The 57,671-nt window shown below is 30.9% G+C and carries 52 protein-coding genes and 5 pseudogenes (1 of these 57 running past the window's edge); 27 read left to right on the forward strand and 30 right to left on the reverse strand.

The features are described 5' to 3' along the window. The 14 genes from LQ617_RS08710 to LQ617_RS08770 form a co-directional block, all read right to left on the reverse strand. A partial coding sequence (locus tag LQ617_RS08710; RefSeq protein ID WP_239740190.1) for a YSIRK-type signal peptide-containing protein occupies positions 1 to 2,202 on the reverse strand: 2,202 nt, incomplete at its 3' end. A gap of 1,041 nt (positions 2,203 to 3,243) precedes the next feature. Beyond that, positions 3,244 to 5,046, reverse strand: a complete 1,803-nt coding sequence (locus tag LQ617_RS08715; protein WP_239740191.1) for an acyltransferase family protein — start codon at positions 5,044 to 5,046, stop codon at positions 3,244 to 3,246. Between the two features lie 801 nt (positions 5,047 to 5,847). Beyond that, on the reverse strand, positions 5,848 to 6,051 hold the full coding sequence (locus LQ617_RS16145) for a peptidoglycan bridge formation glycyltransferase FemA/FemB family protein (protein ID WP_481816976.1): 204 nt from the start codon (positions 6,049 to 6,051) through the stop codon (positions 5,848 to 5,850). 187 nt (positions 6,052 to 6,238) lie between these two features. Then, positions 6,239 to 6,733, reverse strand: a complete 495-nt coding sequence (locus tag LQ617_RS08720; protein WP_239705284.1) for a hypothetical protein — start codon at positions 6,731 to 6,733, stop codon at positions 6,239 to 6,241. 14 nt (positions 6,734 to 6,747) lie between these two features. Next, positions 6,748 to 7,041, reverse strand: coding sequence for a hypothetical protein (locus LQ617_RS08725; RefSeq protein ID WP_239728319.1), 294 nt, complete (start codon positions 7,039 to 7,041; stop codon positions 6,748 to 6,750). 33 nt (positions 7,042 to 7,074) lie between these two features. After that, positions 7,075 to 7,947, reverse strand: coding sequence for an HTH domain-containing protein (locus LQ617_RS08730; RefSeq protein WP_239705282.1), 873 nt, complete (start codon positions 7,945 to 7,947; stop codon positions 7,075 to 7,077). A 206-nt stretch (positions 7,948 to 8,153) separates the two neighbouring features. Beyond that, positions 8,154 to 8,369, reverse strand: a complete 216-nt coding sequence (locus LQ617_RS08735; RefSeq protein ID WP_239728316.1) for a hypothetical protein — start codon at positions 8,367 to 8,369, stop codon at positions 8,154 to 8,156. 17 nt (positions 8,370 to 8,386) lie between these two features. Further along, complete coding sequence (locus LQ617_RS08740; protein WP_239728314.1) at positions 8,387 to 8,893, reverse strand: DUF1643 domain-containing protein; 507 nt, start codon at positions 8,891 to 8,893, stop codon at positions 8,387 to 8,389. Between the two features lie 18 nt (positions 8,894 to 8,911). Further along, on the reverse strand, positions 8,912 to 9,223 hold the full coding sequence (locus LQ617_RS08745) for a DUF960 family protein (protein ID WP_239705278.1): 312 nt from the start codon (positions 9,221 to 9,223) through the stop codon (positions 8,912 to 8,914). A gap of 91 nt (positions 9,224 to 9,314) precedes the next feature. After that, positions 9,315 to 9,659, reverse strand: a complete 345-nt coding sequence (locus LQ617_RS08750; RefSeq protein ID WP_239705277.1) for an SAUGI family uracil-DNA glycosylase inhibitor — start codon at positions 9,657 to 9,659, stop codon at positions 9,315 to 9,317. 253 nt (positions 9,660 to 9,912) lie between these two features. Next, positions 9,913 to 11,589, reverse strand: a complete 1,677-nt coding sequence (gene ccrC, locus LQ617_RS08755; protein WP_239740192.1) for a cassette chromosome recombinase CcrC — start codon at positions 11,587 to 11,589, stop codon at positions 9,913 to 9,915. 272 nt (positions 11,590 to 11,861) lie between these two features. Continuing rightward, positions 11,862 to 13,538, reverse strand: a complete 1,677-nt coding sequence (cch1, locus tag LQ617_RS08760) for a cassette chromosome replicative helicase (RefSeq protein ID WP_239740193.1) — start codon at positions 13,536 to 13,538, stop codon at positions 11,862 to 11,864. 42 nt (positions 13,539 to 13,580) lie between these two features. Beyond that, positions 13,581 to 13,832, reverse strand: a complete 252-nt coding sequence (locus LQ617_RS08765; RefSeq protein ID WP_239728289.1) for a hypothetical protein — start codon at positions 13,830 to 13,832, stop codon at positions 13,581 to 13,583. A gap of 94 nt (positions 13,833 to 13,926) precedes the next feature. Further along, complete coding sequence (locus LQ617_RS08770) at positions 13,927 to 14,283, reverse strand: hypothetical protein (RefSeq protein WP_204173559.1); 357 nt, start codon at positions 14,281 to 14,283, stop codon at positions 13,927 to 13,929. Positions 14,284 to 14,428: 145 nt separating this feature from the next. Between LQ617_RS08770 and LQ617_RS08775 the strand changes: the two genes are divergently transcribed. Both LQ617_RS08775 and LQ617_RS08780 read left to right on the forward strand, forming a co-directional pair. After that, entirely contained in the window at positions 14,429 to 16,000 is a 1,572-nt protein-coding gene (locus LQ617_RS08775) for a hypothetical protein (RefSeq protein WP_239728287.1), read from the forward strand. Between the two features lie 351 nt (positions 16,001 to 16,351). Further along, positions 16,352 to 16,684 (forward strand): annotated as a pseudogene (locus LQ617_RS08780) (GNAT family N-acetyltransferase); the annotation flags it as partial. An 88-nt stretch (positions 16,685 to 16,772) separates the two neighbouring features. On the opposite strand, the gene LQ617_RS08785 reads toward LQ617_RS08780, so the two are convergent. From LQ617_RS08785 to LQ617_RS08795, 4 genes are all read right to left on the reverse strand, one after another. Beyond that, a complete protein-coding gene (locus LQ617_RS08785) occupies positions 16,773 to 17,522 on the reverse strand; it encodes a Panacea domain-containing protein (RefSeq protein WP_239728050.1) in 750 nt (249 codons plus the stop codon). Between the two features lie 6 nt (positions 17,523 to 17,528). Further along, the gene (locus tag LQ617_RS08790) at positions 17,529 to 18,179 is read right to left on the reverse strand and encodes a nucleotidyltransferase family protein (protein WP_239740194.1); all 651 of its coding nucleotides are present in this window, start codon (positions 18,177 to 18,179) and stop codon (positions 17,529 to 17,531) included. A gap of 697 nt (positions 18,180 to 18,876) precedes the next feature. Then, positions 18,877 to 19,005, reverse strand: a complete 129-nt coding sequence (locus tag LQ617_RS16005; protein WP_275583286.1) for a hypothetical protein — start codon at positions 19,003 to 19,005, stop codon at positions 18,877 to 18,879. A 304-nt stretch (positions 19,006 to 19,309) separates the two neighbouring features. Further along, entirely contained in the window at positions 19,310 to 20,239 is a 930-nt protein-coding gene (locus LQ617_RS08795) for a helix-turn-helix transcriptional regulator (RefSeq protein WP_069854471.1), read from the reverse strand. An 80-nt stretch (positions 20,240 to 20,319) separates the two neighbouring features. Between LQ617_RS08795 and LQ617_RS08800 the strand changes: the two genes are divergently transcribed. After that, complete coding sequence (locus LQ617_RS08800; protein WP_069854470.1) at positions 20,320 to 20,748, forward strand: VOC family protein; 429 nt, start codon at positions 20,320 to 20,322, stop codon at positions 20,746 to 20,748. A gap of 119 nt (positions 20,749 to 20,867) precedes the next feature. Here LQ617_RS08800 and LQ617_RS08805 read toward each other — a convergent pair whose 3' ends face one another. Further along, a complete protein-coding gene (locus LQ617_RS08805; protein ID WP_069854469.1) occupies positions 20,868 to 21,305 on the reverse strand; it encodes a VOC family protein in 438 nt (145 codons plus the stop codon). Positions 21,306 to 21,408: 103 nt separating this feature from the next. On the opposite strand from LQ617_RS08805, the gene LQ617_RS08810 reads away from it, so the two are divergent. Beyond that, positions 21,409 to 21,804, forward strand: coding sequence for an Lrp/AsnC family transcriptional regulator (locus LQ617_RS08810; protein WP_070372898.1), 396 nt, complete (start codon positions 21,409 to 21,411; stop codon positions 21,802 to 21,804). A 299-nt stretch (positions 21,805 to 22,103) separates the two neighbouring features. Here the strand turns inward: LQ617_RS08810 and LQ617_RS08815 are convergent, their stop codons facing one another. The 5 genes from LQ617_RS08815 to LQ617_RS08835 all read right to left on the reverse strand — a co-directional run bounded on the left by LQ617_RS08815 (position 22,104) and on the right by LQ617_RS08835 (position 28,096). Continuing rightward, positions 22,104 to 22,880 (reverse strand): SDR family oxidoreductase, encoded by a 777-nt coding sequence (locus LQ617_RS08815; protein WP_239728038.1) that lies wholly within the window; start codon positions 22,878 to 22,880, stop codon positions 22,104 to 22,106. A 35-nt stretch (positions 22,881 to 22,915) separates the two neighbouring features. Next, positions 22,916 to 23,845, reverse strand: coding sequence for an alpha/beta hydrolase (locus LQ617_RS08820; RefSeq protein WP_239728036.1), 930 nt, complete (start codon positions 23,843 to 23,845; stop codon positions 22,916 to 22,918). 229 nt (positions 23,846 to 24,074) lie between these two features. Continuing rightward, on the reverse strand, positions 24,075 to 26,195 hold the full coding sequence (locus LQ617_RS08825; protein ID WP_239728034.1) for an AAA family ATPase: 2,121 nt from the start codon (positions 26,193 to 26,195) through the stop codon (positions 24,075 to 24,077). 226 nt (positions 26,196 to 26,421) lie between these two features. Further along, entirely contained in the window at positions 26,422 to 26,994 is a 573-nt protein-coding gene (locus LQ617_RS08830) for an ADP-ribosyltransferase (RefSeq protein ID WP_000489177.1), read from the reverse strand. Positions 26,995 to 27,046: 52 nt separating this feature from the next. Then, positions 27,047 to 28,096 carry a hypothetical protein gene (locus tag LQ617_RS08835; protein ID WP_000613217.1) on the reverse strand — a complete coding sequence of 350 codons (1,050 nt, stop codon included), beginning with the start codon at positions 28,094 to 28,096 and terminating at the stop codon, positions 27,047 to 27,049. 136 nt (positions 28,097 to 28,232) lie between these two features. Here LQ617_RS08835 and ssb point away from each other — a divergent pair, with 136 nt between their 5' ends. From ssb to LQ617_RS08910, 16 genes and pseudogenes are all read left to right on the forward strand, one after another. Further along, entirely contained in the window at positions 28,233 to 28,517 is a 285-nt protein-coding gene (gene ssb / locus LQ617_RS08840; protein ID WP_000659554.1) for a cassette chromosome ssDNA-binding protein, read from the forward strand. After that, entirely contained in the window at positions 28,517 to 30,304 is a 1,788-nt protein-coding gene (gene cch1, locus LQ617_RS08845; RefSeq protein ID WP_000181743.1) for a cassette chromosome replicative helicase, read from the forward strand. Before ssb ends, cch1 (LQ617_RS08845) begins: the two co-directional genes overlap by 1 nt. 89 nt (positions 30,305 to 30,393) lie before the next feature. Continuing rightward, positions 30,394 to 30,669: a hypothetical protein gene (locus LQ617_RS08850; RefSeq protein ID WP_001791132.1), complete on the forward strand. Its 276-nt coding sequence runs from the start codon at positions 30,394 to 30,396 to the stop codon at positions 30,667 to 30,669. A 192-nt stretch (positions 30,670 to 30,861) separates the two neighbouring features. Then, a complete protein-coding gene (gene ccrA, locus LQ617_RS08855; protein WP_000816499.1) occupies positions 30,862 to 32,208 on the forward strand; it encodes a cassette chromosome recombinase CcrA in 1,347 nt (448 codons plus the stop codon). Positions 32,209 to 32,228: 20 nt separating this feature from the next. Then, complete coding sequence (gene ccrB / locus LQ617_RS08860) at positions 32,229 to 33,857, forward strand: cassette chromosome recombinase CcrB (protein ID WP_001186596.1); 1,629 nt, start codon at positions 32,229 to 32,231, stop codon at positions 33,855 to 33,857. A gap of 470 nt (positions 33,858 to 34,327) precedes the next feature. After that, on the forward strand, positions 34,328 to 34,678 hold the full coding sequence (locus tag LQ617_RS08865) for an SAUGI family uracil-DNA glycosylase inhibitor (RefSeq protein WP_239705862.1): 351 nt from the start codon (positions 34,328 to 34,330) through the stop codon (positions 34,676 to 34,678). Positions 34,679 to 34,762: 84 nt separating this feature from the next. After that, positions 34,763 to 35,074: a DUF960 family protein gene (locus LQ617_RS08870; RefSeq protein ID WP_000833212.1), complete on the forward strand. Its 312-nt coding sequence runs from the start codon at positions 34,763 to 34,765 to the stop codon at positions 35,072 to 35,074. A gap of 18 nt (positions 35,075 to 35,092) precedes the next feature. Beyond that, complete coding sequence (locus LQ617_RS08875) at positions 35,093 to 35,614, forward strand: DUF1643 domain-containing protein (RefSeq protein ID WP_000836008.1); 522 nt, start codon at positions 35,093 to 35,095, stop codon at positions 35,612 to 35,614. Position 35,615: 1 nt separating this feature from the next. Then, positions 35,616 to 35,822, forward strand: coding sequence for a hypothetical protein (locus LQ617_RS08880; RefSeq protein WP_001077283.1), 207 nt, complete (start codon positions 35,616 to 35,618; stop codon positions 35,820 to 35,822). A gap of 28 nt (positions 35,823 to 35,850) precedes the next feature. Continuing rightward, positions 35,851 to 36,138 (forward strand): JAB domain-containing protein, encoded by a 288-nt coding sequence (locus LQ617_RS08885; protein WP_001824855.1) that lies wholly within the window; start codon positions 35,851 to 35,853, stop codon positions 36,136 to 36,138. Between the two features lie 118 nt (positions 36,139 to 36,256). Beyond that, positions 36,257 to 36,337 (forward strand): annotated as a pseudogene (locus LQ617_RS16150) (site-specific integrase); the annotation flags it as partial. Next, positions 36,333 to 38,225, forward strand: a complete 1,893-nt coding sequence (locus LQ617_RS08890) for a site-specific integrase (RefSeq protein ID WP_239740195.1) — start codon at positions 36,333 to 36,335, stop codon at positions 38,223 to 38,225. The pseudogene LQ617_RS16150 and the gene LQ617_RS08890, both read left to right, overlap by 5 nt. A 6-nt stretch (positions 38,226 to 38,231) precedes the next feature. Next, positions 38,232 to 38,609 (forward strand): DUF6262 family protein, encoded by a 378-nt coding sequence (locus tag LQ617_RS08895; RefSeq protein WP_001041908.1) that lies wholly within the window; start codon positions 38,232 to 38,234, stop codon positions 38,607 to 38,609. 237 nt (positions 38,610 to 38,846) lie between these two features. Beyond that, a complete protein-coding gene (locus tag LQ617_RS08900; RefSeq protein ID WP_000159127.1) occupies positions 38,847 to 39,212 on the forward strand; it encodes an ArsR/SmtB family transcription factor in 366 nt (121 codons plus the stop codon). Continuing rightward, positions 39,205 to 41,619, forward strand: a complete 2,415-nt coding sequence (locus tag LQ617_RS08905; RefSeq protein WP_000378485.1) for a cadmium-translocating P-type ATPase CadA — start codon at positions 39,205 to 39,207, stop codon at positions 41,617 to 41,619. The genes LQ617_RS08900 and LQ617_RS08905 overlap by 8 nt, the downstream gene beginning before the upstream one ends. A gap of 80 nt (positions 41,620 to 41,699) precedes the next feature. Beyond that, the gene (locus tag LQ617_RS08910; protein ID WP_000562107.1) at positions 41,700 to 42,317 is read left to right on the forward strand and encodes a CadD family cadmium resistance transporter; all 618 of its coding nucleotides are present in this window, start codon (positions 41,700 to 41,702) and stop codon (positions 42,315 to 42,317) included. A 273-nt stretch (positions 42,318 to 42,590) separates the two neighbouring features. On the opposite strand, the pseudogene LQ617_RS08920 reads toward LQ617_RS08910, so the two are convergent. Continuing rightward, positions 42,591 to 43,229, reverse strand: a pseudogene (locus LQ617_RS08920) (sulfite exporter TauE/SafE family protein); the annotation flags it as partial. After that, positions 43,229 to 43,489 (reverse strand): persulfide-sensing transcriptional repressor CstR, encoded by a 261-nt coding sequence (cstR, locus tag LQ617_RS08925; RefSeq protein WP_000220507.1) that lies wholly within the window; start codon positions 43,487 to 43,489, stop codon positions 43,229 to 43,231. The gene cstR and the pseudogene LQ617_RS08920, both read right to left, overlap by 1 nt. Positions 43,490 to 43,624: 135 nt before the next feature. Here cstR and LQ617_RS08930 point away from each other — a divergent pair, with 135 nt between their 5' ends. Together LQ617_RS08930 and cstB are read left to right on the forward strand one after the other, a co-directional pair. Next, the gene (locus LQ617_RS08930) at positions 43,625 to 44,689 is read left to right on the forward strand and encodes a DsrE/DsrF/DrsH-like family protein (RefSeq protein ID WP_000438836.1); all 1,065 of its coding nucleotides are present in this window, start codon (positions 43,625 to 43,627) and stop codon (positions 44,687 to 44,689) included. 32 nt (positions 44,690 to 44,721) lie between these two features. Then, positions 44,722 to 46,056: pseudogene (gene cstB, locus LQ617_RS08935) on the forward strand (persulfide dioxygenase-sulfurtransferase CstB). 113 nt (positions 46,057 to 46,169) lie between these two features. Here cstB and LQ617_RS08940 read toward each other — a convergent pair. Further along, the gene (locus LQ617_RS08940; RefSeq protein WP_000427807.1) at positions 46,170 to 47,318 is read right to left on the reverse strand and encodes an ROK family transcriptional regulator; all 1,149 of its coding nucleotides are present in this window, start codon (positions 47,316 to 47,318) and stop codon (positions 46,170 to 46,172) included. Positions 47,319 to 47,637: 319 nt separating this feature from the next. On the opposite strand from LQ617_RS08940, the gene psm-mec reads away from it, so the two are divergent. After that, complete coding sequence (gene psm-mec, locus LQ617_RS08945) at positions 47,638 to 47,706, forward strand: phenol-soluble modulin PSM-mec (RefSeq protein WP_014532405.1); 69 nt, start codon at positions 47,638 to 47,640, stop codon at positions 47,704 to 47,706. An 84-nt stretch (positions 47,707 to 47,790) separates the two neighbouring features. On the opposite strand, the gene mecI is transcribed toward psm-mec, so the two are convergent. Together mecI and mecR1 are read right to left on the reverse strand one after the other, a co-directional pair. Further along, a complete protein-coding gene (gene mecI, locus LQ617_RS08950) occupies positions 47,791 to 48,162 on the reverse strand; it encodes a mecA-type methicillin resistance repressor MecI (RefSeq protein ID WP_000369214.1) in 372 nt (123 codons plus the stop codon). Next, a complete protein-coding gene (mecR1, locus tag LQ617_RS08955; protein ID WP_000952923.1) occupies positions 48,162 to 49,919 on the reverse strand; it encodes a beta-lactam sensor/signal transducer MecR1 in 1,758 nt (585 codons plus the stop codon). The genes mecI and mecR1 overlap by 1 nt, the downstream gene beginning before the upstream one ends. 96 nt (positions 49,920 to 50,015) lie before the next feature. On the opposite strand from mecR1, the gene mecA reads away from it, so the two are divergent. Beyond that, a complete protein-coding gene (mecA, locus tag LQ617_RS08960; protein WP_063852655.1) occupies positions 50,016 to 52,025 on the forward strand; it encodes a PBP2a family beta-lactam-resistant peptidoglycan transpeptidase MecA in 2,010 nt (669 codons plus the stop codon). Positions 52,026 to 52,070: 45 nt separating this feature from the next. Here mecA and LQ617_RS08965 read toward each other — a convergent pair. Further along, positions 52,071 to 52,283 (reverse strand): annotated as a pseudogene (locus LQ617_RS08965) (MaoC/PaaZ C-terminal domain-containing protein); the annotation flags it as partial. Positions 52,284 to 52,651: 368 nt separating this feature from the next. Here LQ617_RS08965 and LQ617_RS08970 point away from each other — a divergent pair. From LQ617_RS08970 to LQ617_RS08980, 3 genes are all read left to right on the forward strand, one after another. After that, the gene (locus LQ617_RS08970) at positions 52,652 to 53,842 is read left to right on the forward strand and encodes an IS256-like element ISLgar5 family transposase (RefSeq protein ID WP_000997694.1); all 1,191 of its coding nucleotides are present in this window, start codon (positions 52,652 to 52,654) and stop codon (positions 53,840 to 53,842) included. Positions 53,843 to 53,975: 133 nt separating this feature from the next. Next, positions 53,976 to 56,165 (forward strand): ATP-dependent nuclease, encoded by a 2,190-nt coding sequence (locus LQ617_RS08975; protein WP_000470931.1) that lies wholly within the window; start codon positions 53,976 to 53,978, stop codon positions 56,163 to 56,165. Beyond that, on the forward strand, positions 56,162 to 57,671 hold the 5' portion of the coding sequence (locus LQ617_RS08980; protein ID WP_000181735.1) for an ATP-dependent helicase. It continues 284 nt past the right edge of the window; only the first 1,510 of its 1,794 coding nucleotides appear in the window; it begins with the start codon at positions 56,162 to 56,164; the stop codon falls past the right edge of the window. The genes LQ617_RS08975 and LQ617_RS08980 overlap by 4 nt, the downstream gene beginning before the upstream one ends.

Genomic DNA, 57,671 nt, shown 5'->3' on the forward strand with positions numbered 1-57,671 from the left:
ATAATCTGGGATTGTCACTGCACCTGTTACATCGTCTGTTGTCGTTGGTGTACCATGATCTTTTGTTACGCCGTCTGTTGTTGGTTCATATTGTCTGTTATCCAGAACTTTTACAATAAATGAATCAGCTGATACATCATTGTCTCCTACGACTAAATATGCAGTGTAAATATCTCCATCTACCGCACTATCTGGAACAATAAATGTACCTTGTTGTTCACCATCTTCTAACGTATTAATGTCGCCAGTTTTTTGAACTACATTACCGTTCTTATCTCTCCACTCAACGCGCGTTGGTAGTGGTGAAATATTTGAACCTATTAAGTCGATATGAACTTCGTCACCTGGAACTGCAGGTTTATCGGTATTATTATATTCCAACACATCTAAGTTAATATCATTAGATGGAACTAATGCAAAATTAACGTTATACCACATTGGATTAGCAACTAAGTTTTGAGCCGGTGCTGTTTGTGGTGTCCATGATAAGTTACTGTTTGGTGCTCTAAATTGAGGACTTGTATAAGATGAATATGCATTCACTACATTACCATCTGGATCCATCACATAACCATACATATAGCTTGTATTTAACGTACCATCTGGGAATCTCAAAGTATATCGACCGTTATCATCTGTTTCACCATAAACAGTTGCTGAAATATAGTCAGGATTTGCTTCTAATAATGCTTTAGCTGCTGCTGCTCTTTCTTTTTCTGGTAAACTATTAACTTGAGCTTTATATTGTTTGGCACCTTCTTCAGTTAATGAAGACATAACAACTGTATAACCAGCAGCTTCTGGATCTTTACTATTATTATTTGGTCCTGTAGCTGAGTTAGCATAGTCTCCAGCACCTGTTTCAAACCAAACTTGTCCTGAAACTGAATTTTTTGCTTTTAAATCTACTGCTGGACTACTCAATGGACCTTGTTCATCATGGATCCATTCAGATTTGTCATTAGTCATGTAATCATTACCTGACTTAATTCCCATAAATATACCCGTACGTTGCATATTTGAACCAATTAATGGAAATTGACCTAAATTAGAATTAGTAATAGAGTCTACATATCTTCCAGGATAAAATCCGCCAGCTTGACGTATCATTGTCGCTGTAATACCATCATCAATTTCAAAATCTTCAATCCATAAGCGATATAGTTGCTTACTAGTCGCGTTATATTTATGCTCTTTTCCATTTGCGTCAGTCCAAGCCTCTCTTAAGTCAAATGCATATGCACCTGGACCTACTTGAGAACCATCTGAAGATCTTAATTTGTTAGATGTTGTAGCCATATATGTTGGTGATACAGCTCCATCTTTATCGATCCATTGTAAGTATACTTTCGTACCTTCAGGAACTGCTGTAAGTCCATTAGACATTGTTGCAGGCGTTCCTTTATCAACAATCCAAGCTCTTCCTGACAAAGTATTTTTAGCGTTAGTTGCGTCAGTTTGAGATTTGATATATCCATTCTTAATCGCATCTGCTTCGATTACTTTTGATTTATCTGTTACTGCTAATGTATTGATTAATTCATTTGAAGCAATATTTAAAGATTCTTCATCTTTTGGTGATACCGCTCTTAAAGCAGTTGCTAATGGTTTATTATTGTTCTGCTCTTTTGCTAACGCCTTGATTAATTCATATTGTAATTCTTGTTCACTTAAATTTTTTATATCTAAATTTAAATTACTGATTACTTCACGAGCTTGTTCATCTGAAACGTTGGCAGCTTTTTTATAATATATAACAGCTGTTTCTTCATCACGAACTTGTGAAATTGAATAATCATTATTATTGTAATTAGTTTGTGGCTCTTCTGATGCTACTTTGTTTGTAGCTTCAGCTTTTGGTGTTGTCTCAGCTTCTGGTGCTTTTTCTTCTGTAGTTGCTTCTTCTGTTGTCTCAGCTTCTGGTGCTTTTTCTTCTGTAGTTGCTTCTTCTGTTGTCTCAGCTTCTGGTGCTTTTTCTTCTGTGCTTGCTTCTTCTAAAGATTTGCCAGATTGACCATTATCATCTGCTGACTGTGATTGTACAGAACTATTTTGTTGTTCATCCGCCTTTGCTTCTTCTCCTATTCCAAAAATCAAAGTTGCCCCAACTAAAATTGAAGCAGTCCCAACAGTGAATTTTCTAATTGAATACTTATTAAATCTATTAGGTATAAAATCTAATTTTCTACCCCTTTTTTTCATTGAACCAAGTCTCCTTTCAAATATATTAATGTATGATACGACGAATATTACAACTTGCCTTATCATATTTATATTAATCTATCAAAATTAGATTTTCAATATATAAATATATTAAAAAAATATAGATTTTATAATTGTTGTTGAGTACAATTAAAATTTATTATTATTTTTGTATATAAATTACACGTAGATGCGATTCTTTAAATATAATGATTTATAAAATTGTTAATAACATACAAAATATTTAGCAAAAAAAATATAGATTTATTACTCTATATTTTAGGCGATATAGTCACTAGTAACATACTCCGATTTATGTCTATTCAATAAAAACTAAGGTAATATTAATATCCTTCATTTCTATTTTCACTAGATTTTATCTAAAATACTCGAAAAACAATTTCATACAAATCGTACAATAAATTAATCTCTTTATTTATCGTTGAATTTTTCCTTTCTACAATCTATATTTTATGAAATACATTATATTTAATAGATTCGAGATTGGTTGTAATAATTTTAAGGGATAAATAATGGTAAGAATACCTTGATAAGTATAGAGTTAATATTACATTTTGTAGTAGTTAATAATTATATAAATGTTTTATAAATATCTTTATATAATCATCTCAACATCAAAAGAAATTAAAAAAAGGAGGAATTTTTAAATGAATAAAAGAACTTTGTAGCAAATACTTTAAGAATAAGAGCTTGGCATTTAACAAACCTGCTTTTAGCACATTTGATAAAGGGGTTAACCAATTTAAAAATACCAAGTATATGATATTTCAATAAGTATAGGATCAGAAATGATGAAAAGTGAACTCTATAAAGAGACAAGAATTGTTTTTTTATAATTTATAAAGTGGGTAGTAATCGATTTTTCAAATATATCTTTTATATAAAACTAATCAAATTATATAAAAATAGTCGAGTCCATAGCACAGCTATGAATTCGACCATTTTCTATTATTTAATTGTCTACTTGACAAGGTACAATTAATATTATAACCGACCTGTTTAATTTTTCAAATTCAAATCTCATGATTTTATATGTTTGTTAATTTCGGATACGAGTGCTTGTACGCCTTTATATTCTAAATGCACACCATCATATGCGAAGTATTCTGAATGGTCTTTTGCTTTTTGATACCAATTGACTAATTGAACATTCTTATGTGAATCTGCTGCGTTCGAAAGTTTTTCGTTGACACTTTGTTCCCAATCTCTTGGTACGTGTGTGTTAACGACGTAAACATGGGCATTACCGAACATTTTAATGAGCTTCGTCAAATCATCATATGAAAAATCTCCATTCGTACCAAGTTCAAGTACAACTAGTTGATTGGCTTTGTTAAATGTACTGTATTTCTCTTGAACGAGTGGAATAGCATCATTTAAATTACGACCGACTTTACCATCTATTATCGCATCTGGATATGCTTTATGTATTTCTTCCCCGATATCAACCATGACGGAATCACCGATAAATAACATTTTATCTTGATGCTTCCCTTTATGATTAATGGTTTGTTCGCTATTAACATTAATTTTAGGAATAGGTAATATCAAACTATTCTTATGGTCGTGATTTGAAACTTTAAAAGTCGTCTTCGCATGATGATGTTGCGTTTGTTGTAAATAATCAAAATGTCCTGAAAGTATTGTTAATGTAAGACCAACTAATACTAAAGTAATGCTACTTTTAGCAATGAGTGATTTTAATTGAGCTTTTCCAGGTTTGAAATACGCTAGCCCACGAACTCTAATAGGTACTTCAACATAACGATATGAACATTCAGCTAACAGTAACGTTAATATGATTTCAATCAATATCATATAAAAAGGGATTTGTCCTTGAACGAAATATTTATTGATAAATGTTATGATAGGATAATGCCATAAATATAAACTATAGGATCTCTGTCCAATCCATAAAAACAAACGATTACCTAATACTTTAGATAATAACGTACTAGGGTGAACAGCACTCGCAATGGCAGGTAAAGAACTTAAAGATATAAGATAAATACCACCAAAGTATAACCAATTGTCACTGGATGAAACAGTCATCATAAAGTAAATTAATAGTGCTAAAGAAATACAACCTATCGTTTCAATTCCAATCTTTAACGGCGTTATAATTTGCTGTTTCAATCTAAAAGGCGGCCATATGTATGCTAGTAATACACCTAATAACAGTGTTTGTAATCTAGTATCTGTTCCGAAATATACTCTTGAATTATCAACGTTTGGTTCAGCAATTAATATCATTAACAATAATGAAATAAGAGAAGCTATAAATACAACTAAAACAAAATGCCTTTTTAACTTTTTAATGCGTAGTAATATCATTAATAAAATTGGCCAAAATACGTAAAATTGTTCTTCAATCGCTAGACTCCATAAATGTTTAAGTGGCATCACTTTGAAGCTATCAAAATAACTAACATGATGAAAAATATACCACCAATTAGATACATAAAATAAAGCAGCAAACGTATCTTGTTTTACACTTTTAATAATGCTCGGTTCAAATAATAAGGTATATATGAGTACAATACTTAATAAAAATAAGACTGCTGGCAGTAACCTTTTAATACGTTTTTTCCAAAAATGTAAGAGGTCAATCGTACCAGTCTGTTGATATTCATGGATTAATAAGCTCGTAATTAAATAGCCAGAAATGATAAAAAAAGTATCCACACCTAAAAAACCACCCGATAACCACTTAGGATTAAGGTGATAAATGATGATAGCTATAACAGCAATTGCACGTAAGCCATCTAAACCATATAAATAACGAATTGAGTGTGACTTAATCTCTTTCGTTTGACCATTCATTTCTCATTGACTCCTCAATAAATTGTAAAAATTTCTAATAAAAACTATTGTATCATGATTTACCAAAGATATACATAAAAGGATAAAACTTGTTAATTACTCTTACATACAAGAAAGAGATATCAGATTGTTAAAGTCAAAAATATACAAAAGTAATTGTACTAACGATTAAGATTACAGAACCAAACCATTAGCAAATAAAACTCAAAAAATATACTTAGATTAATATACTTATTTTAAGTTTAAAATGTTAAAGATTTTTTCTACTGAGTTAACCTATTTAAAAAATTATCAAATTTTCCTAAAAGATTTTATAAAGTCTGCTCAATACTCTTCTACATTACTATTAAAAACTTTTTTTAAATTGCTAAACACAATAATCTTTCAATCCATGATTTCACCATCTCGTTTAATCAATTATTTAATTAAGGTTTTGAATAGCTGTCTTTTGTATTTTTATAGTTGAGATTGTCTGCTAACATAGATTTTGTGTATTGGATTTCACCTTTCAACATAATTCATTATGACATTAATAGATCTCAATAGCTTTATAAATTAATAGATGCAATTTTAAATATTGCTTGACTATCATCTGTATTTTATATGCCTTTTAATTAATCTATACAATTAATTGAACGAATTACTTTTTCTTCAGCCAACTTAAATAATTTTAAGAATCTTTCTTTTTTTCAATAAGTAAAGTGTTTACTTCTACATCCATTTCATCTTCCTTTTTTATTATACGGCTCGTTTGATGATTATATGCTGACAACAACATATCATCTAATCAATTTTTTAAGTCTAAAACAGAAAATTATCTAGTTTGACTAATTCTATATCATAATAATTCGTTAACATACCTCTATGTGAATATAAATATTTTAAAAACTTTATAGCCCTTATTTTTGTAAATAAAATAGCTATGACAACTTCATTTTTATCATTTTTAACACCTACAATATATACAACTTTTTTGTGTAAGGCTTGAAATATGCTTTTGTAAATGTATCAAATTCTTTTTCTGTAAGGTTCAAAAAAAATATTATTGCACCTTTTTAATGAAATAAATGGGACAGGGACACTTTTTAATATCTATCCCTGTCCTACAATATATCTTACACTGTTAATATTTTAATATTGCTGTTATTTTTCGTATTCAAACTTCTATCATTGACATAACTGTATTGATTTTCTAGTCTTTGAATTCTATAGGTTGACCCAATTTATTTTCTATAATCTCTGATATTTCTTTTCCTAATGGACCTTTAATTGCGAAAGTTCGTTTGGCATATGACCCAAGAACACCAAGTCCAGCTATAGCTGCTATTATACCTCCTCCAGATAAAAGAGATAATGTTAATAAAGAGGCCAATGCAAGCTTCCCTGTTTGTTTAAAAGGCTTTTTATCAAATATAACTGTTAAACCTATAATTCCAGGAGTATTTGTTTCTCCAATAATAATTAAATAATTACTTTTATGATTCTTGAAATGGTATGTTGTTATCTGCGCATTGTTTTTAAATATTTTTAATAGTTCTCGCTCATGATTACCCGACTTTTCAAGAATCTCATTTTCTTTTAACACTTCAATTTCTTTGTTAAATTTATAATTTTTATTTAAAGCTAGTTCTTTCAATTGATTTTCAAAATGATCTAAATTTTTTTGCTTATAATAAATAAAGTCCATAACCTTTTACCCCCTTACCGTTTAATCCATTCATTAGTTTCATCAAGATACATATAGCCTCTTTCTTCTAATAAAGATTTTGCCGCAAGATACATGGTATAATCACCATCATCTTCTTTTTGTATACCATATATTTCCGTTAATTCTTCATTAGAACAATCTTTTAAAGCATCCCTTACCATTCCTCTATCACCTGTCGTTTCCCAGATTGCACTAACGGCTGCACCAATAGTCGTAACTGAAACATAAGCGGCTGCACCTATACCTTTGCCGATACCTTTTCCTATCGTTTTTATTATGTTACCCATTGCTTCGATTCCCTCCGTAATTAAAATATGTTATTAATGCTGAATCTGTTGTTTTAGATATGTTGATTGTAAAAAGAGTAATTCATCAATCACTTGTTCCCTTAAATCTCGTGGTGAAATCACACGTATTTGTGATCGATATAAGAAACAAAGTTGAATAGCCTCAGGCCTTGTCATTTTAAATGTCACCATAATATGATCTTCATCATAATTTTCAATCACATGAATTTGATAATACCGATGTATGTTTAACCAAACTTCTTTTGATACTTCAAATGTAATATAATCATGCTTCATTTCTTTTTGATGACAATCAAACGTTTCATTCGCTAATGTTAAATCCATTTTATGAATATCTGTAATATAAATTTCATGATTGAATTGATAAATGAGATGAAATGAAAACATTTGGTAATGAAGTGATATCGGTAATATTAAATGTTTATGATGCTTTAAATATCGATTTTCATTTAACGCTTGAACAGCGACTGAAACAGATGTACGCGTTTCTTTCTCATCATCAACTTCAAAATGATTTAAATATTGTAATAATCCATCTTGTTGGTCTCCATGATATTTGATTATCACCATCTTAAGATACTGATAGAAGTGACGACTTATCTTTGGTGTTGTCAGATAAAGACTATTTAAAATATCATACATAAAATATTGACTTTCACTTTTATCTTTTTTTAATGTATAACTTTCAGATTTATAGTCATACGTTATTTCACTTTGAACACCAACCCAGCTTTTTGCTTCATATAAAAAGTTACGAATATCATCAATATCTCGTTGTATCGTTCTCGGGCTTGAACCTAATGCTTGTGTGAGTGTCTTTTTATTAACATTTTTGTGTTGTAGTAAGCGATTATATATCGTCAACACACGAAAAACACGATCCAATGCGTCACCTCCTTCAATCTATATTCTACAAAACAGGTATGACAAAATATGTCATTACGCGAATCTTTTTCAAAAATATGGTAAAAAATACAAACGTACTAAAAAGGCGTTATATCGGGGGGAATATAATATAAACATGAAGTATGAAGAAAAACGAAGTGTCACAATACGACTAATCCCTATCTTTAATTTATAAGGATACAATATTAATCGGCTTCATGTTGTACCGACTTAATGATGCCTTGTATGTTCTCATGAAGTATACATGTTAGGGTATCATCTGCCATATACATTTGATAAATATCATTCAATGTATTATGGTCATGAATAGATGCGATATGTGCGATAACCCCTTTTATCATCACTTCATATGTTTGTGAATCTAAAAAATGCTTAACGTTTTGCCCATGTGATAATGTCATTTATATATCCTCCTATATTATGTTGTCAAAAGCCATTCTTGACGTGCTTTCGGATTGAGTGGATGCATGATGTCATTTGTGGCGGGATTAATGAGTTTTTGCACTTTTTTCTGATAGGGTTTCAACATGTCTAATACATTATTCACCCTCTTGTCTACACCTGGCTTTTTACCATAAGCACCCCATGCAAGAATAACAACATCTGCTTCTTTGACCGCCTTCATCAGATGAATCTCTGTATGCTTATCAAAACTATTTTTTAAGTGCTTTAAATTACGAGGTGTATTAATATTGGAATATAAATTCACAAAATAAATCGTGCCATATTCATCCATTTCTGAAATTTTGTTTATAATCAATTGAGTTGTTAAATCTATTTGAAGTATCCCTGTATAACTAGGATACATTGTAATGATTGCGATAGATTGTTTCGTGTTATCCCATGTCTTCTTTAGTAAATAACGATGTTGATTATCATCACTGAATATCGCTTCTGTTTCTAATGTACTTTTAATATTTTGCACCTTTTTTACACTCCTTATTTAATATTCCTCCGGCAACAACATGACATAATAAGAACAGCCTACATCATCTTCGCGTATAACATAGACTTTACTAATATTAATCGGTTGCTTATAACGCGTTTTATGAATTTTGACATATTCTGGTCGTTCTTGTTTGTGCTTAATGTATAGTTCCTCATTATACATATTGAATTGAAAGATATGAAAATAGTCGATTATCTCATGTTCTCTAGCCTGTTCATGTTCTCTGAATAATACAAGCTCCCAGATATGTTTTTGGATAATGTAAGGTAAGTCTGAGTCAATACCTCTTGTGATAAAACGTGCCATTATACGTCACCCTTCTCAATTTCTTCTATTATTGCGATCACACCTGTTATGACTGTGATACTCATTTCTGCAATACGAATCCATGTCGCCATTATGATTCACCACCTTTTGGTAGTAAATAGAGTTGGTCTAGTAAAGGCATTACGGTATTATGAAAATATAAAAAGTCCATATCATGGTATTCATCGATATAGCCAACGGCTATAAGTTGTTTCTCATAGTAGAGAATAAATGGATAGAGTTTTCGCTTGTGTAATGCCTCTGAATAATACGTATGAGTCTGAAGGATTTTATTACTGAGTGGTCCCAACCTAATATATGCATCTGGCAGGATATCATTCGCCACTTCTTCTAGTGATTCACATTGCCATTCTTCGTCCTTTGGTAGGGTGAATAAGTGTGTGATATAGCCTTTGAGTTGTTGTTCTAATGTCATTTTTATGACCTCCTAATTGTTTGATTGATGTATGTGTCACATCATATAGATAATATACGTTTGATTTTTCGTTTATTTCCCTTAGAAATCCCACTGATATTCAGAAAACTTCCCAATAAAAATCAGCAACAATATTTGGTATGACAAGGAAATCCCATTATCCTCTCTTTTATTATTGTGCTAAGAGAAATATTTTTTATAATGTTATCCATATATTTATTAATAACAAATTCTACACTTTTATCACTTAGATTTAAGTGGTAAAAGTGGTAATTTGGTCAATAGAATATTTCTGTGTACCATCAATTACAAAATGAATTTTTGGCATAAAAAAACACCCCCAATCTTTTTTCAAAGATTGGGGGATAAGACTTTCATCAATTTTATACCGTACGAGCTTTACTTTTTTATCTGTAGTAATTTCAATAGAATCAATCAGCAACTTCATAAGCTGATTTTTGGCTTCAGGATTTGCTTCTTTTAAATAAACACTAAAACGACTAATTATCAATGTTAAGCGACTCTTCAACTTATCAAAGTCAGGTATTTTTGTTTCTTCTGGATTAGATTGTTGAGCCGCTTTGATTTGTTCTTCAAGAGCTTGAAATCGATGATTCAATTGATTTTGCTTTTCTTTCAACATTTCACTATTCATTTGATCATCTAAAAACAATTCTAATAAACGTTCTTGTTGTGTTCTAATTATAGCTTTTTGTTTTTCTAAACTTTCAATGTCAATGATGACATTACTTTTAGTGTTATGTTTTCGTTTCAGCTCTTCTATAACATTAGTCGCAATTTGTTTAATGATTTTAGGCTGAGATAAAATACGATTAAGGTGAACGTTAATAACATGTTCTACAATTTCCGCATTAATCGCATTACTATGACAAGCAGAACTACCAGAACGATTGAATAATGAACAAATGTAATAACGTTTAATAGTACGTTCTTTTGATTTTTTCGTGTTATAATAAGTACGCCTGCATACCATATTATTACCACACTCGGGACACTTAATAAGCCCCCTTAGATAAAAGTCTCCACCAATTGGCCTTCCTGGTTTGAAGCTTTTGGATAATAATTTTTCATGTACCTGATCAAATATTTCTTCACTTATAATTGCTTTGTGTTTACCTTTCACCAAAATTACATCTTTTTCATCACTTTTACCACTTCTTCGTTTAACTGTCCAATTTTGATAGTTATTAAATCTGACAAACCCTTTATAAACAGGGTTATTCAAAATATATTTAACCCCAAACACAGAGAAAGGTTTTTGGTTAATCGTGCGATAACCTTTTTGATTCAGAATTGTTGTTATGGCCTTAAGTCCTTTATTGTGATTCAAATACAAATCAAATATTTCTCTAACAATATTAGCTTCATTTTCATCGATAACCAAATCATTTTTTTGTGTCAGTGGATTAAGTAACAATTTGTATCCCAAAACTCTTCCGGTTATAGCTTCTCCACTACGCGCTTTTGCATTCATTGAAAGCTTCACATTAGATATCAAACTCTGTCTCTCTATAGAACCTATCAAACCAAACATTGTAACTAAAACTTCACCAGATGCATTCGAGGTATCAATGTTTTCCGAAATTGATTTATAACCTACACCATGTTCTTTAAACTCATGTATAATATTAAATACATCACGCATTGAACGAGAAATACGATTCAATTTCCAACTTAGAACCATCTCTACTTTATTGTCTCTGACATCCTTTAATAATTGTTTCATGGCAGGACGATCTTCAATATTCTTTCCTGATATCCCTGAATCAATATAAGTTTCATAGTCATAACCTGGATAGTTTTTAACAACTTCTTTGATGAGGACTTGTTCTTGTTCATGCACAGAATAACCGTGCTCAGACTGTTCTGTCGTACTCACACGTGAGTATAATGCTATTTTTCTGTTCATAATATTTCTCTCCTTTTACTTAGTTTCCGTTATAGACCTTGGTATATAACTTCAATGTAATAATATATATTTGTAGATTTGTTTCATTTCTACTAAATAAAATATGTGTACTGCAGGTTACATCCTGTGGTACGTAATTAAATTATTTATCTTTATTAATACGTTCTTCCATTATAGGAACAAGCACTTCAATAAACGCTTCAACTTGTTCATTATTCATACTATTCAACGCCTTTCTTTGTTTATTTCTACAGACAAATTGTTATTAATAATCATGTATTATACATATTTAAATCCAACATTTCAGCAAATGCTCTATCAATTTTTATGTGATAAAAGACTATTGATTCCAATTCATCATTACTATTTTTCACTTTTCTTTGATTTGTTTTTCTGTCTTTATCTGTTACTAATTTATTGTCACTATCCAATGCTTTGATTACGTTTTTTGTATCCTCAAACCCATTATCCTTTAATATACGTTCGAAGATAGAACGTATAATCTTTACTTCAACATAATCATTTTGAACTAATATTGTTCCATTGTTTTCAATCATATTAGATAATGATCCATCTTTGATAAACTTGCCTTTATTTACTGCGACATATTGAATAATAGCTGTCATTGCTTTTTCGGTTAAAGAACGCTCTGACATTGTATTTTTATGATATTCTAAAAGATATTTTTTCATACCTTCTTTATTCAATTTCAAATCTAAAGCACGTTCAAATATAGTTGCTGAAGTCAAAATCACAGCATACCTACTTATCATTCGCATTCCTGTGTTGCTTTCTTCATTTGCTAGTTCAACTTCAAACCACTGTCTATGTTCTTCATAAATAGAGACCAATTCCTCTTCATTATTTAATAAATACTCGGATATTATTGGCAAGACATGACCATAATTTTTTCTTACAACTTTTTTAATAGCATCCGAATTCGAAGATGATGATGTTATAGCATCATTAATCTCAATGATACGTACCCTTAATCCATCATTTTTTGCTGAGTTATTAAAAATACTATATTCGCCCGTTGAAATAATTGAAGTACCTGAATTGAATTTTTCCCTTGTGTTACCATTTTTATCTGCTCGTTCTCTTCCTTGCCCTTCGCTTACAGAATATAGCAAGTTCGTTAGATTTCTAATGGTTGAAGTTGATAATTCATCGAATATCACTGGAACCCCAAAGTTTGAACTCACGATATTTTCAATGCCTACTTTAGTCGCATTCCAACTACAAAATAAAGTATTATCTCCTTTATTAGGATTACCTGCTACTGATGCTGCTAACATAGCTGCTGTTGTTTTGCCACTAGATGACTGTCCTGTCAATGAATATATTATTCCTGTAAACTCAATTTCATTTAGCAAGAATAAATATCTTGTAACTAATGAACTTACTCCAAAGATGGTAATTAGTTCTAATACAACATTGCCATTCACTTGCTGCTGAAACATTGTAAGCCATTCATCTAATTTACCTTTAGGCGATAAATCATATTTATTATCACAAATCACTTGATTCATATCTTCCTCAGTCATTGAAGGACTGAAATGGATATCATCAAGTACAACAACTGTTCCTTTATTTGTAGGTAAAACACCCACACCTTTATAAAAACTACTTTTCACCGTACTATCTCTGTACTCCTGTAAAGCATTACTCAATTCTTTAATGCGATTTTCATTAATAGTAAATCCCATTTCTATTAATTTAAACAAATTACGTGAACTTAATATGCTTGAATCTAAAATGTATTCCTCACCATCTATATCTTGTATGATAAGCTGTTCCTTTTTATATACTCGATCTTTATACTTAGCAACTATAAAAATTGGAGAAGCTAGTTTAACTAGCTTCTCACTTTCTCCATCATTGGTACCTTTCATTTTCTTAAAGCAACCATTTGAATTTATTAAATAATTATCATTTTCAAATTTCATTACTTCTTTACCTCCATGCATAATCTTATTTACAAATACTACTTAAATATCATCGAAACCGTAAAAATCCGTAAGTCTTACGAAAATAAGTTGATTTTTATTGTAAAACATTTCAAAATGTACAGATTCATTCAACATTACATAATGTCGAAACCGATTTTCGACATTTTCTACTAACTTTGTTGTTGGATCCTTTGCACCTGTATCTATTAGCAATTTTTTTACAGTGAATTTTTCATTTGCTCTCTTACTTAACGCTTCTTCTAAACATTTCAAGAACCATTCTCTGCCCATGTTACCTAACCTCTTCAGCACGTTGATCTATGTCAGTTTGAATTGATAAAAAATTATTTGTTTTTATTTCCATCTTCTTTGCCTCCTAGATTAATTACCTTTGAAAAATCTTAACTATTATATTTTCCGCTTCACCTTCTTGTAACTGGCATAGCGTGAAATGTTCTTCAAGATACATTTCAAGTAAAATGTTAATAGCATATACTTCCTCATCGTAAATATCGCCATAAACATCTTCACCAACCATATCCAACAAGTCGTATATTGAAAATTCAGTTTTACTTGGCAACATCAAAGCCTGACCAATCAAAAGAGTAATTAAATTTTTACAATCACTTGTTATTGTGAATTGTGTAGTATACTTAAATTGCTCTCCTTTTATGGTTTCAATTTCTATGTGATGAACTTTCTCATCATGGGTATAAACTTCTTTCATTACATATGTTTTCATTATAAAAACCTCCTAAGAATTATACTCAAGCATTAACTTAAGTTAGATATAATATATATCCATATAGGAAAGGCAGTTTCCATTTAAAAAATAATAAATGGAATTACTTTGAGCAAAATAATTGACAAAATTTGAGGTGTTTGATATGGAGTTTAAAATTAAGCAAGTTGCCGATAATAATTATATATTTCTAGGATATGTATTAGACTACTGTAGGGTATCATTAAAAACATTGGATATTGATAAATCTTTAACTATTTCTATAAAGCAATTAAATAAGGGTGAGAGTTTTAGTGAGTATACTTTAAATGGGATTGTAATATATATTTATGACGAAGATATTGAATCAATAATTAGATGCAGTAGTTCAAAGGTTGCTTATAAATTATTAATCCGCCGTGTTTTAGATTCACTTTATGATGCTTTAGAAGCTGATTTAAATAAAGAAACTAAAATGAATCTTTGGAATAATTTCGAACGATCAACACTCGATTTTTTCAAACATAAATTTTTTGACAGCGAAATAGTAACTCTTCCTAGAATGATGTTTGAATATGATTATATGAATAAGCATTCAATGAAAGATATTGAGAGTAAAAAAGAACGAATCCATAAGATTAATTTAGTCTATAGGTTTATTGGAGATGTTAATACTCCTGCATATTTTGACTTTTCAGATCAAACAGTTAAAGATGTAGAAAAAAATGAAGATGATATTAACGAAATTATTGAAGAGCTTATTAAAAGTAATATACAAAAGATAACGGAACTGGAATTACCCGAGCCTATTAAGTTAATAAATTCTAATTTAGAAAATATAAATCCATCGAAATACAAACCTGAATCTATTTTCGCTTTAAATAATATTATGCATTATATTGATAAAAGCTTTTATGAAATCGTCGGTGCTGATATGCACTTCCAATTAGCTGATGTTAAAAACTTTGCAGCAGATAATATTCATTCTTCTAATCAAGAGTCTATGGGAAAGGGAACTATTTATAATAAATTTACTCCTAGAACATTTAATTTTCACGAATTCGTAATTATTTCAGCTATAGCTACTTTTTACAAAAACCCATACATAAAAATGATGGATTTAGGAAAGTTTTCATCTCACAAAGCTGAAGATTATAAAACACTTAAGAAAGATTTAATTAATATACCTATACTAATGAGCAACTTCATTATAGATAAAAAAATTGCATTTGCTGATGACTTAACTGATTTCATATGGACAAAAATAGAGGGAACAGTTGATATTAATAAACAAAACGAAGTTGCAAGTCTAATTGATAATATTTTCAGATTAACTTTTACTCCTTTAAACACAAAAAAACATTATAATGCCGTTCAAACTACATTTGATATTACGGATAGGTTAACTTATATCATTAGCAACACTTCTAAATATAATAATTTCATAAATTATGAGGATTTAATAAACAGTATAATAAACTCAATTAATAATTGGATAAAGTATCACAACAACTTCATCCAACAAATGGAAAGTGATGTAGCATCATTAAACTTTGTATCAGATAAATATTACTTAGACATATTTGAAGCCAAAGAGCTAGACAATGATTTTAATAATGATGATGATAGCCTACTTAATTCAATGACTTCTTTTAAGTCATTATTAGATAATCTAACTAATAAAATAGATGAAAAGCTAGTTTGTACTCTAATTACAAAAACAATTAAGAAACTTTAATAATCAACTTTGTGTAAACCACGAAACCTCTTAAAAATAATTAATTAACTTATTAAAATGAGACTTATTGTAATAGTAAAGTATGTCTATATTTATAATTAATAAGTTATGTGGTTTTGTGGTTTGAAATCTAGTTATCTTTTATTTATTACATCTCCGTACTTAGACTTTAAATATGTACCTCCCAATGAATATTTCATATAATAAACCTCTTTTTAAGAAGTATTAATTATTTTTGTTACTATTCATGTATTAGAGAATAGCGAGAGAATGAGAGTTAGTGTGCATTGAATAGCTAAAATAGAGTAATTACAGTGAATGATGACTTATTCGTCATTTATATTTATAATGATTGTAGAAGATGAAAATTAAGTAGTCGGTATTGTTAAATTAGTAGAGATTAATTATATCCATCGTAATTGTGAAATACCAATAATTATTAAACCTGAGTTTAGTGGTAATGGATATGCAAAATTCGTATTCGAAAAAGCAACAAGTTATGCATTCGATATTTTAAACATGCACAAGATTTATATATATTGATACAGATAACGAAAAAGCTGTGCATATAATGATTCACAAGGATTTAAAACAGAAGGATTACTCAAAGAGCAATTCTACACTAAAAGTAAATATAAAGATGCATATATTATGTCATTATTGAAATTTGAATATGTTTTATAGCATAAAAATAACCCACCTTAATGAAGTGCACCCCGAAAGTTAAATTTGGGCGTTACTTTAGGGGTGCACTTCATTAAGGTGGGGCTTTTTAATAAGATAAACTCTGTTCTATGACTTCATCAGTTATTTCTATGTTGAAAATATTTTCTTTATAAACTTTTGACCATGCAGTACCATTTTGATGAGTGTAGTCTACTAAGTCACGAGCTGAAAATTCAATGAATTTTTCTAAAGTATCTAATATTGATTTTAAAGCACCAGATCCTGCTTCAGAAAACAATATTCTACTATAAGATGGTTTAATTAGCATATCAATTTTTGAAAGAAAGACACTATCATCTTCCTTAAAATCTAATTTACTATAGCCCTTATCTGAATACATATCATAAACACTTTTTACGACTGGACCGTATTTATACGCATATATTTTATCTTTAAATAGACTAGTACCAGTGAGCTTCATAAAATCTTCATAGCACAAATATAATAGCTTTTGTAATTTCAAATGTGTTATATTTTCTCCAACGCTCAAAATAAATTTAGCTACATCACCTGCTGTTAATTCTATTTCATTTTTGTACATATCAATAAACTGAAGTTCGTCTTCAAAAAAAGCTACATCATGAAAGAAACTATCTTTATCTTTGATTGACTGGACATTTCTCGAATCAGTTGAAATTACATGAGATGATACTTTTAAATCACCTACTTTTTTCACTACTTTTTCTAAAACATCATTTACTTCTTTATAATCTTTATCATTATCCAATACTTTATGCCAACCAATTCTATGCCCTAATTTATGATAGGGTGTAATTATTACAAAATGTTCATACATTTTTAATCACCTCTGCTTATTCAAAGTTTTAGTCCACTCTAGATAACCTTGTTTATGTTTAGAGTGCGAAATTTTATTAGATTCCTCGTCTTTATAATTCCATATCTGAATTTCCCAAGGAAAATACGAATTATTTTCACCATATATATAAATATGTATTGCTTTATAACCATAATTATCTTTCTTAATAAATTTAATACGCTTTTCATTAGAAAAATAATTAGATAAAATTTCTAATGCTTGCTCTAAATCATCAAATTTACAAATAAATCTTACCCCGAATAAATCATTCAGGCATTTATTTATTGGTATTTTTCCTTTTTCATTTTTTTCAAAACGATATGTCATCAATTTAGATAATCTTGATTGAGGTTGTTTTAGTCTTGATGATGATAAATGAATATCTTTTTGCTTTAATTCTTGGACTATGACCAATTGTTTAAATAATAATTTACGACAATAATTATTTATATAATCTTCAAATGCAAAATCTAAAATAATTTCATCTCCATTTGAACTAAGTATATCATCAACTCTTTTTTTGTTTAAGTTAAAAGGTTTTTTATACTTTCTAAAAAACTCTAAAGAATGTATATGTTGATGATGTTTTAAAACATTTATGAGTTCTCCAATGTGGTTGCAATTTAATTGATACATTTTTTCACCTTTAGATTAATATATAATTAATATACCTTTAGTATAATTTTTTGTAAACAAAATTTAAAATTTAGGATCACGATTTAATATAAACCTTAATATATACGTAAGTTCAAATTCAGCGAATAGATTTCTTTCACTTTATAATTCCTATTTAGATTGTAGAGAATATATAGTACCTCTCTATTCATTTAAGTACACTTGTTATTGTCTAAACTATTAATATAATCCTCAAAGTTAAATCCAGTTTGTGTAATATATCTTCTTTGTACATCTGTTTAATCATCAAGTTTTTGTTGATTTTCTATAAGTGAGAAGGCTTTTGGAATGTCTTAATCATACTCTGACTTTAAACACTTTATTTGAAATATTACAACTTCTCAACCTAATTAAGAGATAAGTTATTTAAATTGCTTTTACCTGTTCTAAGTTCTGATATAACATATTGTCTAATTCCTGTTACTTTATGAGTTGCATAACCAGTAATGTATCTGTCAATATTTGAATTAATTCGTTCATTTTAAATTATACAAAAAAATACTCCATCACATATAGGAACAGGGTAAGTTACGGAGTATTTTATTATTATACTTTTTAAACTAAAGCAAATATATTCCGTTTTTCTAAAATATTTATATAACATATAAACGACAAGATGTTGTAATCGTTTCATCTTCCATCTTAGATATAATACGTTTTAGTTTTTCAATTCATAATTAAAGTCCATGTTGTCCTCAGCTACTTTTTCGTTATCTCTTTGAGATAAATACAATAAATCATCTGAAACATCTAATAATCGGTGATGTTTATTAAGCTTTATTCCCATGACACTATTACCCTTTCTAATTTTAATTTTTTTATACCTATTTCCGACAAATTACTATATTTAAACTAATGAAGAATTAGTCTCTACTCTCTTTAGATTTGATTCATTATTATAATTAATCTGATTTACACTCTTCATCTACTTACTCATATTTTTTAGTTTTATTTGTGATACGCTTCTACTTATCAGTTAGTGATGCGGTTTTCAGTTTGTTTAACGGCTCAACTACATATGTTTGTACTTTTCATTTATATGGTACCCTCCTTTACCACCTTTTTTCATCAAAATTAAGATTAATTTGCTATTAGTACATACTTATTATTTTGGTTAATTCAGTTTTAACAGCATTTTTCAAACTAATAGGAGATTCCACTTTGACATTGTCACCACATGTGACTATTAATTTAGCTATAAAATCTATATCTTTCGTGTTCACTTTTGATTTAAACAAATATGCCTCTTCTTTAATATTTTCAATCATATAGTCACTCCATAGGTATCCTTTCAAGATATTTAATCCAATAATATTACTTCTAATTTGTATATCAATCGTATTTTCGTTTTCAATCATGAACTGTTGAAAATTCTGCATAGTTATTTCATTACATTCTTGAGTTTCTCCTATTTCATATACTTCTTTTATTTTAGAAATATTTAACAACTTCACTAATTTTGATCCTATATTAACAACAACGAAGTACCACTTTTGATTTTTATATAAGATACCAATACCTTTATATTGACCATTCAAGTAGTTTTGTGAATAACAGATTTTAAATGACTTACTACCAATTGTTAATCTAATGATTTCATTAAATAATTTATAACTTTTGACCTGATATGTATCTTCATTAAAATATTGAAATACCCCATTATACTGGTTTATCAGTTCTTTTTTATTCGAATTATTATATAACTTTTTTAATATTTCTTGGTATTCTGTTTGAAAAGGTAGCTTACTCACATTTGAAATACTTGAAAGCGTAAATACTAAAGCTTTCAATTCTTCGTCTGTGATTGCTATTTTCGTTTGGTTTCGATTACCTATAGTCGTATAGCCGCCATTTTTCCCTGTACTACTATATAAAGGCACTCCTAATGCTTCAATTTCCTTTATATCCCTTAAAGCAGTACTACGAGAAATATTAAATTCTGACATTAAATCAATTAGCTTGAACTTTCTATTTTCATTACAATATTCAATCATATGATATAACCTAACAGATTTTTTCATTTTTATTCCCCTTTTAGTATCAATAGTTGATACCAATAAAGTATATACTCTATTTATAACAAATCTAAGGAGGAAAAACTATGAATTTTCAAGTAAGTCCCTATTTTTTAATTTCTGAAAATGCAGATGGTTTGAAAAGGTTGTATGAAGAACTATTTGATGCTAAAACGCTGTATATCCAACGCATTAAGGATAGACCGATAGATAAGCAACTTAACATCGATGAAAATGACTTAAATAAAATTGACCAATGTGTCCTTCAATTTGGAGATATAAAAATTATGATTGCAGATGACACTGAAGGTTTGCCTATAACCCAAGGTAATAATATATCTCTTTGTATCACTTTTGACCACGTAGAAGAAACTAAACGTGTGTATGATCAGTTAATAAAAAAAGGCAGTGAGGTATTAAAAGCATTTAGTCCAGAGTTCTATACTGAAGGGTATGGTTATGTAAAAGATCCTTATGGTATCTCCTTACATTTATTTACGAAGAGAAAAGTTTAAACCAACTTTCAACTATTTTATTACAGATGTTAGTCTTTAATTATATAAAAAATCCTCTTACATATTTTATACGTAAGAGGATTATATATAACTCATTTTTAATTTCATTTATAATACAATCAAAATTTTACTGGTTCTAGTAATTCAATGATTTCACCGTTTGGACCTTCAATAATTGCATTTACGACTTCAACTACTGGCTGACCTAATGATAATGATTCATATGCGTTAAGTATTTTAACGTTATTGTGCTTTAAATGAGCTACTACTTCTTTTATCGAATCTACTGTTAACGCAAAGTGTAATACATGCCCATGTATATTCTCATTCTGTTTCTTAAGTTTGTTGCCCTCACGTGGAACGCTCGCATATTTATCAAATACTTCAATATATGTTTGTCCATCTAACGAACGTAGCATACATGCTTCTTTAATATGGTATTCTTCTAAACTCCAATGATGGGCTTTTTTAAATTGTAGTAAATTTGTATAAAACGAAATCGTTTCTTCATAATTTTCTGCCATAATAGCAATATGTGCTAATCCAAACACCTTCATTTCCATCCCTCCTAAATAAAAGTATAATAGTTGAAAATACTGTATTACATGATATAAATAAAGTATATTCACTTAAAACTTTATTTAATAAGGAGTTATTCATTTGGATAATACTGATAAATTATTAATCACACTTTTAAAAGAAAATGGCCGATTATCTTATAAACAGCTTTCACAAATGGTTCATCTATCACAACCTGCTGTAAAAGAGCGTATCGAAAAATTATTAGACACTAATATTATTTCAAAATTCACTATTGAAACAGGACGTCTAAAAAACCAAATATCAGCTTTTATACACATCAAAACAAGCAAGTGTAACGAACTAGAGGAAATCTTAAACAGTCTGAAGAATGTTGAGAAGGTGTATCGCATGGCAGGCTATTATAACTACTGTGTAGAAGTTCAATGTGAGAGCCACAACCATTTGTTAGATATACAAAAGTCATTAAGACCTTTTGGACCTTCGCAATTACATATCATTACCGAACGCCTTTAACTTAAATTTCGAGATGTAAGCTTAAACTTTTTATTACTTTCCTAATGAGTTCATTCATTTTTTGTCAGTAATTTCTGTCCTATTTTTACTTTTATTTAAATTATCGAGATAGTATGTTGTAATTTTATATTCTAGCAAAATCTAAATGTAGCATGAGAGTATATAAAAAAGTCAAACTATCACTTCCATCAATTCTCATATCATACACTAATTAAGCAAGTGCATTATTAACTACTCTTGCATTTTGATCTAAAGTACTGATAATCTATATACAAATTTATCTTCAAGTTGAATAGTAATTATCTAATAAATCCACCTTCACTATTAATAATCTGTCCTGTAATCCAAGAGCCTCTATCAGAAAGTAAGAAAGCAATTAGATTTGCTGTATCTTGTGGCATACTCAATCTCCCAAATGGAAAATTAGTATCAATCCAATCTTGCAAATCGTAGTCATCTAAATAACCTGTATTGGTTACACCTGGATTTATTGCATTCACAGTAATATTTTTAGTAGCCAAATCATGTGCTAATGATTTTACAATTTCAACCAGTGCTCCTTTGGATAATGCATAGCTTATCTCATTGGGCATAGGTCCTAGGCTTTGACCTGAAGTCATAAAAATGATTTTGCCTTTTTCTTTTTGAATATGTTGTTCAACAAATAATTTAGATAGTAATATACTGGACTTCGTATTAATTTGCCAATGTTTCTCTAAGTTTTCTGCTGTTGTTTCTAATAAATAACCATCATAACCTGAAAGTGCATGATTACATATTAGAAAATCAACCGGTCCATTTTGTTTAAAGAATGATTGAACATCGGCAATGTATTTATCATTCTCAAAATTGGCATGTATATGCTTGAAGCTTGCGCCTTCTATAATATGTTCTTGTATATCTTTTTTAGCGCTCTCAATTGATGTTGGTTGTTCTTCTGTTTCAAAATATTGAATATATACTGATGCCCCTTGCTTTGCACATTCCAATGCAACTGTATATCCAATACCACTTTTCTTGCCTACACCAGTAATAAAAACACACTTATTCTTCAAAGGTAAATTTTCTACAGTCATTACTCTATTTCCTCCTCTTTAGTTATATTTTAGTACTAACAATTTAGTCCGTTTCTCAGTGCAGTAATAGATTCATCAATCGCCTTTTTACTAATATTAGCTTCTGGTACCATTGCTTCGAATTCGTGATATCCTCCTGGATACAAATGAAATTCTACAGGCACGCCCGCTTCTGTTAAGACTTGCACATAATTCATTGTCTCATCTCTAAATGGATCTAACGACCCTACTGTAGTATATGTAGGAGGTAAGTTACTAAAATCTGTTTCATGCATCGGTGAAGCATATTTCGGAATCTCTCCCTCTACCCCTTTTAAATACATTGACCATGCAAATCTATTAAGTGCTTTACTCCATACACGTTGATCTTTAAATTCATTACTAGAATATGTTGAACAAGAAGCATCAATCATAGGAAATAATGGCATTTGAAATTTAATTTTTGGTCCCTTACGATCTCTTGCCAATAATGTTAAAGCAGCTGTTAAGCCACCACCTGTACTTCCACCAACTACTGCAAGCCGTTCAATATCAACATTCAAATTCTCTGAGTGATTTACAATCCATTGAAGTGCCAGGTAACAATCGTTTATTGCAGCTGGATAAGGATTTTCAGGTGCAAGTCGATAATCTACTGAGACCACAACACAATCCACATCCTCAACGTATTTCGCACACTTAGCATCATTACCTTCAACTGAACCAAACATATAACCTCCACCATGAATGAATAGCACGACTGGCAACTTCCCTTTCTGATCCACTGGCGAATATACTTTCAATCTAATCTGTATATCGTCATCATGCGCAGCATAATATTCCTTTTGGGTAATTTTTTCATCAGTATAAGGTTTTAATAACATTTTATTAGCAGAACGAATAGAAGGTAATCTCTCTTCAGTCAAATTCATAGGTTTTAAATTCTTAAATGTATCTAATAATTCTTTATGTACCTTACTTTCCATCTAACTTACCTCCACTAATTTACAATACTTCGATTCCATTTCTTCCAAAACTCATTTTTTAGACTACTTAATAACAGTCCTACTTATTTGTGTTGTAAGAATATTGGGAAGTTTTTTATTCGAACTTACACATTTCTCATACTTTAAATTAAGATAGAAATATTTTAATATGTTGTCTCCCTGAATTTTAAACTCTTGTTTTGAACACCAAAATTATACGAGCATTAATTCAATCCTTCATAGCATCATAATGAGCTTTATCTACATCTTCAATATACCTCATCAAAAATTTTGCTGAACCAATTACATCTATTGCTCTGTATGGTTTATGTGACAATACATTTATAATTGTTAAAAATGATCCTAACTTTATTTTTTTGTTATTACTCATTTCATTGCCTGTCATTTTTCTATAAACTTCTTCAATTTCTGGTTGGTTTGATTTCTGAGCTAGGTCACTATTTTTTAACTTAAAACTTAAAAATTCTTCAAACACTCTTCTAATGCTATTTATTGAATGATAGTAATAGCAATCTTCCTCAACTATGTCCTTTTGACTTTTTCTCGATAACTCGTAAATCTCTTGAAATAACTTTTTATAAGGCGTCTTTACTTTCTTAAATTTTTCTAAAAAACTAGTTCCCTGATGATCTTTGTACACTTCATAAAAATTATGATTTTCCCCTTTTAATCTATAAGTTATATCACAAAAGTCATTCCAAGAATGGGTAAATATAAATATTTGATTAAATTTGCTTTTAAGTACTTTTTTAATTAATTCTAAAACGTAAAATCTATTTGCTTCGTCGAAGCTATTAATAGGATCATCAATGATTAGCGTAGTAATGTTACTTTTAATGGTTTCTTGTTTCTCATCCTCAAAAAGTTCAAAATAAAAAAATAAAAATGCTATTAGATTTTTCTCTCCTTCACTTATATCTTTTATATTTAGTGATATATTTTCTAAATCATGATAAAGATAATAATTTTGTGTAGTTTCATCAGATTTCAACCTAATATGTAAATTAATACTTTCAAATACATCATTTAAGTAAATTTTAAAATCATTATAACCCGATTGATTTTCATGTAATTTCGATATTTTTGCATTAATTTCCTCATTTAGTTGTTCTTGGTTCTTACATTCATTTTCTTCATATTGAATACTTGAAAGTTCTTCTCTTATAGTTTGATTCTCTAATATTTCTAAACTTATAGAGCCAGTAACTATTACATTTATATTTTCTATTTTTTTATTTAATTCTTTTAATTTTATTTTCTTCTTTTCCTTACATTCCTCTTCAATTTCAGATAATCTGCTTATTAATGTAATGTAATCATCAGAAGGAAATTTAAGATTGTCATTCTCCATATTTCCTAATTTTTGTTTTAAAATTCTCTTAATTTCATCAATTGAGTCTCCCAAACTTTCTTCTTCTGACTTTTGGACCCCTAATTCATTAACAAATATATCAATATTAGATAAATATTGTTCATAATTATCCGACAATTGTTCAATTGATTTTTCGACATCTTTAAGATAATCAAAATCTTTTTTCTTTTCATTTAATAAATATATTTCTATTTTTTCTTTAATCAAATTATAATTTAAATTGTTTCCACAAAATTTACATATACTCTCTTCAGCATTATGCAATTCTAAACCATTACGCAACCAATCTATAACTTCAAAACTAGGAATTTTTATATCTGTATAATTATTTTGTAAAATCTTTGTTAATCTATCTACATTATAATTTTCAATTTTTAGGCTTGGAATCATAACTTCATAAATGCTATTATATTTATGATTAAGTGTTTCATCATTCGCTACAAAATTTCTTATACTTTCTATATTAGGCTCTATTTTTTTAGCATCTTTTAAATTTTTTTCATAAATAGCTATTACTTCTTCTATACTTTTACTTGATGATTTTAATGATATTTTAAGATTCCCTTTTCTTGACTTATGTATTTCGTTTATTAGTTCTCTTAACTTCCTTCTCTTCTCAACTAGTAACTTTTTAGTATCCGTCATATCAACAACTTCATTTTTCAGCTTGATTATTTTATTTTCAATTTCTACATTTTTTGTACCAAATGTTGCTTTTACCCCCTTAAATTTATTGGAATCTTCTAGTAAAAGAAGTTCATGAATATAATCAGTGTAAAAATACCTCAAGCTATCTGGATTATTTTCTTCTATTATTTCTTTAATACCTCTAGCTAATGAAGTTTTTCCCCTCCCATTAACTCCGTATATTATATTTATAGCATTGAATTTTAATTCTTCTTTCATACTGTAATTTTTAAAAGACTTTTTTGAAAAATCAGTAATTAATTCCAACATTATATTCCCCTTTTGTATAATATATTCACATCACCATTATGATGTTATATTTTATTTTTTTGCTGTTTTATCACCATATTGAATTTATACTATATTAATAGTTACTCCATTTTTAGTTTTATTTGTGATAAGCTTCTGCTTATCAGTTGATGATGCGGTTTTTAAGTAATAAGTTCATTAAAAAAATAATTGGCTTATTATGAACAACTAACAGAATTGATTCCAATTATACTACTTCACAATTTATATAGTAATCTTCAATAGATATGATTTTTAATTTTAAATTATTAACTACAATCACCTCATAATAATGGCTTTCTTCGCCTGTTAAATTACCTACATAGAAAGCTGGTGTTCCTTTTTTTACTTTTACCCGTAATTTGTAACCTTCTTCTCTTGATTCGTACCCTTTTATTAATGAAGTGTGTAAAATTCCAAGTTCAAACAAATCTACTCCATTTAAGTTTTTAGCATTTTTCTCCATTAATTTGTATATCCGAGGACTAACCGTTCTATAAGTAGTTATATCCTCTTTTACTTTATATTTATCAAATACCTCTAGAATTTCTTTGTGATCATTAGTACCACTTCTTAAATCTTCATTTATTTTTTCCCCACTACTAGCTAATATATATTCTTCAGTTGGTTGGCCGTTTCTACGTGTTTCAGTCTCATATTCAAGTACTCTATCTACATAACTATGTATATTTTCATGGGATAAATTACTATTGTCCCACTTTTCACCGACACGGCAAAAATAGCCTTTTTGTTTTAAATACCATTTTTTTAATCTAAACACAACTTAAAACCTCTCTAATTAATTATTATCTATAAATATTGTCCGTCGAATACTATTTCTTTAAAGAATCTACAGCTTTAAAAAACATTGATACGTTGTACTCAATATTGTTATGCTTTGTTTTTTTTCTAGGATAGTAGTAATTCTTATAATAATCAATTTTAGCTTCTAACATATTCTGTTCAATAGACAAAGTCGCGATTGATAATTCTTCTTTCAACGCATTTCCAAATCTTTCAATCTGTTCTTTTACATATCTGTACTTTTTAATGGATTCCTCTATCAGTTTAATTCTTTTTTGATTATCTGATTCTTTTTCGCATTCATCCACAATACGCCTAATAATATATAACCTAACAGTCGGTAATCTTATATCTATAAGTAAAATAATGACATATGATTGAATAAATGCGTTCAATCCTTCTTCAAATTCATGGCCAGTTTTCTTTTGTCCTTTAAATGCCTTCAAATATAATTCTATTAAATAAAATAATTCATTTAAAAAAGCCCATGCATATTCCTTTTCTAAAGCAACATAACTAATTAATTGATTAGTAAGATTATAATACTGAATCTCATTATGTAAATATTCCCAATGCTTCTCCATCTTTGTATATGATATTTTTCCTCCTAACCGTACATACTCATTTTCTTTTTTGGATCGATTATAGAGAATATTTGGCTTTGTAACCAATCTTTTTTGCGTCTTGTTTATATCTGCTAATGCTTTTGAGGTAATAGATGGGTCATAACTCAAATGTTCATCTACTTTCTTTATCGCAAGTAGTGATTTTAATTGTTCTTCATTTATAAATGGTTTAAGTTTAAATTCATTGTTTTGACTATTGATATACGTCATAGTATTTAAATTTCTATAAATTTTATTCATACTTCTAAATTCTGAGTCATCTAACAAATAATCAAAATTAGGGTTAAAGTGTTTTTGTATAAATGAAACTCTATGCATCTTTTGGTGTTCATTTAAATCGCTTAAACTTCTTAATAACAATAAGTCTTCATAAACCTCACCTGATATATCAAACTTTAGACAATCTACTAAACTGCCATACTTGTCAATAATTTCTTCTATCGTAGGTATCATATATACCCCCCTCCCTATTTTTTGTTCCGCGTCTAATTAAAATGCTTCATTTATGCTTATTATAGCAATCAACCATTGAGGTGTTAAGCATCTACAGTATTGATTGACTAATAAGACTTATTTGGAGGAACTTATGATGAAAGAAAAAGAATTTTATACACTAAAACGTGCTGTTACAAGCATCGCATTTAATTTACCTGTAGGCACCATGTTTATGTATCACGATTTGAATGTGAGGGCTAATGTTTTGTGCTCGACTGAAATTCAACAAGATGTTGGTCGTTGGTTTGCACATTTTGTAAAATATACACCTAACCTTCCATTCATTGTAGTTGGAAAAAAAGGTTCATCTTTGCTCTACCTTAAAACTGCACCAAATCCGATGAATCATCAAAATAACTGGAAAGGTGGTAACAACTAATGACTAACATCATCTTTAGTGAATATCCATACTGGCTTACTGAAGATTCATGGTATGAAGTTATACCACCGAAAGGTAAAAATGATCAGCAAAAGTCCATACGCTTATCTAGTCCAATTTTAATTAAAAACAAGTTTCTTGACCCCAAATCTGGGGTTGAGAAACTAGTTATTTCCAACGGACAAAATATTGAACGTATTGAAACATCAGATATTTTAACATCGCAAAAGTTACCTTCACTAATCATGTATGGCTTCAGCATCAATGAGAAGTACATTAAATCATTAAGCAATGCACTACAATTAATGCGCCAATCACTGCCTCTGTCATCGTTGTATACGGGTGTCGGTGTGTTAAATACTGATAAAGGTGTCGTCATTTCATTAGATGAACCATATCTTTCAAAAGAAATTACACAGTCGCAGGCGGATGAAATCATTTGTGAAACACAGTACGATCTACAACCTAAAGGCACTTTTGAAGACTGGTGGCAAATGTATCTTGATGAAGTAAAAGGAAACTTGTTACTCGAACTTGCTGTAGTGTTTGGTATTTCTTCATTAGTAACTGCGTTTTTAAAAACAAAACATGAGGTTGAATTCGCAGGTACGATTTTCTCATTTACGGGAAATTCAAGCACGGGTAAATCAACTGCAGCGGCTTTAGGAGTCTCAATAACCGGCAACCCTACTAAAGGTAGTAATACGCTGTTTAGATCATGGAATGGCACTAGAAACGCGCTTGAAGGATATCTAAGTAACAACTATGGTGTACCTATTGTATTGGACGAACTGTCATCTGCAACCTTTAAAGATACAACTGGTTTGCTCTATTCAATTGCCGAAGGTCAAGGAAGACAACGTTCTAATATACACGGAGAAGTCAAGTCACTAAAAAACTGGGGAACCTCAGTAATTAGTACTGCCGAACACAGTATTTTCAATAATAGTGCACGTAATGATGGTTTGAATGTACGTACCATTGAAATATCTGAAGCTTTTACAACTAACGCTGACAACGCAGATACTATTAAAAAAGCAACATCAGCTAATTATGGTCATATCATGCCATTAGTAGCTGAATATCTACTCAATCGTGAACAAGAAGTCATTAAATGGTTCCAAAATGAGCACCTAAGGTTCAAAACTCAACTAGAAAAGGAAACCAGCAATACAGGAATTCGGATGTTCAAACGCTATGCAACCATTACAACATCAGCACGTATATTGGAACGTGTCATTGCCACACCTGTTGATTTGAATGCTGTAAGGGACTATCTTATTAACTATCATTTAGATTCTGTTAGTGAGCGAAGCCTAGCTGATAAAGCAATTGAAGTCATTGTCCAATTTGTAGCACAAAATCGTGGTAAGTTTTCTGACGACACTAGGTTATCAACGCTTATTGAAAATTATGGAATGATTTCACTTGAAGATGATCATATCCAGGTGAAAATGATTGCCTCGGTTTTTAAAAATATGTTAAAAGAACATAATTTCCAAGATACAAATAATGTCATTGATGCACTGAGGGATAAAGATTACATCCAGTCAGACGCCAATCGTAAAACAACAAAACGTAGTGTCAAAGACAAAGAAGGCAAACCAAAAACCATCGTATTTTATCATCTTAAGCTTGATAAATCATACGCTCCTATTTTTGGTCTATCTGAAAAAAGTAAATTCAATATACCCTTATCATTTATCTCTGAACACCAACATCCAATACTACGAGACATGATTTCAAAAGCAAGAGAATGGGATAAAAACGGTGATATTGACTTTTAAAGCTTAAAATATGTTATTAAATAAATTTGCTACAACACCTATTTAAAGGTGTTGTAGCACAAATATTAAATCAATGGAGGAATTGTACTATGAATACAGTAGCACTAGCTCACGAAATTGAAGATGAAAGATTTGAATACTTAGAAAGCACACCCCTAGATACTGTGAAGGAATGCTGTAAACAAGAAGGTCGTCAAATAAGTAACACTTACACTGAGGAGTACAAGTTAATAAATGACATTTTGGAGAAAGTAATCAAACCTACGTCCATTGTTGCATATGGAGAATATGAAGATTACATTCATTTAAAAAAATTTGCTCAAAGAAGAATATCGAATTCGTTACTACTTTTGAGATGCAACTAAAGAATTGTTGTTAATACTATGAATAATGAGGTGATATACATGGACGAATTAATCATACTATTAGCCGATCTGGTTATTGAAGAAATCAATCACGCTGATGACTAATAATACCGCCCAACACCCGACTGGTGTTGGGCTTATCTATAATTTCGTTCATAAATATATATTATCTCTTTGAAAGGAGGAAATACTATGAAACGAGCCATTGGTTATTTGCGCCAAAGTACAACGAAACAACAATCACTCCCAGCTCAAAAGCAAGCAATAGAATTATTAGCTCCAAAGCACAATATTCAAAATATCCAATACATTAGTGATAAGCAATCAGGCAGAACAGATAATCGAACAGGCTATCAACAAGTCACCGAACGCATCCAACAAAGACAATGTGACGTATTATGTTGTTATCGCTTGAATCGACTTCATCGCAACTTGAAAAATGCATTAAAACTCATGAAACTCTGTCAAAAATATCATGTTCATATTCTAAGTGTTCATGATGGCTATTTTGATATGGATAAAGCGTTTGATCGCCTAAAACTCAATATATTCATGAGTCTGGCTGAACTTGAATCCGATAATATTGGAGAACAAGTCAAAAATGGACTTAGAGAAAAGGCAAAACAAGGTAAACTCATAACGACCCATGCGCCTTTCGGTTATCACTATCAAAATGGTACTTTCATCATTAATAATGATGAATCACCTACCGTCAAAGCTGTATTCAATTATTATCTTCAAGGATATGGCTACAAGAAGATTGCACAATATTTAGAAGACGATAATAAACTTATTACCCGCAAGCCTTATCAGGTACGAAATATAATTATGAACCCAAATTATTGTGGTCGTGTCATCAATCAATATGGTCAATATAACAATATGGTACCACCTATTGTTTCGGCAACGAAATATGAACATGCTCAAGCAATCCGTAATAAGAAGCAACTTCACTGTATACCTTCAGAGAATCAGCTGAAACAAAAGATCAAATGTCCTTGTTGTGACTCAACACTGACAAATATGACAATAAGAAAAAAACATACATTGCGATATTATATTTGTCCTAAAAATATGAATGAATCTCGCTTTGTCTGTTCATTCAAAGGAATAAATGCACAAAAATTAGAAGTTCAAGTCTTAGCTACATGTCAGAACTTCTTTCAAAACCAACAGCTCTATTCAAAAATTAATAATGCAATTCATCAACGCCTCAAAAAACAAAGAGTGATAGAAGCTAAAAGTACGCTAACTCAAGAACAACTGATAGATAAACTTGCCAAAGGTATGATTGATGCTGAATCATTCAGAAAACAGACTCATTTGATGAATCAAAAGCACAAAACCATATCCTCCATAAGTGATAATCAGTTACAAACATCACTACAAAAGGTTATACAGAAAAGTTTCACGTTAAACATGCTGCATCCCTATATTGATGAAATTCGCATTACAAAAAATAAAGCCCTTGTTGGGATCTATTTCAAAAATGAACCATTGAACATTGTGAACCAAACCTCGCAATCATCGATTGCTTAATCAGAAAGGATGAAAAAATCATGCAACAACTCAAACAAAAACGTGTCGGTATCTATGTTCGTGTATCAACGGAAATCCAAAGTACTGAAGGCTATAGTATCGATGGACAAATCAATCAAATTCGAGAATATTGTGATTTCAATAACTTTGTTGTTGTAGATGTATACGCGGATAGAGGTATCTCTGGAAAATCTATGAACCGACCAGAACTACAACGTTTGTTAAAAGATGCGAACGAAGGTCAGATTGATTCTGTTATGGTCTACAAAACAAACCGACTAGCACGTAACACTTCTGACTTACTCAAAATTGTTGAAGACCTTCATCGTCAAAATGTCGAATTCTTCAGCTTATCTGAGCGTATGGAAGTCAATACAAGCAGTGGTAAATTGATGCTACAAATTCTAGCGAGTTTTTCAGAATTTGAAAGAAATAATATTGTCGAAAATGTATTCATGGGTCAAACCCGACGCGCTCAAGAAGGCTATTATCAAGGCAATTTGCCGCTGGGCTATGACAAAATACCGGATAGCAAGCATGAACTCATGATAAACCAACATGAAGCGAATATTGTCAAATATATATTTGAGTCATATGCTAAAGGCCACGGATATCGTAAAATTGCGAATGCACTCAATCACAAAGGATACGTGACTAAAAAAGGAAAGCCTTTCAGTATTGGTTCAGTGACCTATATCTTATCTAATCCATTCTATGTTGGTAAAATTCAATTCGCAAAGTACAAAGATTGGAATGAAAAGCGTCGTAAAGGGCTGAATGATAAACCAATAATAGCTGAAGGTAAGCATTCCCCTATTATTATTCAAGACTTATGGGATAAAGTCCAATTACGTAAAAAACAAGTCAGTCAAAAACCTCAAGTCCACGGTAAAGGAACTAATCTATTAACAGGTATCGTTCATTGTCCACAATGTGGTGCACCAATGGCAGCTAGTAACACAACGAACACATTGAAAGATGGTACCAAGAAGCGAATACGTTATTATTCTTGCAGTAACTTCCGAAACAAAGGCTCAAAAGTATGTTCTGCGAATAGCGTTAGAGCTGATGTGATTGAGAAATACGTCATGGATCAAATACTCGAAATTGTCAAAAGTGATAAAGTCATTAACCAAGTCTTAGAACGTGTCAATCAAGAAAATAAAGTCGATATTGGTGCATTGAACCACGATATCGCTTATAAACAACAACAATACGATGAAGTCAGCGGGAAACTCCATAATTTAGTTAAAACCATTGAAGATAATCCGGACCTAACATCTGCATTGAAAGCAACTATTCATCAATATGAAACACAACTCAATGACATTACAAATCAAATGAATCAACTCAAACAGCAACAAAATCAAGAGAAACTATCTTATGATACGAAACAAATCGCTGCCCTATTACAACGAATATTTCAAAATATAGAATCAATGGATAAAGCACAACTCAAAGCATTATATCTTACAGTCATTGACCGTATTGATATTCGTAAAGACGGTAATCATAAAAAACAGTTCTACGTTACACTAAAACTCAATAATGAAATTATTAAACAACTTTTCAATAATACCCCTCTCGACGAAGTGCTCCTCAGCACTTCGTCTTTATTTTTGCCTCAAACGCTCTTTCTTCAAATCTAATATCTATGTACTGTCCTTTCGTCATTCAATAACACCCATCTAACGAATCTTTTCAACATACTAACAAGTCACAACTCAATGTGAAGCTTATATTGTATGACGAAAGAACATCCCAAAATAAAATATGAACGGGATAGCAATGGGATTTGATAAATACATGTAGGATAAGGATTACGCAAGCGTAATCCCGAAATCCCATTATTATTTATAAATAAATAATATAAAAAGAAAAAGTAAGTCGTACTGACACCACCAAATCCAAATGATATATAAATATATCGCTATATTTCCTGAGAAATGAGCGGGATAATGGGATTTCCTTGTCATATCAACAATTGTGATAATTTTCTATTGGGATATTTTCTTAATAACAATGGGATTCACAAACGAAACAAAATTTTTTTGAAGCATATATTATCTATATGGTGTATTACATGTATACATCAAAAACATTATAGGAGGTCATAACCATGACACTAGAAAAACAACTCAAAGAGTATATAACTAACTTATTCAATCTGCCAAAGGACGAAAAATGGGAATGTGAATCTATCGATGAAGTGGCAGATAATATCCTTCCTGATCAATATATCAGACTTGGTCCGCTTACCAACAAAATCCTTCATACGTATACTTACTACTCTGACACACTTCATGAAAGGCATATATACCCCTTTATCCTCTACTATCAAAAACAACTTATTGCGATTGGTTATATTGATGAAACAAACGATATGGACTTCTTATATCTTCATAACACAGTTATGCCACTACTAGATCAAAGACACTTACTTGAAAAGGAGAATTATAATAATGAATAAATGGATACACATAGCTCAGATAAGCGTCACAGTCATTACAGAAGTTATTACAATAATGAAAGATATAGAAAAGGAGAAATGAGCATGAAACGTTATATTACACGTAGTATTGCCAATTACTTGCCAGCAATGTTGCAGCAACAGTTATGGAAACTTGTAGCGCAACGCGAAAACGAACAATTCAAGGAACTAGAAGAGATTGATTACTTTCATATATTCCAGTTCAATATGCATAATAGTCAATTATATATCAAACATAAGCAAGAACGTCCAGAGTACGTAAAAATTCATAAGGCAAATTATTCAAAAGCTATCAATATTAATAAGGTCTACATTATCCGAGAAGATGATGTAGACCTTTCTTATTACGTCATGTTGTTACCTGAAGAATATTAAATAAAGGAGTTAGATAAAATGAAATCAATCAAAAGTGTATTAGAAACTGAAGCGATATTTAGTCAGGATAAAATGCATCGTTATCTTCTCAAGAAAACTTGGGATATTGATAAAGAAGTACTTACAATTATAACGATGTATCCTCATTATGATGGTGTTATCAACGTTGACCTTACAACACAACTTATTGTCAATAAAGTAGCTGAAAAAGATGAATATGGTGGCGTTAATTTTATAAATCTTTTTTCAAATATTGATACCCCCATTAATTTAAAACATATCGAAAACAGCCATGACAAGCACACGGATATTCACATTATGAAAGCTGTCAAAGAAGCCGATAGTGTTTTATTGGCTTGGGGTTCCTACGGAAAAAAACCTCTTGTGGAAAATCGAGTGAATGAAGTATTAGACATGTTAAAACCTCACAGTAAGAAAATCAGTATATTAACAAATCCTCAAACAAATGAAATCATGCATCCATTAAATCCATACGCTAGAAAGGCATGGACAATTAAACCATTAAAGGAGACTAAATAGAATGAATCAAACATGGAAAGAAGTATACCAATATTTAATGCATCAACCACACATCGATGTTATTAAAGGCATTATCGCCTTTTCATCAAACAAAAAAAATAATTCAGAATTAGATGAGCTATATTCCATTTATATGAATGATGATTCTATCACATCCATTGTTCACCCTGACTTAATAGAAAGTATAGAGCTTATCCATAATGAGTAGAAAAAGAATAGATGTTGTCAAAGTCCAAATGGTTAAAGAAGATACACTTTGGTATTTAAAAAGACGTATTGAAGAACCAAAAGACGCTGCTGATATTATGCGTGACTTCATAGGAAATGCTGACCGAGAACACTTCATTTTAATTTGCTTGAATAGCAAAAATGAACCTACACATATTGAAACCGTCTCTATAGGAACCATTAATTTTGCGGTTATACATCCTCGAGAAATATTTAAAACAGCCATATTAAGTAACGCAACGGGTATGATTATTGGCCATAACCACCCAAGTGGAGACATATTAACCATAGTATAATAAATAATAGTAGTTAAAGTAGTTCAGGAGGAGATGTTAAAGGGAGATTTTACTTTAAATAAAAATTAACAAGGTTTATAATTTGTAGTACTTAAAGTGTTTAAAGAGGGGGGCGCGTGTGAGGGTTCAAAGGATAGAAGTGGAGAATAAGCCGTATCCATTGTATTTATTACTAGATAAAGAATACCAGCTAAATGAATGCTTCTAGTAAAAGGAAAATTATCAGTCAGAGTGAGATCAGCAAAAAAATAGCTGTAATGAATGAAGAAATGCAAGGGTTTTGGGCTAATAATAGTTGGGATATAAGAAAATGTCCACATCCTTCTGCCATAGAATTAAGTAAGAATCCTGCTTTAAGAAATCGTTGGGTTCGTTTTGAACGTGTTAAAAATCTGTGGTTAAGAACAGAATTGAAATATTTTTATTTTTACCATTTAAACAATGGAATATGGAATGCAAAAACTGTCTGGATTAGAAAAGGAACAGTAATTAATAAAATGTTGGATTTTTTAGATTTAAAGTATCCCAGCATTACTTCAATTACTGATGTTCCTATTGATAAAGCAATGACGGAGTATAGAACATATTTGACAAAACAGGGTGTTAGAATTACCACCACTAATTATAAGATTACTGCTAATCAAGAAAAAACACCTGTAAAAGCTAATTCTTACTATGTTACTAATCTTAAACAATTTATTGAGTTTTATGAGGATTTTTATTTTGATGGAGAGGAGTGGGATAAAGACGTTTGGGATAGACGAAACTTACCTTTGCCAGATGATAAGGTTAACCCAACACAATATGAATATACAATTAACTTTAAAGGGTTTCGGAATACATATTTTAAACAGCTTGTAAAAAGATATTGTAAGTTAAGATTGAACATGGATAGCTTTTCCTATGTAAGTGATATTGCCCAAAAACTTAAAGAGTTCTTTAATTTTCTGGACATAAAGTTTAAACACGTTCAGAGAGTACACCAATTAACGAGAGTGGAAATTGAAGCATATTTAAGTGAACTAAACATGATGGGGATAAAACCTAGTACAATAACTGGGAGGATCTCTATATTGGAAGGACTATTTAGTACCCTTCATAGGCTAGAATGGGATGATGTTCCTTCCAAATTATTAATTTATCCCGAGGACTATCCGAAAATACCAAGAGCAAAACCTCGCTTTATAGACGAATTCGTTCTAGAGCAATTGAACAGTCATCTTGATAAATTACCCGAATATATAGCTACGATGACTATGATTGTTCAAGAATGTGGAATGAGGATAAGTGAATTGTGCACCTTGAAAAAAGGCTGTTTATTAGAGGACAAAGATGGAGATTACTTTTTAAAGTATTATCAATGGAAAATGAAAAAGGAGCATATAGTTCCAATATCTAAAGAGGTAGTTTTACTTATTAAAGTTCGGGAAGATAAAGTTTCAGAGGAATTTCCAGATAGTGAATACCTCTTTCCAAGAAAAGATGGATCGCCATTAAAACAAGAAACATTTAGAGGCGAATTAAATAAATTAGCTTATGAGCAAAATATAGTGGATAAATTAGGCGAGATTTATAGATTCCATGCCCATGCCTTTCGCCATTCAGTAGGAACAAGAATGATTAACAACGGGGTGCCCCAGCATATTGTGCAGAAATTTTTGGGACATGAAAGCCCAGAAATGACAAGCAGATACGCTCATATCTTTGATGAAACTCTAAAAAATGAATTTACTAAATTTCAAGAAAAACTGGTTACCAATAATGGAGATGTGCTCAATCTAGATGATGATAGTGAAGTCGATGATGTAGAGCTTCAATGGTTCAAGAAAAATATAAATGCACAAGTGCTTCCAAATGGTTATTGTAGATTGCCAGTAATAGCAGGTGGTTGTCCACATGCGAATGCATGCTTAGATTGCACTCACTTCTGTACCAGTAAGCAATTCTTACCACAGCACGAAGAACAGTTAGAGCGTACAGAAGAGTTATTAACCATAGCAAAGGATAAACAATGGCAAAGACAAATAGAGACTAATAGCCGTGTTAAAGAGCGTTTAGAACAAATCATTGGAAGTTTAACGGGGTAATTATCAATGAATAAACAAGTTAGAAATACAACAGAAATTGTACGTTTGGCGAAGCAGAAATCACAAAAGACAAGAGAAAAAGTAGACAAAGCGATTTCTAAATTTTCGATTGAAGGTAAAGCTATTAATTTTAATTCAATAGCAAAGGAAGCTAATGTTTCTAAATCATGGCTTTATAAGGAACACGATATTAGGCAAAGAATCGAATCCCTTCGTGAGCGTCAAATAACATCAAATGTAGTCTCAAAACCCAAGAAAAGTTCTCGTTCGGAGGAAATCCTTATAAAAACCTTAAAAAGAAGAGTTATGGAATTAGAAAAAGAAAATAAAAAATTACAGAACCAAATTCAAAAATTATATGGAGATCTGTATAATAAAGAGTAGTTTTTATTATTAATCTGTAGACAGATTGTGAAAGGATGCACTTAAACTAACGGGGCAGTTATGTTTAAGATACTTTAAAATTTGGTTAAAATCTCCGAAAGGATTGGTTTCTAACATTAGAAACCAATCCTTTTTAATATTAATTATATATCATTCAAACAATCATTTGACTATTTGTTTATAGTGGGATATATTATAATCATCAAACAAACAGTCATTTGAATAAGGAGGGTAATTATGACAAAAGATATGTGTGAAGTTACCTATATTCATGAAGATAAGGTAAACAGGGCTAAAAAAGACCTTGCTAAACAGAATCCTATGGATGTAGCGAAAGTTTTTAAGGCTCTATCAGATGATACAAGAGTTAAAATTGCTTATGTTTTGTCTTTAGAGGGAGAGTTATGTGTTTGTGATGTAGCTAATATCATTGAATCTTCAACGGCTACGGCATCCCATCATTTAAGATTATTGAAAAATTTAGGTATAGCAAAATACCGTAAAGAAGGAAAATTAGTCTATTATTCACTAGATGATGAGCATGTTAAACAGCTTGTAGAAAAAGCTTTCTTGCATCAAAGGGAGGTTGCTAGTATTGGATAGTTCAACAAAAACATTAACAGAAGATAAACAGGTTTACCGTGTGGAGGGTTTCTCGTGTGCGAATTGTGCTGGGAAGTTTGAAAAAAATGTAAAAGAACTATCAGGGGTGCATGATGCTAAAGTCAATTTCGGAGCTTCCAAAATTGATGTCTTTGGCAGTGCAACCGTTGAAGATCTGGAAAAGGCTGGTGCTTTCGAGAATCTTAAAGTGGCACCAGAGAAGGCTAGAAGAAGGGTCGAACCAGTGGTAACAGAAGATAAAAATGTTTACCGTGTGGAGGGATTTTCTTGCGCAAACTGTGCTGGGAAGTTTGAAAAAAATGTAAAACAACTAGCTGGAGTTCAGGATGCAAAAGTGAACTTTGGCGCTTCTAAAATTGATGTATATGGAAACGCATCGGTTGAAGAGCTTGAAAAAGCAGGTGCTTTCGAGAATCTTAAGGTAATTCCTGAAAAACTGGCGAATCCATCGATACAAGCGGTCAAAGAAGACACTAAGGCTCCTAAAGAAGAGAAAATACCGTTTTATAAAAAACACAGCACATTGCTGTTTGCCACATTACTGATTGCTTTTGGTTACCTTTCTCACTTTGTAAATGGAGAAGATAACCTTGTAACGTCCATGTTATTTGTAAGTTCGATTGTAATTGGCGGATATTCACTATTTAAAGTTGGTTTTCAAAATTTGATACGCTTTGATTTCGACATGAAAACCCTGATGACCGTTGCAGTTATTGGAGCTGCCATCATTGGTGAATGGGCAGAGGCATCCATTGTTGTCATTCTCTTTGCAATCAGTGAAGCACTTGAACGTTTTTCTATGGATAGAGCAAGACAGTCCATTCGTTCATTGATGGATATTGCCCCAAAAGAAGCACTTGTTAGGCGGAATGGTCAGGAAATAATGATCCATGTGGACGATATTGCCGTGGGTGATATTATGATCGTCAAACCAGGGGAGAAAATTGCCATGGATGGGATCATTATAAATGGTGTGTCGGCTGTCAACCAGGCTGCTATAACAGGAGAATCTGTCCCTGTTGCCAAAACGGTAGATGATGAAGTATTTGCAGGCACGCTTAACGAAGAGGGACTACTTGAAGTAAAAATCACCAAATACGTAGAGGATACAACTATCTCCAAGATTATTCATCTGGTTGAGGAAGCACAAGGGGAGCGCGCTCCAGCGCAAGCATTCGTAGATAAATTTGCGAAATATTATACGCCGATCATTATGGTTATTGCGGCGCTCGTTGCAGTCGTTCCACCTTTATTCTTTGGTGGAAGTTGGGATACTTGGGTTTATCAAGGATTAGCGGTACTTGTAGTTGGATGTCCGTGTGCATTAGTTATTACTACTCCAATCTCGATTGTCTCGGCAATTGGAAATGCAGCTAAAAAAGGTGTGTTGATTAAAGGCGGTGTCTATCTAGAGGAATTAGGAGCCATTAAGGCAATCGCATTTGATAAAACAGGAACACTGACAAAAGGTGTACCAGTGGTAACAGATTTTAAAGTGTTAAATGATCAAGTGGAAGAAAAAGAGCTGTTTTCCATTATTACAGCTTTAGAATATCGATCACAACATCCACTTGCTTCAGCAATAATGAAGAAAGCAGAGCAAGATAATATTACTTATTCCGATGTTAGAGTGAAGGACTTCACTTCTATTACAGGTCGGGGCATTCAAGGGAATATAGATGGAACAACCTATTACATTGGCAGTCCAAGGCTTTTTAAAGAATTAAATGTTTCCGATTTTAGCCTTGAGTTTGAAAATAAAGTGAAAGTTTTACAAAACCAAGGGAAAACGGCCATGATTATTGGAACGGACCAAACAATCCTCGGCGTGATTGCTGTAGCAGATGAGGTCCGCGAAACAAGTAAAAATGTGATTCTAAAACTTCATCAGTTAGGAATCAAGCAAACAATTATGCTGACAGGTGATAATCAAGGTACCGCAGAAGCAATCGGTGCTCATGTAGGCGTTTCTGATATTCAGTCCGAATTGTTGCCACAGGATAAGTTGGACTATATTAAAAAAATGAAAGCCGAGCATGGTAATGTAGCTATGATTGGCGATGGCGTCAATGATGCTCCTGCACTTGCTGCATCCACTGTTGGCATTGCAATGGGCGGTGCTGGAACAGATACTGCCATCGAGACAGCTGATATTGCATTAATGGGAGATGATTTAAGTAAGCTTCCATTTGCAGTAAGACTTAGCAGGAAAACGCTAAATATCATCAAAGCGAACATCACGTTTGCCATCGGAATTAAGATAATTGCCTTACTATTGGTTATTCCAGGCTGGCTAACCCTTTGGATTGCGATTCTTTCCGATATGGGAGCCACTATTTTGGTAGCATTAAATAGTTTGCGACTGATGAGAGTGAAGGATAAATAGGTACTATATGTGTGCAATTTACGGAAGGACTTTTCATTTTGAAGAAAAGTCCTATCCCTAAAATATTTGGAGATGATAAAATGATCGCGACGATACTGACGGCTACTGCGGTATATGTAGCAACAGGAATTGATTATCTCGTCATATTAATTCTTTTGTTTTCGCAAGTAAAAAAAGGTCAGGTAAAACATATTTGGATAGGACAATATATAGGGACTGCAATTGTGATAGGAGCAAGTCTTTTAGTTGCACAGGGGGTTGTAAATTTAATTCCTCAGCAATGGGTTATCGGACTACTTGGACTTTTACCACTTTACCTAGGCGTGAAAATATGGATTAAAGGAGAAGAGGATGAAGATGAAAGTAGCATTTTATCTTTATTCTCCTCTGGAAAATTTAATCAGTTATTTTTGACGATGATTTTCATCGTATTGGCTTCCAGTGCGGATGACTTTTCCATTTATATACCGTACTTCACGACCTTAAGTATGTCTGAAATCTTTATTGTCACTATTGTCTTTCTAATTATGGTTGGAGTTTTGTGCTATGTCAGTTACCGTCTAGCTTCCTTCGATTTTATATCGGAAACAATTGAGAAATATGAACGTTGGATTGTACCAATTGTATTCATTGGGCTAGGTATTTATATATTGTTTGAAAATGGAACATTCAATGCTCTGATTTCATTTCTTCTTTGAAGTGGCGAATCCAAACCATAAAGTAAAGTATAAAGAGGTTATCCTATTGATTGGGATAACCTTTTTATATTTAACTAATTATCATTTACGTTAAACACATGTACTTAAAGTAAGAACATTGATTTAAACCATTTTTTTCATAATTTACTCTTGATAAGATCCGACACCTTCTCCAGGAGATATCAAAATAACTCAGAGAATAAAAGAGATTAGTGAAATGATGGGCATTATATTATATGACCACATAATATTTTCAGAAAATGATCATCATTCAATTATCAAAAAAATTGCACTTTCTACTGGTATATATCCTTGCATTAATTTTATAAAAAATGCCCCTACTGAAGATATAAAAGCAATTGCTATGCTATTGTTCACTACCGTATTCATTGGTAATTTAAATAATGCTAATAATACAGGAATGATGATAAATGCTCCACCTGCACCCACAATTCCCGAAATTACACCAATTCCAAATCCAACTATAATAAATAGCAAAGGTTTAGATTTCGTCTCTTGTGTAGTAGGTTTAACTTTAATAAACATCAATATTAAAGCAAGTATGGCGATTATTACATATACCGTATTTACAAAAGTAGCATTAAACAAACTAGCTAAAATTGCCCCTAACATGCTTCCAATCAACATACCCCCTCCCATATATATAACAAGTTTAGGAGAGAAAGCTGGTTGTTTTCTTGCATTTAATGATCCACTAAGTGTACTGAAAAATACTTGACTAGAGGTAAGTCCCGAAGCAATATATGCACTATACGCAGGTATACCTATTAATGGTGGCAATATAAGAATAGCTGGGTAAATAATAATTGCGCCCCCAATACCTATTAATCCAGATATAAATCCACCCAGTACGCCAATTAGCAGCATAATAGTCATATTTGCTATATCCATTATTTACTTTTAACTAATAAATTAACTGCTTCATTAATTAATTCTTGAGAACTTTCATTATTTTCTTCTGCTGTTTTAACGCATTCTATTAAATTTTCACTAATTATAATCCCCATTAAACGTTGTATAGAACCTTTAGATGCACTAAGTTGCGTAATTATATCTTTGCAATCTTTTTCTTCTTCCATCATTTTTACGACACCATTTAATTGACCTTGTATTCTATTTATACGATTAATCATTTTTTTATCATAAGTCATATTCATTTCCTCCACATAAATTGATTAAGTTAATAATAATAAATTAAAACAAAATTGTCAAATACCCCTATAGGTATTTGGCAAATGATTCTATCCGTTTTATTATACCCTCATAGGTATTTATAGGAGGTAAGTATGGAACAATACAAAGAAGTACACATTAATTCATTAAACAAAGAAGAATTAGAAAAATTGGCAAAAATGGGTCAATTGATTGATGTTAGAACAAAAGAAGAATATGAATTAGGACACATTAACGGTTCAACTTTACACCCAGTAGAAGAGATTAAATCATTCAATAAGAATAGCAACAAAACGTATTATATACATTGTAAAAGCGGTAACCGAAGCACTAAAGCTTGCGATTATTTAGCCAAACAAGGTTATGATGTCGTGAATTTAAAGGGTGGATATAAAGATTATGAAGCAAAGAACTTCAATAGTGCTCCTTTAATAGAAAAAGATATTGAAATCAAAGAGAATCGTAAACAATTTGATTTTAGAGGTCTTCAGTGCCCTGGACCTATTGTTAATATCAGTAAAGAAATTAACAATATTTCAACGGGTGAGCAAATCGAGGTAACAGTTACAGATCCTGGTTTCAATAGTGATATTAAAAGTTGGGCGAAACAAACAGGGAATACCCTTGTAAATCTTACTGAAGAAGCAAATGTAATTAATGCAATTATTCAAAAAGAAAAGCCAAAAGAATTTGAAATCAATGACACTGCTACAGGTACAACAATTGTTTTATTTAGCGGTGAGTTAGATAAGGCAGTAGCAGCAATGATCATCGCAAATGGCGCTAAAGCAGCAGGTAAAGATGTAACTATTTTCTTTACTTTTTGGGGCCTCAACGCATTAAAAAAAGCGCAATCAACTCGCGTTAAAAAGAAAGGTATTTCCAAAATGTTTGACCTTATGTTACCTAAGGATCCAATACATATGCCATTATCAAAAATGAATATGTTTGGACTAGGTAATATTATGATGCGTTATGTAATGAACAAGAAAAATGTTGATTCTTTATACTCACTTATCGATCAAGCAATCGATCAAGATATAAAGTTAATTGCTTGTACCATGAGTATGGATGTTATGGGAATTTCAAAAGAAGAATTAAGAGATGAAGTCGATTATGGTGGCGTAGGTACTTATATTGGACATACTGAGCAAGCAAATCATAACTTATTTATCTAATCAATAAAATCTATTTTAAAAAGGAGTTTTTTTTGTTTTTCAAACAATTTTATGAAGACAATTTTTCACAAGCATCTTATTTAATTGGATGTCAACGTACAGGAGAAGCAATGATTATTGACCCTATACGAGATTTAACAAAATATTTAAAAGTTGCAGATAAAGAAGGATTCACAATTACTAAAGCTGCAGAAACACATATTCATGCTGATTTTGCTTCAGGTATTAGAGATGTGGCAAATAAATTGAATGCAAGTATATACGTATCTGATGAAGGTAAAGATGAATTTAATTATAAAAATATGCCTAAACAAACACATTTCGTTAAGCATCAAGATATTATCTATTTAGGAAAGATTAAATTAGAAGTCTTACACACTCCAGGCCATCCCCCTGAGAGTATTAGTTTTTTACTTACTGACGAAGGTGGGGGTTCCAGTATACCAATGGGATTATTTAGCGGTGACTTCATCTTTGTTGGTGATGTAGGTAGACCAGATCTATTAGAAAAAGCTGTAAATGTTGAAGGTTCTACAAAAATCGGAGCAAAACAAATGTATCAGTCCATACAATTTGCTGCAACATTACCAGACTATATTCAAATTTGGCCAGGTCATGGTGCAGGGAGTCCTTGTGGTAAAGCGCTAGGTTCATTACCTACAACTACTTTGGGTTATGAGAAAATAAACAACTGGGCTTTTAATGTTAAAGATGAAACTTCATTTATCGAAACTTTAACACTCAATCAGCCAGCTCCACCACACCATTTTTCACAAATGAAAAAAATAAATCAATTTGGTATGCAAATGTACCAACCATATAATGTTTACCCTAGTTCAAGCAATACACAAACTGCTTTTGATCTTCGAAGTAAAGAAGCATTCCATGGTGGTCATATGCATGGAACTATCAATATTCCTTTTAATAAAACTTTTATAAATCAAATTGGTTGGTATTTAGATTATGACTAAGATATTGAATTAATTGGCGATAAATCTACCGTTCAACAAGCTATTCATGCTTTACAATTAATTGGTTTTGAAAATGTAAAAAGTTACCGTTTGCCACAAACAAATATCGTCACATCATCTATTCATAGTTCTGAAATGACTGGTGAAGAACATAATGTATTAGATGTTCGTAATGATGATGAATGGCGTAAAGGTCATTTAAAACAAGCAATTCATATTCCTCACGGTAAACTTTTAAATGAAGATATACCTTTCGATAAAAATGACCTAATTTATGTACATTGTCAATCAGGTGTTAGAAGTTCAATAGCGGTAGGAATATTAGAATATAAAGGATTTACGAATATTGTTAACGTTAGAGGTGGCTATCAACATTTACCAGCATTTTTAAAATAGTTTTCTTCTGCAATAGAACTATAAAAATCCCTCAATCCGAAAATTCAATTCGGATTGAGGGATTTTTTTATAAAGACAATTACGAACTTTGATTATTCATTTGAATTAGTTTTTTATGCTTTTATATCTAAGTAAATATCATTAATCTGTAGTACTTTTTGGATAATTGCTAATGTACCACCTAGCAAAGTTGCAAATTTGACATTAGATGTTAACTTTATTTGAATTTCGTTACGTGAATATTGTTTGAACTGGTTCTTAATTGCTTCTAATATTTCAGGCATTTCATTGAACAATGGACAGTTAATGTAAATTGCATTCGGATTAAACTGGGTGTTTAAATTATGTATTAAAACAGCAATTTTATTTATAAATTGTTCCATTTCTTCAACTACGACTGGATTTTTTTCATTATAAAATTGAATTAATTTGCTAAGCGTCATCTTCTCATTTAGTTGATTACTTAAATTATGCAGTAAAGCTTCTTGTGAAAAAATATCTTCAATCTTATGAAAGATCTCCACATTATCGCTAACTTTTGAGACAAGTGTTTTTCCAATTTCACCCGCTTCCCCATTTGCACCACGATACAATTGATTATTAATAATAAGCCCAGCACCAATACCTTTATGTATACTTAAAGCAATAAGATTATTGTAGGATAAATTATGATTAAAATTACGTTCATATAACGCTGAAAGATTCGCTTCATTTTCAACTACGACTGGAACATTAGTAATTTCTTTTATTTTCTTAGCAATTGAAATTCCTTCAGTTTCATGGAATGGTAAATATGTCACATGCTGCTCATTATCCACAACTCCATGTATAGAAACAGACACACCTAATAGTCCGTTATAAGTATCAAGTTTCTCCTGAATATCAATATGTTTTTTTATTATGCTTAATATACTACTAACCTTTTCATCAGGTAAATCATAAGATTCATGCTTAATGACATTACCATCAAAATAATTGTACATCACTTCAACAGAACTATAAGTTAAATCCAAAGAAATAAAATAACCATAAAGATGATTAACCTTCAGAAGAATAGGTTTTCTACCACCACTCTTCGTGCTATCACCCTCACCAACCTCATTAACAAGAGATTTATACTTTAACTTATTCAAAATACTAGAAATCGTTGCCTTATTAATCTCAAGATTTTTAGATATTTGAGTACGCGAAATATTATGATGGTTATAAATTTCCCTTAGCACTCTTTTTTCATTATCATTTATATTTAAAATATTTTCCATAATTGCCTACCCCATAAGTTATTTTGAATTTAGTTTATAGTTTATCATGTATTTTTATACCAACTATTTTAACATAAATTAAATTAAACCTTAGAACAACTTAAAACCTCACTTAGGTTATCATCTTCGTTCTTTTATTTTTTTTATTATTTCAATAAATTACGTATTTCCAATATGACGATTTTTTATGCAAAGTCGTTGTATGTTTTTCAAATTTTTGACATTTATGCAATCTAAATAGCCAATTAGGGAATTTTTAACATTTTTTATTTGTTTGATATTATACTTAATGTATCTTAAATAGAAAGAGGGTATGCATATGGATTTCACTGGTGTTATTACAAGCATTATTGATTTAATCAAGACTTGCATTCAGGCTTTCGGTTAATTTTTTCAACTAAAAAACAGAGGAAATATTCAACGACTTGATTGTTTCCTCTGTTTTCTATGTATTGTTGTAAACACAACAATTTTATTTTTTATTCAATATATTTCTCAATTCTTCTATTTCATCTTGTGATAGATCTTCTTTTTCTACAAAGTTTAAGACAAGTGAATTGAAACCGCCTTTGTATACTTTATTGATAAAGTTTTTAGATGTTTTATATTTTATATCACTTTCTTCTACAAGAGAGTAATATTGAAAAATTTTATTGTCTTTTTTACGATCTATAAATCCCTTTTTATACAATCTCGTTATAAGTGTACGAATGGTTTTTGGACTCCAGTCCTTTTGCATTTGTATTTCTTCTATTATATTATTCGCACTTGCATATTTTTTCATCCAAATGATATTCATAACTTCCCATTCTGCAGATGATATTTCATACGTTTTATTATCCATTATATTAACTCCATTTCTTTTAAAATACGCTCAGAAATTTGTTGTGCTTTTTCGCCATTCGCATTGTCTTCGCCTTTTAAATGTGTAGCAAAATAATACGTATTATCTTTCGTTTCAACATAACCTACGAACCATCCATTTGCTTCTTTGTGATTCACGATTCCTGTTCCAGTTTTACCTACATATTTATAAGTATCTTTTTGTTTCAAAGTCATACTATTTTCAACTTTTTCAATAGCCTTATTATCAAAATGCATGTTATGTTGTTTCATATTTTTCAACAAATTAACCTGTTCTATTGCAGAAATTTTTAATGAAGATTCATTCCAATAATTTTCATTCCCTGATATTTCTTCATTACCATATTCAATTAGATCTAAATAAGATTTAACCTCATCTTGTCTTAAATGTTTGTTTAAATTTTCGTAATACCAATTTACTGAATATTTCATTGAAGAATTTAAATTTTGATCTTGGTTCCATTCTTTAAATGGATATTGATGTTTATCCCATTGTTGTTCAGTATGATTTAATGAGAGTAAATTTTGGTCGAATGCCATTAACGCTAAATAAATTTTGTAAGTAGAATTAGGTGAATATCGTTGTTTACTTTCTGGTTCATTATAAATAGAATAAGCTTGCTCCCGTTCATTATAAAGCACAAAACTTCCATCAAATCCTTTGAAATACGGAGCTAGTTGATTTAATTTTTTATATGATACATTTGTTTCATATTTGTCTTGTTGAACATGTGCAGATAGTAACGGTGCTTGTATTAAAAGCGATATACTACATACAATATACGCAACAATACGCTTGTTTCGATTAGGTTTAGGCATTGAATCATAAAGTGCAATATACTTAACACGTTCTTTAATATTTGAATTAAAACCTAGTAAATATTGTGCTGCCACATTATTTATGTGCTGAGATTTTAAAATAGAGCATTTTAATATCGATTCACCATAACGTATATGTTCATGGCGATTCAAAATTTTTAAAACGTTTCTATCACATACTTTTTCACAGTCATTGTCCATCATTGTTTTACTTATATATAGTGCAGGATTAAACCAGAATATCATTTTAAAAACAACATAAAGCTGGTTGAATATTAAGTCATGACTTTTCACATGTGATAGTTCATGTAGAATAATATATTCAATTTCTTTGTCATTCATGGTTTCGACTACGACAGTTGGTAGTACAATTTGGGATTTCACTAAACCAAATACCATCGGATTATCAATGTTTGAACTATAACTAATTGTTATATGCTTTTTGTAGAACTGCATCTTACTTTGACATACTTTAAGTCGTTCATTAAGATATGACGATTCCAATGACGAACTTTTAATAACATCAATTTGTCGGAATGCCTTAATCATATAAAATAAGCACAACAAACTACCAAATACCCATATCAAAAGAATCATATACGTTATATTTGAGGTCTCAAACTGATTAACATTAATTGCTAAGTCTTTCGTAACAGATGATTGTTGACCATCTAACATATGACTAACCGAAGAAGTCGTGTCAGATACATTTCGATTCATCATATCTTTTGAAAATGTAAAATTCGATATTTTGTAAAATGGTATTAATGGAATTAACGTGGAGACGAGCACTAATAACCAAATCTTATGTGACATAATATTTTGAGTATATTTTATATAGAGCATTCTCACTAAAAAAATTACACATATCGTGAGCAATGAACTGATTATACTTAACATTAAAAAAGATGATAACACCTTCTACACCTCCATATCACAAAAATTATAACATTATTTTGACATAAATACTACATTTGTAATATACTACAAATGTAGTCTTATATAAGGAGGATATTGATGAAAAAGATAAAAATTGTTCCACTTATTTTAATAGTTGTAGTTGTCGGGTTTGGTATATATTTTTATGCTTCAAAAGATAAAGAAATTAATAATACTATTGATGCAATTGAAGATAAAAATTTCAAACAAGTTTATAAAGATAGCAGTTATATTTCTAAAAGCGATAATGGTGAAGTAGAAATGACTGAACGTCCGATAAAAATATATAATAGTTTAGGCGTTAAAGATATAAACATTCAGGATCGTAAAATAAAAAAAGTATCTAAAAATAAAAAACGAGTAGATGCTCAATATAAAATTAAAACAAACTACGGTAACATTGATCGCAACGTTCAATTTAATTTTGTTAAAGAAGATGGTATGTGGAAGTTAGATTGGGATCATAGCGTCATTATTCCAGGAATGCAGAAAGACCAAAGCATACATATTGAAAATTTAAAATCAGAACGTGGTAAAATTTTAGACCGAAACAATGTGGAATTGGCCAATACAGGAACAGCATATGAGATAGGCATCGTTCCAAAGAATGTATCTAAAAAAGATTATAAAGCAATCGCTAAAGAACTAAGTATTTCTGAAGACTATATCAAACAACAAATGGATCAAAATTGGGTACAAGATGATACCTTCGTTCCACTTAAAACCGTTAAAAAAATGGATGAATATTTAAGTGATTTCGCAAAAAAATTTCATCTTACAACTAATGAAACAGAAAGTCGTAACTATCCTCTAGAAAAAGCGACTTCACATCTATTAGGTTATGTTGGTCCCATTAACTCTGAAGAATTAAAACAAAAAGAATATAAAGGCTATAAAGATGATGCAGTTATTGGTAAAAAGGGACTCGAAAAACTTTACGATAAAAAGCTCCAACATGAAGATGGCTATCGTGTCACAATCGTTGACGATAATAGCAATACAATCGCACATACATTAATAGAGAAAAAGAAAAAAGATGGCAAAGATATTCAACTAACTATTGATGCTAAAGTTCAAAAGAGTATTTATAACAACATGAAAAATGATTATGGCTCAGGTACTGCTATCCACCCTCAAACAGGTGAATTATTAGCACTTGTAAGCACACCTTCATATGACGTCTATCCATTTATGTATGGCATGAGTAACGAAGAATATAATAAATTAACCGAAGATAAAAAAGAACCTCTGCTCAACAAGTTCCAGATTACAACTTCACCAGGTTCAACTCAAAAAATATTAACAGCAATGATTGGGTTAAATAACAAAACATTAGACGATAAAACAAGTTATAAAATCGATGGTAAAGGTTGGCAAAAAGATAAATCTTGGGGTGGTTACAACGTTACAAGATATGAAGTGGTAAATGGTAATATCGACTTAAAACAAGCAATAGAATCATCAGATAACATTTTCTTTGCTAGAGTAGCACTCGAATTAGGCAGTAAGAAATTTGAAAAAGGCATGAAAAAACTAGGTGTTGGTGAAGATATACCAAGTGATTATCCATTTTATAATGCTCAAATTTCAAACAAAAATTTAGATAATGAAATATTATTAGCTGATTCAGGTTACGGACAAGGTGAAATACTGATTAACCCAGTACAGATCCTTTCAATCTATAGCGCATTAGAAAATAATGGCAATATTAACGCACCTCACTTATTAAAAGACACGAAAAACAAAGTTTGGAAGAAAAATATTATTTCCAAAGAAAATATCAATCTATTAACTGATGGTATGCAACAAGTCGTAAATAAAACACATAAAGAAGATATTTATAGATCTTATGCAAACTTAATTGGCAAATCCGGTACTGCAGAACTCAAAATGAAACAAGGAGAAACTGGCAGACAAATTGGGTGGTTTATATCATATGATAAAGATAATCCAAACATGATGATGGCTATTAATGTTAAAGATGTACAAGATAAAGGAATGGCTAGCTACAATGCCAAAATCTCAGGTAAAGTGTATGATGAGCTATATGAGAACGGTAATAAAAAATACGATATAGATGAATAACAAAACAGTGAAGCAATCCGTAACGATGGTTGCTTCACTGTTTTATTATGAATTATTAATAAGTGCTGTTACTTCTCCCTTAAATACAATTTCTTCATTTTCATTGTATGTTGAAAGTGACACTGTAACGAGTCCATTTTCTTTTTTTATGGATTTCTTATTTGTAATTTCAGCGATAACGTACAATGTATTACCTGGGTATACAGGTTTAATAAATTTAACGTTATTCATTTGTGTTCCTGCTACAACTTCTTCTCTGTTTTCAACGTAAAGTGTATAAAACAGAATGCGATACTATCAAGGGAGTTAAAACAATATACAGAACAGTAAAACACTATAAATAAAAATAAAAGTGCAATAAAAGTGCAATTTTTGCACCTAATCATACTCTGTTTATATATGAAAACTAGATTCTGAATCCAATATTTGGTTAACGAGAGGCGTTCGAATTTGAACGTCTTTTATATATTACTTTCAAATAAATATGAGGTAGAATACTATCTATTTTCTTTTTAACCCAATTGTTATAATGGAGAGTGTAAAATATTTTGTGTAAATAGAAAAAAGGAAGTCCCTTCTGTAGAATAGAGTTACCACAACACATTCACAGAAGAGAGGACTTCCCTATGAACGATTTTACTACAGAAATTCTAAAGACTCTAGCGAACAAAGGCGATTTGAATGAATTATTCCGTGTCCATTTGGAGAAAGCAGTCAATACGCTTCTCAAAACGGAGTTAACGGCTTTCCTAGATTACGAAAAGTATGATCGCATTGGTTTTAACACGGGTAATTCTCGTAACGGCTCCTATGACCGTACGGTCAAGACCGAGTATGGGGAACTTCATCTCCAGATTCCGCGCGACCGCAATGGTGAGTTCAAGCAACAGACTGTTCCTGCTTATAGACGGACGAATGACACGTTAGAGGAGACCGTCATTCACCTCTTCCGAAAAGGTATTACCATGTCGGAAATCGCAGACTTGATTGAGAAAATGTATGGGCATTACTACACGCCCCAAACCATGTCCAATATAACAAAATCATTTACAGAAGAGGTAACGGCGTTTAATGGGCGGGAGCTTCATGACCGTTATGCTGCTATTTATATGGACGCAACGTATATTCCGTTAAAGCGGAAAACCGTCGCCAAGGAAGCTATTCATATCGCAGTTGGCATTCGCCCGGACGGATCAAAGGAAGTATTGAGCTATGCGATTGCACCGACTGAATCCATCACGATTTGGGAGGAAATTTTATTGGACCTTCAAGAGCGCGGTTTGAAAAATGTCCTCCTGTTCATCACGGATGGCTTAAAGGGGATGGTAGGAGCGATTAGTCGGTTCTATCCCAAAGCTCGTTTTCAACATTGTTGTGTACACGTTTCCCGTAATATCAGTCATAAAGTGCGTGTCGATGATCGTAAGGAAGTCTGTGATGATTTTAAAATGGTGTATCAAGCCTCATCTAAAGAGGTGGCGTTGGAAGCACGTGGTACTTTTGCGGAAAAATGGAAAACCAGCTATCCAAAAGTGGTTGAATCGATTCTTTCGAACGATCACTTGCTCACTTTCTATGATTTCCCCTTGGCCATACGCAAGAGTATTTATTCTACGAACTTGATTGAATCCTTTAATAAACAAATCAAGAAATACAGCCACCGCAAGGAACAGTTCCAAAATGAAGAGTCGATGGAACGTTTCTTAGTCTCGTCTTTTGATACTTACAACCAAAAATTCCTAGGTCGCAGTCATAAAGGTTTCCAACAGGCCGAAGGCGAGCTCGAACAAATGCTAAGCCAACTGATTGAGAATTAGAAACAATCTGCAGTAGGGAAGAATCATTTACACAAAATTATTGACGCTCCCTTATAATGAGAACTTTTACTAACATAATTTATGATAAACTTACTATATAATCATATTAATTAAATAGTTAGGAGATCTGCTTATGTTTATATCTACTCTTCAAATTCGAAATTTTAGAAATTATGAATCCGAAATCTTTCGATTCGATAATGAGACAAATACTATTATAGGTGAGAATGATTCAGGGAAAACCAATGCTCTTACTGCATTGAGAATCTTATTAGATGATAGTTATTACTATAGTAGTAAAACACTAAAAGAATCAGATTTTTTTCATGGAATTCAAAATGGGTGGCAAGGGCATTGGATTATTATCTCTGCGACATTTGAAGGAATCAGCGAAGAAGAATTTGACAATGAGATTTGTGCTTCCATTTCTTTAAATTCTGAAAGTCAAACAATCTTAGAAGAATTGATTTCAAATGCAGATAAAGGTGTAGGTAGTATTTCTCTATTTATTAGACCTAACAAAGCTATTAGAAAGCAATTATTTGATATTTCCACTGAATTAGACTCTCATCAATTTAACGAATTTAGAAATTCTATTCGTCTATCCGACTATGAATTTTACTACACATCTAAATCAAATCTAAATTTCTGTATCAATGAAAATTATGATAAATTGGTAGGAAGACTCAATGACAATATAGCTAGTAATCCTGAAGAAGACGATGAAGCTCTGTTGGGCTCAAGAATTGACATGTCAGATATTTTCAAGCATATTTCGGTTGTTTATGTTGACGCTCTTCGAGATGTTCTTAGAGAAATGAAAAACAATCGAAACCCAGTCAAAAGAATCATGGAAACAATTGAATCAAAAATATCATCAGATAATGTTGAGTCATTAAAAACAATTATACAGCAATTAAATGAGACTATTACCAGTGTTCCTGAAATTAGGAAAATTGGCGAAAATATTAATCGGCAACTAAATAGCATAATTGGTTCAGTGTATTCTCCTAATCTTCTTCTTTCCTCAACTATGTCAGATGATATGGGTTCTTTAGCAAAATTTCTTTCAATGAAGCCAGAACAAAATATCGACTTAGACTTACTAGGGTTAGGACATCTAAATATGATTTATTTAGCTTTGAAAATAGTCGAATTTGAAGCGTGTCGTTCAAGAGAACTACTTAATATTATGTTGATTGAAGAACCAGAAGCTCATATTCATCATCATATTCAAAAAACTCTGTTCGAAGGATTAAATCTTCAAAAAAACTATACTCAGATTCTCATGACCACACATTCTGTACATTTAGCTGAAGTGTCTGAAATATCTCGGATGAATGTATTAAAATCGTTTAATGGCAAATCTATCGTTATGAATCCAGCAAATAATCTGAACTCATTTGCTAAAGAAAAGTTAAAAAAGAACAATCTAAATCTAATAAACGCAGTAGAGAGATATTTAGATGTTAAAAGAAATGGATTGCTTTTTTCTAAAGGTGTTATCTTAGTTGAAGGAGATGCTGAAGAAATACTTATTCCTCAAATAGTAAAAAAATTATTTGGTATAAACTTAGACGAACTTGGAATAGGTTTGATTAATGTTGGTAGTACTTCGTTTGAATATATCGCTAGCTTGTTTGACGATGATAGAATACAGAGAAAGTGTGCTATTGTAACTGATTTAGATGAACAGGCAATCCCATCAGAACATCGATTGTATAAAAGCACTGCACAAGAGAAAGGTCAAGCAAGAAAAGAAAAATTATCCTCCCTTTTTAATGAAAACAATTGGGTTAATTGTTTTTATGCTAATACAACATTTGAAATTGAGTTTTTAGATGTGAATAAAGAAAATATTCTAACTTATGTCAGTCCAATTATAGATGACGCATTCAAAGATAAAAAAACAATAACTGCTTATAAAGAAGAAATACAAAGTGAACAATATTTAGAAAGAAATTTAGCGATGTTAAAACTAGCCAATCATGTTGGTAAGGGGTGGTTTGCAATTGAGTTAGGTGAAAAAATTGACTTTTTAATCAAAATTCCTAAGTATATTCTTAATGCTATTGCTTTTGCATGTCAGGAAATAGTAGATCTCTCAATTTATAAAAAAATTCTACTCCATACAATCGACTTGTACGAGGAAACTACAGAATTGTCAGCTTTATCAGCTAGTTTAAAAACAAGTGATACAGCTGATTTGAATATAGCAATAATTTCTTTATTAGAGTACTTTGGTAAAGATGAGGATGTTGTGTATCTAATCAATCAGATAGAAAATTACACAAAAATACTTTATGCTGAGGTTTCAAAATGACAAATATCTTCGAAAAAATCGTAAATGATTTAAATTTAGAACAAAAAGATGTTGTGGAAAGTGAAGATAACCTTTATGTAAATGCATGTCCTGGGAGTGGGAAAACAAGGGTACTTACAAGGAAAATTGCTTACCAAGCAATTAAACACGATGGATCACTAAAAAGAATAATTGCTATCACATACACTAATAGAGCTGCTGAAGAAATTAAGGAACGCCTAAGTTTACTTAGTATAGATGATGATATTAATATTTGGGTGGGGACAATACATCAGTTTTGTCTTGAATTTATTATTTATCCTTTTAAAATGAATCTCTCAAGAGTATCAAAAGGATTTACAATTATTGATGATTATACTCAAAGAGCTTACGTCAGCCAAATTAATAATATGCTGAATTTAAATCTCAAAACGTATGAACTGAACAAAATTGATTTGTCACTTTCTCATGATTTTAAAATTAATGAAGTTCAGTATACTCAAGTTTCTGAAATGTATCACACTATGTTGGAAAAAAATAAAGAAATTGATTTTGATATGATTTTACTAGTAGCGTATAAAATTTTAACTGTAAACAGTAACGTTGCACGTAATATTGCTAGTAATATAAGGGCGATTTATGTGGATGAATTTCAAGATACTAGAGAATTACAATACAATGTAATAGCTAAATTACTTCAAAACAACCCTCAAATTCAGTCAATGTTTGTTGGAGATATTGACCAAGCAATTTATGGATCATTAGATGGTATAGCTAAATCAGTTGAAGAACTAGAAATGCTAACTAGTCACACTTTTCAATCAAAGACGCTACATGGCTGTTACAGGTCTAATCAGAGATTAGTAGACTTCTACTCTAATTTTCAGAGTTGTCCTTACGAGATTGAAAGCAGAGGGAATAATAAAAACGACCGTGGTTTTATAAGTTATGATTGCAAAGTTACTAAGGAGGATTTACCCAACATAATAAAAAATATAATAAAGGAAAAGATTGAAAGCGGCATTCATGAAAAAGATATTTGTGTACTTGCTCCTCAACACTATCCTCTGTTTTCACTGGGTGAGTATTTAAAGAAAGAATTACCGTATTGCAATTTTGATGCTATAAATATATCACCAATTAAGGTAAATAATCATAGTTTATTTTTCAAGTTAGCAATTTTGTACTTTACTGAATCAGGTGAAAAGGTTCGAAGAAGAAAGCTAATTGCAAACGATATTTTAATTATATTAAAAAATGAATTTGGAATAGAAGTTAAAGATTATTTTATTGACTTAGATTTATTACAGCTAATAAACAGTGTGAAAAGAATGTATAGTGGAGACGACAACGGTGTTGATTTATACAAATTTGTTACCAAACATATATTTGTTAATCTTAATATTGACGAGAAAAATTACCCGTCTATTTTTAAGCACTATCTATTTTTTATTAACGAAGTAGAAGATCGGATAAAAAATAATTCATTATCTAGTAGTGTATCTAGTTTTAAGAAGATGTTTAAAT

The organism is Mammaliicoccus sp. P-M59, from assembly GCF_022386135.1.
Taxonomy (GTDB): domain Bacteria; phylum Bacillota; class Bacilli; order Staphylococcales; family Staphylococcaceae; genus Mammaliicoccus; species Mammaliicoccus sciuri_A.

What these genes read in the sequence shown, in the direction of transcription:
- LQ617_RS08715 (WP_239740191.1), bottom strand. Translation starts at nt 5,046, where the DNA reads ATGAATGGTCAAACGAAAGAGATTAAGTCACACTCAATTCGTTATTTA.
- LQ617_RS08720 (WP_239705284.1), bottom strand. Translation starts at nt 6,733, where the DNA reads ATGGACTTTATTTATTATAAGCAAAAAAATTTAGATCATTTTGAAAAT.
- LQ617_RS08725 (WP_239728319.1), bottom strand. Translation starts at nt 7,041, where the DNA reads ATGGGTAACATAATAAAAACGATAGGAAAAGGTATCGGCAAAGGTATA.
- LQ617_RS08735 (WP_239728316.1), bottom strand. Translation starts at nt 8,369, where the DNA reads ATGACATTATCACATGGGCAAAACGTTAAGCATTTTTTAGATTCACAA.
- LQ617_RS08745 (WP_239705278.1), bottom strand. Translation starts at nt 9,223, where the DNA reads ATGGCACGTTTTATCACAAGAGGTATTGACTCAGACTTACCTTACATT.
- LQ617_RS08750 (WP_239705277.1), bottom strand. Translation starts at nt 9,659, where the DNA reads ATGACATTAGAACAACAACTCAAAGGCTATATCACACACTTATTCACC.
- ccrC (WP_239740192.1), bottom strand. Translation starts at nt 11,589, where the DNA reads ATGAACAGAAAAATAGCATTATACTCACGTGTGAGTACGACAGAACAG.
- cch1 (WP_239740193.1), bottom strand. Translation starts at nt 13,538, where the DNA reads ATGAAATTTGAAAATGATAATTATTTAATAAATTCAAATGGTTGCTTT.
- LQ617_RS08765 (WP_239728289.1), bottom strand. Translation starts at nt 13,832, where the DNA reads ATGGGCAGAGAATGGTTCTTGAAATGTTTAGAAGAAGCGTTAAGTAAG.
- LQ617_RS08770 (WP_204173559.1), bottom strand. Translation starts at nt 14,283, where the DNA reads ATGAAAACATATGTAATGAAAGAAGTTTATACCCATGATGAGAAAGTT.
- LQ617_RS08775 (WP_239728287.1), top strand. Translation starts at nt 14,429, where the DNA reads ATGGAGTTTAAAATTAAGCAAGTTGCCGATAATAATTATATATTTCTA.
- LQ617_RS08785 (WP_239728050.1), bottom strand. Translation starts at nt 17,522, where the DNA reads ATGTATGAACATTTTGTAATAATTACACCCTATCATAAATTAGGGCAT.
- LQ617_RS08790 (WP_239740194.1), bottom strand. Translation starts at nt 18,179, where the DNA reads ATGTATCAATTAAATTGCAACCACATTGGAGAACTCATAAATGTTTTA.
- LQ617_RS16005 (WP_275583286.1), bottom strand. Translation starts at nt 19,005, where the DNA reads ATGGGAATAAAGCTTAATAAACATCACCGATTATTAGATGTTTCAGAT.
- LQ617_RS08795 (WP_069854471.1), bottom strand. Translation starts at nt 20,239, where the DNA reads ATGAAAAAATCTGTTAGGTTATATCATATGATTGAATATTGTAATGAA.
- LQ617_RS08800 (WP_069854470.1), top strand. Translation starts at nt 20,320, where the DNA reads ATGAATTTTCAAGTAAGTCCCTATTTTTTAATTTCTGAAAATGCAGAT.
- LQ617_RS08805 (WP_069854469.1), bottom strand. Translation starts at nt 21,305, where the DNA reads ATGAAGGTGTTTGGATTAGCACATATTGCTATTATGGCAGAAAATTAT.
- LQ617_RS08815 (WP_239728038.1), bottom strand. Translation starts at nt 22,880, where the DNA reads ATGACTGTAGAAAATTTACCTTTGAAGAATAAGTGTGTTTTTATTACT.
- LQ617_RS08820 (WP_239728036.1), bottom strand. Translation starts at nt 23,845, where the DNA reads ATGGAAAGTAAGGTACATAAAGAATTATTAGATACATTTAAGAATTTA.
- LQ617_RS08825 (WP_239728034.1), bottom strand. Translation starts at nt 26,195, where the DNA reads ATGTTGGAATTAATTACTGATTTTTCAAAAAAGTCTTTTAAAAATTAC.
- LQ617_RS08835 (WP_000613217.1), bottom strand. Translation starts at nt 28,096, where the DNA reads ATGATACCTACGATAGAAGAAATTATTGACAAGTATGGCAGTTTAGTA.
- ssb (WP_000659554.1), top strand. Translation starts at nt 28,233, where the DNA reads ATGAAAGAAAAAGAATTTTATACACTAAAACGTGCTGTTACAAGCATC.
- cch1 (WP_000181743.1), top strand. Translation starts at nt 28,517, where the DNA reads ATGACTAACATCATCTTTAGTGAATATCCATACTGGCTTACTGAAGAT.
- LQ617_RS08850 (WP_001791132.1), top strand. Translation starts at nt 30,394, where the DNA reads ATGAATACAGTAGCACTAGCTCACGAAATTGAAGATGAAAGATTTGAA.
- ccrA (WP_000816499.1), top strand. Translation starts at nt 30,862, where the DNA reads ATGAAACGAGCCATTGGTTATTTGCGCCAAAGTACAACGAAACAACAA.
- ccrB (WP_001186596.1), top strand. Translation starts at nt 32,229, where the DNA reads ATGCAACAACTCAAACAAAAACGTGTCGGTATCTATGTTCGTGTATCA.
- LQ617_RS08865 (WP_239705862.1), top strand. Translation starts at nt 34,328, where the DNA reads ATGACACTAGAAAAACAACTCAAAGAGTATATAACTAACTTATTCAAT.
- LQ617_RS08870 (WP_000833212.1), top strand. Translation starts at nt 34,763, where the DNA reads ATGAAACGTTATATTACACGTAGTATTGCCAATTACTTGCCAGCAATG.
- LQ617_RS08875 (WP_000836008.1), top strand. Translation starts at nt 35,093, where the DNA reads ATGAAATCAATCAAAAGTGTATTAGAAACTGAAGCGATATTTAGTCAG.
- LQ617_RS08880 (WP_001077283.1), top strand. Translation starts at nt 35,616, where the DNA reads ATGAATCAAACATGGAAAGAAGTATACCAATATTTAATGCATCAACCA.
- LQ617_RS08885 (WP_001824855.1), top strand. Translation starts at nt 35,851, where the DNA reads ATGGTTAAAGAAGATACACTTTGGTATTTAAAAAGACGTATTGAAGAA.
- LQ617_RS08890 (WP_239740195.1), top strand. Translation starts at nt 36,333, where the DNA reads ATGAATGCTTCTAGTAAAAGGAAAATTATCAGTCAGAGTGAGATCAGC.
- LQ617_RS08895 (WP_001041908.1), top strand. Translation starts at nt 38,232, where the DNA reads ATGAATAAACAAGTTAGAAATACAACAGAAATTGTACGTTTGGCGAAG.
- LQ617_RS08900 (WP_000159127.1), top strand. Translation starts at nt 38,847, where the DNA reads ATGACAAAAGATATGTGTGAAGTTACCTATATTCATGAAGATAAGGTA.
- LQ617_RS08910 (WP_000562107.1), top strand. Translation starts at nt 41,700, where the DNA reads ATGATCGCGACGATACTGACGGCTACTGCGGTATATGTAGCAACAGGA.
- cstR (WP_000220507.1), bottom strand. Translation starts at nt 43,489, where the DNA reads ATGACTTATGATAAAAAAATGATTAATCGTATAAATAGAATACAAGGT.
- LQ617_RS08930 (WP_000438836.1), top strand. Translation starts at nt 43,625, where the DNA reads ATGGAACAATACAAAGAAGTACACATTAATTCATTAAACAAAGAAGAA.
- LQ617_RS08940 (WP_000427807.1), bottom strand. Translation starts at nt 47,318, where the DNA reads ATGGAAAATATTTTAAATATAAATGATAATGAAAAAAGAGTGCTAAGG.
- mecI (WP_000369214.1), bottom strand. Translation starts at nt 48,162, where the DNA reads ATGGATAATAAAACGTATGAAATATCATCTGCAGAATGGGAAGTTATG.
- LQ617_RS08970 (WP_000997694.1), top strand. Translation starts at nt 52,652, where the DNA reads ATGAACGATTTTACTACAGAAATTCTAAAGACTCTAGCGAACAAAGGC.
- LQ617_RS08975 (WP_000470931.1), top strand. Translation starts at nt 53,976, where the DNA reads ATGTTTATATCTACTCTTCAAATTCGAAATTTTAGAAATTATGAATCC.